Raw genomic sequence first — 57671 nt, 5'->3', positions numbered from 1 at the left:
AAGCAGAAGCTTCGAGGATGGGAATTGAAATATATGATAAATTAAAAGAAGACCATGTTGATGGAGTTTTGCTGATCTCGACCTGAGGTACTTGTACTCGTTGCGGTGCAACGATCGTTAAAGAAATTGAAAGATTTGGGATGCCTGTAGTACAGCTTTGCAACCTTGTTCCGGTAGCGATGACTGTAGGCACGAACAGAATAGTTCCGACTATTTCTATTCCGTATCCGTTAGGAGATCCTCAAACTTCTAATGAGGAACAGTACAAACTGCGTTATAAAATTGTACGAAGAGCACTGGAAGCATTAACGGAAGAGATCACAGAACAAACGGTGTTTAAAGTTTAATATCTGACTTACCGGCAATCATAAAAAATATGATCTGCCGGTTTTTTCTTTTGAAAATAGGGCATAAAAGGAGTAGATGAGACAGAATATTATAACAGGAAGAGGGATTCCTATGAGAATAGGTTTAAATAAAAGAAAAATTACTCCAGCGATACCCGTTTTAATGGCAGGGTATGAAGGGGTCAGAAAAGCAGAGGGTGTTTTAGATGATCTTTATGTAAAGGTTTGTATCTTCGAAAAAAACGATCAGTTTTATGGCATTATTCAGTATGATCTTATAGCTGTTGATAACCTTATTATCGAGGCGGTAAAGGAAAGAGCTTTGGAAATAGGGCTTAATATGGATCGTTTTGTGATAGCTGCGACACATACTCATTCTGGTCCCGGAGGTGTGGTAGATACAGAAGGAATATTAAAAGGGATGGAGCAGGTGTTCCAGGAGCCGGACAGAGATAAAATCCGATTTATAGCAGATAGAACAATATCTGCTCTTAAGGCTGCGTTGGAGAATTTATCTGAGGGAAGGATTTTCTTTTCTTTCGATCAGATCCGCGGAATCTGCGGAAATCGAAATGACAAAAGTTTAAAGGGAAGCGAGGAGACTTTTTTTGTTTATATCCATAAAAACAACGGGGAGAAGGCTGCTATTATAAACTTTTCCTGCCATCCTACGATACTGAATGCTTCCAATAGAAGGATAAGTGCAGATTTTCCAGGAGCTATCGACCGTTTTCTTGAACGTAAAGGTTATCGGTTTTCTATGTTCTTAAACGGGTCAAGCGGAGATATTTCTACAAGATATACAAGAAAAGACAGTTCTTATGAAGAAGTAGAGCGGATGGGGAGTATCATAGGCCAAAAGGTACTGGAAAATTTTGAATCAGCAACTGAGACGGATATAGAAGAATTCTACGGACGAAAATTCAGTTTCTCTATAATGACAAAAAAACCGGAAGAGATTTCTGAAGCGAAAAATAGTATGGACTATTACAAAGAGAAATTCGAAAATGCGAAAGAAGAAGGGATTTCAGGCGGGGAACTTCGTGAAATCGAGTCTCGATTTGAAGGGGCAAGAGTATCCTTTCATTATGCAGAACATCCTTTTGTCATGGAATCCTTTAATCTTTTAATAACAGTATTTAAAATCGACGATCATTTTTTTGTTGTATTTCCAGGAGAATTATTTTCTGAGCTGTCGATGAAAATTGCTGATGAAAAGGTTCATTTTATTAACTATGCAAATGGATATATCGGTTATATTGCAAACCAAAATGCATACGATAAAAATTATTATGAAGCTCTATCAAGTCCTTTTGCAAGAGGGGAAGGAGAAAGGGTTATGGAAAAACTGGAAGATATTATAAAGAACTGGAGGAAATCATAATGTCAATATCAGGGGATTATTTTGATTATTGTATCGAAGCCTTACAAAAAACAGCAGAAAGGCAATTGAAAAATATAGAAAAAGCAGCAGAAGCGGTGACGAAAAGCTGCCTTAAGGGGGGGAGGTTTTTTGTTTTCGGTTCAGGACATTCCCACATGATAGCGGAAGAAGCTTATTTGAGAGCAGGAGGTCTTGCCTATGTAAAAGCAATCCTTCCGCCAGAGCTGATGCTTCATCAGATGCCGAAAAAAAGTTCACAGATGGAAAGACTGGAAGGCTATGGGAAGGTTCTTTTGGATCTGTATGAAGTCGCCGACAAGGACATATTGATGATTGTATCGAATTCCGGCAGAAATCCTGTTCCAGTTGAAATGGCAATATCTGCGAAAGAAAAGGGGGTTGTAGTTATTGCACTAACCTCTCTGGATCATTCGAATCATACAGCATCCAGACAGAAAAGCGGAAAGAAGCTGTATGAAATAGCGGATATTGTTATCGACAACGGTTCGCCTAAAGGGGATGCAGGATTTCGGATTGAAGGGCTGGAGTCACCCGTAGGAGCCTACAGCAGCGTTACGGGTATGATGATTATACAAGGGCTTATAGCGGAGGTAATTGATAAACTTGTGAAGGCAGGTCATCAGCCCCCTGTTTTTAAAAGTTCCAATGTAGACGGATCCGACGAATATAATGAAATGCTTTTCGATACATACTATGGGGGTTAAAAAAGAGGGATAAAGAGTGGAAGAGTGGAGATGAGATGCTTTTCGGATAATAAAGAATAAATCTTAAAAAAGTATGTTAGAGAGAGGAAAGTTGGAGAGAGTACTTTCCTTTTTTTAATGAAGGGTTTTTCGCGTTTTTTAGGAAAAGATAACTTTAATGTAAAGGATTTTTAGAGGATATTGGTTTTTCATGAATTATTTAAGGAGAGGTTTTGGAATTAAATACAAATACTTAAAGAAATTTTGAATAATAATACGTAAAATGATTTGGATTCCATTTTGAGAAAGGGTTATCATAATAGACAAAAGAGAGATTATAATAAGCTTTTAAAGCGCCTGGGTCTTGTGGATTTGAAATTGGCTATTCAAATAAAAATACAAATAAATCTCGTAAAAAAACAGTTGACTTCATTTAAGCAAAGTGATATTATTGTACCGAATAAGAAATAAAAGAAATATGCGATAATAGAGATTGATCTTTATGGAAGTAATAGAGAGCTGATGGGTGGTGGAAATCAGCACGGAGATAAAGGATCTGATCACTCTATAATAGCCTTTCTGAAATTAGTAAGAAAGGACGGTTGTCTCCGTTATAAGGGCAAAAGTTTAAAAGCTTTATAAGTGGTGTATAACACAATTTAGGGTGGTAACGCGGAGATCTTTCGTCCCTGTACCGTAAGGTATTTGGGTGAAAGCTTTTTTTTTATAATTTTTAAGGAGGATAATGATGGAAAAACGTATTAAGGCAGATTTAATGGATGGCTTAAATTCTTGTATGAGAGTTTTAGTTACCTTAATAGGAAGAAATATTAAACCTTCCTGTATTCAAATGGATAAGAATGAGCTCGTTCTATGTATTGAAGAAAACAACATTGAAGATGCATTCCTGAATTTATCCAAATTACAAGATGTAGAAGTATCGTATAAATAAGATGTGTTAATTTTGAAAGGAGATCATAATAATGGCAAAAATGTACTATGAAGAGGACGCGGATTTAGGATTTTTTGAAGGTAAAAAGGTAGCAATACTAGGTTTTGGAAGTCAAGGTCATGCTCACGCATTAAACCTTAAAGACAGCGGGGTAGACGTAATGGTAGGTCTTCGCAAAGGTTCAAAATCTGTAGAAAAAGCAGAAGAGCAAGGTCTTACAGTTAAATCTGTAGCAGACTGTGTAAAAGAAGCAGACGCTTTAATGATCCTTTTACCAGATGAAACTCAAAAGAAAGTTTATGACGAAGAAATCGCTCCTAATTTAAGAGAAGGACAAGCTTTAGGTTTCGCTCATGGTTTCAATATCCGTTTCGGACAAATCAAACCTCCGGCAGATGTAGATGTATTCATGGTTGCGCCTAAAGGACCTGGACACTTAGTAAGAAGAGTATTCCAAGAAGGTCAAGGAGTTCCTAATCTTATTGCAATAGAACAAGATTATACAGGTAAAGCAAAAGAGCTTGCTTTAGCTTATGCAAAAGGGATCGGCGGAACAAGAGCAGGTGTTATCGAAACAACATTCACTGAAGAAACAGAAACAGATCTTTTCGGCGAGCAGGCAGTACTATGCGGCGGATTAACAGGACTTATCAAATCAGGATTCAACACTTTAGTAGCAGCTGGTTACCAACCTGAAATTGCTTATTTCGAATGTCTTCATGAAATGAAATTAATCATCGACCTAGTATACGAAGGCGGATTTGAAAAAATGAGACATTCTATCTCCGATACAGCAGAGTTCGGCGATTATGTTACAAGCGAAAGAATCGCTGACGATCATATGAAAGCTGAAATGAAACAAGTATTAACAGAAATCCAAGACGGTACTTTTGCTGATAAATGGATCAACGACAATGCTGAAGGCCGCCCAATCTACAACGGCAGAAAAGAAGAAGAAAACAAAGAAGAAATCGTTGAAGTAGGTAAAAAACTTCGTTCAATGATGAAATTCTTAGAAAACTAAAAAAACTTTAAGGTGATTTCATGTTAAGTGATAATATAAAAAAAGGTGTAGAAAGAGCCCCTCACAGATCATTGTTGAGGGCTCTTGGTCTAGATGACGAAGATTTTAAGAAACCCTTTATCGGGGTTTGCAATATGTACAACGACATAGTACCGGGACATAAGCATTTAAGGGAAATCACAGAAGAAGTAAAAAAAGGAATTCTGCAAGCTGGCGGTGTTCCTTTTGAATTCCCTTCTATAGCTGTATGCGACGGTATTGCAATGAACCACTCTGGAATGGATTATTCTCTTCCATCAAGAGAACTTATTGTAGATACTATCGAGGTTATGGTTAAAGCGCACAAATTCGACGGTCTTGTTATAGTGCCCAACTGCGACAAAACAGTTCCGGCTGCATTAATGGCAGCAGCTTCTTTGAATGTTCCTACAGTGATTGCCAGCGGCGGTCCTATGCTGAAAGGAAAAACCCCTCATAAAGTGGGCAGAAAAGAAGAGGATTTAAAGAGCCTTGATTTGATTACAAACTTCGAAGGTATCGGCGCATACGCTATGGGGGAAATGGACGAATCAGAACTTTACGAAATTGAATGCAATTCTTGCCCAACCTGCGGATCCTGTTCCGGTATGTTCACTGCGAATTCTATGAACTGTATCGTAGAAGCAATGGGTATGGGAATGGAATACAATGGAACAGCTCCAGCTGTTTATTCCTCTAGACGTGTTCTTGCAAGACAAGCTGGACGCCAAGTCATGAAGCTTGTAGAAGCAGATGTAAGACCAAGAGATATTATGGTTAAGGAAGCTTTTGAAAACTGCTTGGCAATCGACATGGCTTTAGGATGCTCTTCGAATACAGTTCTTCATTTAATGGCGATAGCCAATGCAGCGGATGTAGAATTGAATTTAAATATCATCGACGAAGTAAGCAAAAGAACGCCAAATCTTTGCAAACTTTCTCCTTTTGGAACAGATTATATCGAAGATCTTTATGAAAGCGGCGGAATTTACGGCGTAATGGATGAGCTTTCTAAAAAAGGCCTTATCAATTTAGACTGTCAGACAGTTTATTTAAAACCTATCGGCGAGCTGATTAAAGGAAAATACGGCGGCGGTGTGATTCGTCCGATCGATAATCCTTATTCTCCTGTTGGAGGAATCAAGGTTCTATTTGGAAATCTTGCACCAAAAGGTGCTGTTGTAAAAGCAGCAGGTGTTCTTCCTGAAATGATGACAGCTACATTAAAAGCGAGAGTCTTCAACAGCGAAGAAGAAGCTTACGAGAGTATTCTTGGCGGAAAAATCAATCCGGGAGATGCGATTATCATCCGTTATGCAGGTCCTAAAGGCGGTCCTGGTATGAGAGAGATGCTGAGCCCGACTTCTGCACTCAATGGAATGAAGCTCGATACTTCTGTAGCGCTTATTACTGACGGCCGTTTTTCAGGAGGCTCTAGAGGAGCTGCCATCGGCCATGTAGCTCCAGAAGCGGCTTTAGGCGGACCTATCGCTGCAGTAGAAGACGGCGATATTATTGAAGTAGATATTCCAAATGGAAAACTTAATGTAAAACTTTCCGATGAAGAAATAGAAGAAAGAATGAAAACAGTCGTTCCTGTAAAACGCGAGCTTGAGGGATATCTATCAAGATATGTACAGCATGTTGCCACAGCGGATAAGGGAGCTTGTTATAGAAAAGAATCATAAATAATAAGGGGGGAGTCGATGAACGGAGCAGATTATGTTTTAAAATGTTTGCGAGCGGAAGGAATCGATACAGTTTTTGGATATCCAGGCGGTGCAGTAATTCCTCTTTTTGATGCTTTATATCGAGATGGCGGTTTTAACGTATATAGACCTAGCCATGAGCAGGGAGGAACCCATGCAGCAGATGGTTTTGCCAGAGCTTCAGGCGGTGTTGGTGTAATGATCGCCACATCGGGTCCCGGCGCTACAAATACAGTGACAGGAATTGCTACGGCTTATTCCGACTCCGTACCGTTAGTAGTGATCTCTGGACAGGTAGGAAGTTCGCTTCTTGGAAAGAACTCTTTCCAAGAAGTGGACATTGTATCGATTACAATGCCTATTACAAAGTACAATGTTTTAGTAACAGATACTAAGGATATCGGTCCGGCAATAAGGCGTGCGTTTTTTATTGCCCGCTCAGGAAGACCGGGACCGGTGCTTGTGGATATTACAAAGGACACCTTTGAGGCGGAGATGGAAGATCTTCCTTACGCTGTTCAGCCGATTGAGATCGATACTCGATATCTTGACTGTATGGATGAGATCAAAGAAGCCTGCGATCTCATCCGCAATGCTGAAAAGCCTGTAATTTATGCAGGCGGAGGAGTGCTTAAAAGCGGATCCTTCGAAGAACTTAGAAAATTCGCAAAATTATTAAATATTCCAGTTACAAACTCTATTATGGGAATGGGAGCTTTTGATAGAACAGATCCTTTATCCTATGGAATCGTTGGAATGCATGGACAAAGAGAAACGAATCTTATGGTCTACCGCTCCGATGTGGTAATCGGTATTGGTGTTCGTTTTTCAGATCGTGCAATCGGAAATCGAACAGGCTTCAGCGAAAAAGCGAAGATTATCCATATAGATATCGACGAGACGGAATTTAATAAAAATATCGATGTAGATGTTCGGATATTGGGAGATTTCAAAAAAATTCTTCAAATTATGACCGAGGAATTAACAGATGTTCATTTCAATCGGGATATTAAGGAAATAGAAGAAAAACAGTCTGAAAAAGATTTTCTTCCACGCCGATATATTGAAACTTTCCAAGAAAAATTGCCAGAAGACACGAATGTTGCTACCGATGTAGGCCAGCATCAAATGTGGACGATGATGTATTGGAAGGCGAAGAAGCCTTACTCTGTAATCACCTCTGGAGGACAAGGCACGATGGGGTTTGGTGTAGGAGCTGCAATGGGTGCGAAAATTGCCCGTCCTGATGAGGAAATGCTTTTGATTACTGGCGACGGTTCTTTTAGAATGAATCATCATGAAGTCCTGGCTGTAGCATCCCACAAAGTCCCAATGACCATCGCAGTATTTAATAACCACACCTTAGGAATGGTGCGCCAGTGGCAGGGATTATTCCAAGAGAAAAGGTACTCTCATACTGATATTTACGATGCTTTGGATTTGGAAGCTTTATCGAAAGCTTATGGAGTAAATTATGCTGGCAAAGTACACAGTCCTGAAGAATTGGAAGACGTTTTAGAAGAGATCGATTTAGATGAGATTAATATTATCGAATGTATGATCGATCATGATGATGGGGCCTATCCAATGGTAGCTGCAGGAAAAAGTATAAATAATATTATCGATAGAGACCAAATGTATTAAAAGGGTTTCTAGGCGGAATCGGGGTATATATAGATTATAGGAAGAGTAATGAAGAAGTGGAAACTAAAAATTAGACCGATCAAAGTTTGATAGAGTTTATTCTTAAGAGGATAACTGGGAGAACGAGGTTGATATTCTTACTTATTTGTATAATTTAGGAGGACGCCATGAAAAAGATCATAGTGACATATGACGGTTCTGAACCGGCAAAAAGAGCTGTTGAAGGTGCGAAAAGTCTGCAGGGTTGTTTTGACTGCGATGTTGTGTTGTATTCCATTATTGAAGATATCAGCACTGGATTTGCTTCACATATAAAAACAGATTCAGACAGCAGATATATGACAGAAAGCAGACAGCAGCAAAAAGATCAACTAGATAAGATTTATTCTTGGCTTAAGGCGGTTGCAGATGCTTTTCCAAATCCCGACAAGGTTGTGACCAGAGTAGAGATGGGGCAGATCGGTCCGCAGATAGTCGAGCATGCGGAAAAAGAAGGCTGCGACTGTATCGTCGTTGGCAGTAGAGATATCGGGGCTTTTAAAAAGCTTTTTAAAGGTTCTGTTTCTGAATATGTTGCATCGAAAGCGAAATGCTCTGTATATATTGTAAGAGATATATAATGGGGTGGGAAGTAGGGGGGGAACATCTTAATTGCCTTAGGCAATTAAGATGTTTTTTCTAAGACATTCCTTTGCGAGCACCTTTCTATTCGATATAAAAATCTGCAGCTTAGGCTGCGGTTTTTTTGTTGCTGCAGAGATTTTGTATTAGAAATATTCTCTATATCCTGGGAACAAAGATCTCTGAAAAAGAATAATCTTTTTAAATTATAGAAATTTTAGCTATAAGAGATGGAAATGGCTAAAAACAAGAAGTTTCCTATATGTTTTTGTATTCTAATTTAATCTTTTATGTTATAATCAAAAATAAGAGAAATTTTCTAAGGAGGAATCAATCAATGTCAAAAGCAAAATTTGAAAGAAATAAACCCCATGTTAATATCGGAACTATCGGTCACGTTGACCATGGTAAAACAACATTAACAGCAGCGATCACATTAGTATTAAACAAAAGGTTCGGTTCTGGAGAGTTCGTTGATTATGCAAATATCGACAAAGCACCAGAAGAGAGAGAAAGAGGAATCACAATTTCTACTTCTCACGTAGAGTACGAAACAGCAAACAGACACTACGCACACGTAGACTGTCCAGGCCATGCCGACTACGTTAAGAACATGATCACAGGAGCTGCCCAAATGGACGGTGCAATCCTAGTAGTATCAGCAGCAGACGGTCCAATGCCTCAAACAAGAGAGCATATCTTACTTGGCCGCCAGGTAGGAATTCCTAAAATGGTCGTATTCCTAAACAAACAAGACCAAGTAGACGACGAAGAATTAATCGAATTAGTAGAAATGGAAGTAAGAGATCTATTAAACGAATACGATTATGACGGAGACAACACTCCAATCGTAGTAGGATCTGCATTAAAAGCATTAGAAGATCCAGACGGAGAATGGGGAGACAAAATCGTTAAATTGATGGAAGAAGTAGATGCATACATCGACGAGCCAACAAGAGACGTAGATCATCCATTCCTAATGCCTGTAGAGGACATCTTCTCAATCACAGGACGTGGAACAGTAGCGACTGGTAGAGTAGAAAGAGGCCGTGTATCTGTAGGAGACAACGTAGAGATCGTAGGACTTGCAGACGAATCAAGAACAGTAGTAGTAACAGGAGTTGAGATGTTCAAGAAACAACTTGACGACGCACAAGCCGGAGATAATATCGGAGCGTTACTACGTGGAGTACAAAGAGAAGAGATTGAAAGAGGACAAGTACTAGCAGCTCCAGGATCAATTCACCCACATACAAAATTCGAATCTGAAGTATATGTATTAACAAAAGAAGAAGGTGGACGTCATACACCATTCTTCAGCGGATACAGACCACAATTCTACTTCAGAACAACAGACGTAACAGGAAACATCGAGTTAGAAGATGGAGTAGAAATGGTAATGCCAGGCGATAATGCAAAATTCATCGTTGAGCTTATCACTCCAATCGCAATCGAAGAAGGACTACGTTTCGCTATCCGTGAGGGTGGAAGAACAGTAGCTTCAGGCGTTGTTACTAAAATTGTTGAATAAGAAAACTTTAAAGAGGACAGTTTCGGCTGTCTTCTTTTTTTTATTTAATAAGGGAAAGCTTAAAGAAAGAGTGAAGAGTGTGATAGAGGGGAGGATAGTGTGGAATGTGATAGAGGGGAGAGGGGAGTTGTGGTGGAAAAATGAAAAGAGCATTCATTTTTCTACATAGGATAGGAAGCAGGTCTTCTGCTGATTAATTGATGTTAAGTATCGGGTGATTGTTTTGCAAGGGTGCGAATAGTTCTGTACAGAGGATTTTCGAATGGAGGGATGTCTGGTATCTTTTAATCTTAAAGAAACACGTTCCATGTTTCTACTATATCTTCACTCTCCACTCTTCGACTCTTTTACTCTCTCTTTTAAGCTCTTTATTTTTGCGTTGCCGCCGAAGACGGGCTGCCTCGGCTGGGATAGCAGTCCTGCCTATCGTTTTCATATTAATTATTGAATCTGTATTTTTATCTAAAAACGTTTTCATTTTGAGAATATCGGGTATAATTAGTAATAAGCTATCATAACTAGAAAGGATGTGCCGATATGAAAAAAGAGATGACCCATGAAGATTTAGTAAGAATTTTAAGCGAATATACTGAAAAAAATGTAGAATTGAAAGACCTTTCTCATTTTCTAGATAAGATCAAAGAGAAAGTGATTTTTTCCCGAGGCAAAAAAGAAGGAAAAATTTTAGTATTGAAAAGAAGCGGTACTTTAGAAGAATTTGACGACAAGCAATTATACTATTCTTTAATCAAGGCATCCGATTCTGCAGGGGGATATATGAACGACTCGGATATCAAACAGATTACAAGTTCTGTTATAGAATCTATCCGCAAAGAGAGACCGAATAATATTATTGCTTCTAACGAATTAAGAAGAATGATCGAACTGAAACTGGAAGAAGAGGGTTTCACAATAATAGCGGAAGCCTATACCTATTATTAGTCTAGGACTTAAACTGTAGTTTAAAGGGAAAAAAGGAGAGGGGTGGTTCCCCTCTTCTTTTTATGGAAAGACTCGGCTTTAATAAAAGTCTTACAATTGATATACTTAAGCTAATACGTTTCGAGGAGGAAATATGATATTATATTATGATTTTGAAGATGTGGTTTTAGAAGCTGAGACTGAAGGTGGTTGTATAGAGTCTTTAACAGATGGGGTTAAGAATATTCTTTATCCCCGTACGACTATAAATATTGACGGGAAAGAGAAAAAACGGGGGGGGAGCCATCCCTGCGTGCCGAATTTCGGGGTAGATACTTCATACGGTCTTCCGCCTCATGGTTTTGGAAGAGATATGAAATGGGACGTTATGAACAAGGCTGCCAGCTACTCCACTCTTTCATTGGAAGGGATAGAGGAGTTCAAGGATTTAAAGATGCTTTTGTCTTATGAGATCGGCGAACATAGTCTTCGTATGAATCTTCAGCTGAAGAATTCTGGAGATAGGGTTTTGCCTATCGCACCAGGTTTTCATCCTTATTTTCCAACGAAGAACTCTTATATTAAAGTTCATAATCGAGAAGTAAATGCAAATGAACAGATGGCAACTACTTTCTTCGACGGAGATGTGCTGGAGTTTGAGACAGCGGATATGATTTTTAATTATAAGACAAAAAACTGCAACCGCTTTGCTGTGTGGTCAGACAGCGAGGATTATGTATGCGTGGAGCCTACATTAAACGGGCCTAGTTTTTCTGAAATTGTGGAGACTCCCTATGAACTCAAACCGGATGAAGAGTTTGAGATTGATGCAGTTCTAGAATGGAAGCCCAAAGCATAGTCCTCTAAATATGGTATAATAATACAATTAGGAAAGGGGAGTTGTAATGAAGATTAGACCGGAGGTTTTAATCGAGGCTGCTGTCTGCAGTTTCGCTGGTTTGATGATATATATCTTATCGTTGTTGATACCGATATTTATTTTTATCATACCCGTTCCCTTTATTGTGTTATATGTAAAAAGGGGACCTGTCTGGGGGATTTTAGCAAGTCTATTGGCATGTCTTTTGATCTTATTGAGTTCTGAGATGGAAACAGCGGCGATTTTATTGATATATACTGTATTTATCTCTCATACTCTAGGATTTATGATTAGACAAAACACGAAAGCATCGAATATTATTTTATGGAGTACAGCAGGGACAGCGTTTTTTATATTGCTAGCTGGTTTTTTTGCGCAGTCTTTTAACGAAATGAATGTTGTAGAAAGTTTGAGAGAAACGATAAATCAATATGCAGGTTCTCAGCTGTCTATGATAAATTCAATGAATATTTCCGTAGGAGAAAAAGAATCTTTGGAAGCTGTAATGAAAACTGTAGCAGAATATACTATGGTCCTTCTGCCGGGGATTATTTTAATGATTTCAGGGATCCTATCTTATGCAAATTATTATATCTCTGCAAAAGTGCTGCGAAAGCTTGGGATAGGAATTATAGACATTCCCGGGGTATCTGGATTTCGTCTTCCAAAACACGTTATTATCGGGACGGTTTTTACAGCAGTGTTATTATATATTCTGCAGCGGATGGACTTTGGGTTCTCTAAGGAGCTTATGCTCAATGCCTATTTGATTTTTTCTTTTTTGTTTATGGTAAACGGCATTGCAGCGCTGGATTCTATAATAAAAAACAAGATTAATATTTATCTGCGGATACTCGTTCCGCTAATCGTATTTTTAGTACTGGGTATGGGCATGGCCTATGCTGTATTTGGCCTTTTGGATCTATGTTTCGATCTTAGAGACCGTTTAAGGAGGGTAAGATGAAAGAAAATAAAATAATAGAAGGAGTCGATCTCTTTTTAGTGATCGCTTTAGCTGCGATTTTAATTATCTCCTCCTTTATCAACTATCCGCCTCTGGCAGCTTTATCTATTGTGATTTTGATTCTTCTTGTATGGAGGAGTGTAAATAGAAGAAAGAGGCAGGAGTTAAAATATTTTCGAGAAATAGAAGTACTAAATGAAAATTTTGATGATGTAACGAGAGCTGCCGTTTTTTCGATGCCCTTTCCGCTGGTTATGATTTCTCCGGGAGGGAAGATAAAATGGTATAACAGCCAGTTTTCCGATTGTTTCGAATTTGGAGAACCGATGATAAATCATCAGATCGATGAAGTTGTGGACGAATTTTTGATGAGTAAAATTGTTGATGACGAAACACAGTTTATAGAAATGATGATCCATGAACGCTGCTATCGCTTTTATCTGAATTTCTTTAAGGATATAGGAGAGAAGAAAGAGGAAATCTATCTTTTATATGGGGTAGATATTTCCAAAGAAAACGACATTAGAAGAAGATTTGTAAATGAGGCATATAATGCGATGCATCTGCAGATCGATAATTATGATGAGATTTTTGACGCGACTGACGAGGATATGCGGCCCATGGTTTTTGCGGAGATCGACCGGGTGATCAGCGAGTATTTCCACCGTTATGAAGCGTATATTAAAAAGTTCGATCAGGATTCCTACGTAATTACAGTTACCCATGGAGAATTAGTGAAAATAATGGCTGACAAGTTTACGGTGCTGGATGAAGTGAGAGACATTGCGTTAGGCAATACTCTTCCTCCTACATTAAGTATCGGAGTGAATACACAAGGCCTTAATCCTTTGGATCTGTACAGGGGTGCATTGGCGGCGATGGATATCGCCATCGGCCGGGGAGGCGATCAGGTTGTCGTCAAAGACGGAGAGCTGCTTCACTATTTCGGAGGAAAGAACAACGCCTTAGAAAAGCGGAATAAAGTAAAGGCAAGAGTAATTTCCCATGCTTTGGCGCAGATGATCCGCCAAGCAGATCAAGTCTTTATTATGGGTCATAAAAACCCGGATATGGATTCTTTTGGTTCGGCCTTGGGTATTTATGAAGCCTGCAAAATGGAAAACCGAAAAGGGTTCATTGTTTTAAATGAAGTGGTCCCTTCTATTCGAAATATCTATGAAAAGGTCATGGATTACGATAAAGATTATGAAAAAGTCTTTATCGACAGCGATGAAGCGGTGCTGAAAGCTACACCAAAATCTCTAGTGGTTATCGTAGATAATCATAGAAGGGCATCTTTGGAATGTGCTGATTTACTTGATATTACAGAACATGTTGTCTTAATCGACCACCATAGAAGAGGTGCCGACTATATAGACAGTGCAACAATAACATATCTGGAAACCTATGTGTCTTCGGCTTCGGAGATGGTTACAGAGTTATTGTTCTATATGGCAGATGACTTAAAAATTCCTCAAGTTGTGGCAGAAGCGCTCCTGGCAGGAATTACTGTAGATACGAAGAATTTCTATTATCAAACAGGAGTACGAACTTTTGAAGCGGCCTCTATACTGAAACGCCAAGGAGCAGACAGTATCGTGGTGAAGAATCTGTTTAAAGATGACGAATCCACAGTCAGAAGCAAAAGCGAAGTCGTATCAAATGCTAAAATTTATAGAGATAATATTGCGATTGGTGTATTTGACGAAGAAAACGAGGATTCTATCTTAGTGGCTTCTGTATCAGCAGATGAGCTGATGAGCATCCTTGGTATTGATGCTTCCTTTGTGTTGACACGAAGCAGAGGCCGAATCCATATCAGCGGCAGAAGTTTAGGGAAAATTTCAGTACAATTAATACTAGAGAAAATAGGCGGCGGAGGCCATTTGACTTCAGCCGGAGCCCAATTAGACAGTACTATGGAAGAAGCGGTAGAAACTCTAAAGGGTGCCATAGATGATTTTTTTAAGGAGGACGAGAATGAAAGTAATACTGATTAAAGATGTAAAAAGTTTAGGAAAAGAAGGAGATCTTGTAAATGCAAAAACAGGATATGCCCGCAATTTCCTTCTTCCGAATCAACTAGCGATTGAAGCGACGAAAGAAAATGTTGCGAAGTGGAAAGAAGAAAAGAAGATCGAAGAGCAGAAACGGCAAGAAAATGTTAAAGAGGCTCAAAATTTAAAAGAAAGAATTGAAAAAATTGAATTAAAAATAAAAACAAAAACTGGAGAAGGAGATCGTCTTTTCGGAGCTATTACATCGAAAGATATTGCAGAGGCTTTAGAAAAAGAAGCAGGAATTTCAGTCGACAAGAAAAAAGTTGAATTAAAAGAGAATATCAAATCTTTGAAAAGAATGACTGTACCGATCAGAGTATATCCGGAAATTGTAGCGAATCTTCAAGTAGAGATTGTAAAGGAGTAGTTTACAATGGATGGAATAGAAAGAAAAGCACCTTACGATCTTAATGCGGAAGCTTCCGTATTAGGGTCGATGATTTTAGACAAACATGCTGTAGACGTAGCCAGCGAGCTTTTAACAGCAGATGATTTTTATAAAGGAAGTCATGGTGATATCTTTCGCAGTATTCAGACTTTAGGCTTAAAGGGAGAACCGGTGGATTATCTCACTCTTAGCGAAGAGCTGACCACTGCCGGAAAATTGGAAATGGTGGGAGGACTCGACTATCTTATGGATTTGTCGAGTTCTGTTGTTTTAACAGCGAATATCCGCTCCTATTGTCAGATTGTAAAAGATAAATCGATTCTTCGAAAGCTGATTCACTCCAGCGACGGGATCATGGAAAAAGCATACAGCAATGAGCCGGTAGGTTCTGTTATTGAATATGCGGAAAGCTCTATCTATGAAATCAGTCAGGGAAATGTACGAGGCGGGCTTCAGCCGTTAAAGGAAATCGTAGGCGATACCATGAGCCAAATCGAACAGATGAGCATGAACGATGGAGGGCTTACTGGAATCACCACAGGCTTAAGAGACTTGAACAGTCTTTTATCCGGCTTTCAAAAATCGGATCTTGTACTGATAGCCGCCCGTCCGGCCATGGGTAAGACTTCCCTTGCCTTGAATATGGCTTTAAGTGCTGCGTTGGAAAAACATTCTATCGCAATATTTTCTTTAGAGATGAGCAAGATGCAGCTGACTCAAAGACTTTTAAGTTCGATTACCATGATAGATCTTCAAGATATTATAAGCGGGCAGATTAAAGATTGGGCAAAACTGGGTCAAGGAATGAGTATACTGTCGGGTCTTGATATCTATGTGGATGATACTTCAGGAATTTCCCTGACAGAGCTTAGGTCGAAATGCAGAAGACTTTCTGCAAAATCAGGACTTCAGATGGTCATGATCGATTATCTTCAGCTGATGAGCGGGGAAGGCCGTACAGAAAACAGACAGCAGGAAATCTCCAATATCTCAAGAGGGCTAAAAGCCTTGGCAAAGGACTTGAACTGTCCGATTATTGCTCTTTCTCAGCTTTCGAGAGCGCCGGAACAGCGTTCCGATCACCGTCCGATCATGAGTGACTTGAGAGAGTCTGGAGCCATCGAGCAGGATGCGGATCTCGTTATGATGATCTATCGAGATGATTATTATCACGAGGATTCTGAAAAGCCGAATACTGCTGAACTGATTGTTACAAAACATCGTAATGGACCTACAGGTACGGTGGAGCTGTTCTTTAATAAGAAAATGACCAAGTTCTCAGATCTTATCAGCGAAGAGGTTGCACAGAGATATGGGGAATAATCAATCTATGAGAGGCGGCAGGGTTTTATTGAAGCCGCTGGAATATGAAGACGCCCTGAAAATAAGATTCTGGGGAATTCATGAAAACAAACTGTTTGAAGATTATAATTTGGGGGATTTGTCAAAAAACGAGCTCCAGTATTGGTATAATATTAAAAAGAAAAATTTCCGCAGAGCCTATTATGCTATTTACAATGAAGAAAAGAAAATGATCGGATATTTAGGAATCAAGGATATCAATCTGTTTAAAAAGGAAAGCTATCTAGGTATTGTGCTGGATCCGAACTATACAGACAGAGGGTATGGAACGGAAAGTATAAAACTCCTTTTAAATTATTATTTCTATAAGATGAAAATGAAAAAGATTCTTTTAGAAGTCAATGAGTTTAATGCGAGGGCCATACATGCTTATGCGAATATCGGATTTTTATATATTTGCGAATATTTAGGAGAGTTTGAAAATCAGGAGATTGATTTTAAGGATCCATATTACGAACCTTTCTTTAAACATTTTAAATATCATAATGGCAAACTGCTGACAAGAATTCATTTGATGGAAATGGATGCAAGGCGTTTTGAAATGAGGAATTAGAATGAGATTTAAGATAGAACAAGAAAAACAAGATTTAGGAGAAACTTCTATAGAAAATATTTTTCTGAACCAATATCTTCAATTGGCGGAAGGAAACTATTTAAAAGTGTATTTGTTTGCTTATCAGAATGCCAAAAATATACATGGACAAAAAAATGTAAGCGATGAGGAAATCGCCGAGGCTTTGAATATTCCCTTAGAAGATGTGAAAGCCGCTTGGAATTATTGGATGAGCGAAGGGATTGTGAAAAAAGACATAGAAATCGCTACAGGAGAAGAATCCTATTCTTTTTTAAGTATGAGGGAGCTTTATTTAGGAATTACCGAACCTTACGAGCATACTGCAGATCAAGGGAAGTATATTCCTCAAAACAGCAACGAGATCCGAGAGATGTACGAAGGTATCGAAAAGGTTTTGGGTTTAGAGCTGACGCCAAACGAATACGAGAGAATTTTAGAGCATATGAACGATTTGGGTCAAACTCCCGAGCTTATTGTGAGAGGTTTTCAGTATTGTGCCGAACATCGTGGAAAGAAGAATTTAAACTATGTTTTAGGAGTGCTTCGAAACTGGCATTTAGACGGTATTAATTCTGTAGGAGAACTCAACAATTCTTTAGAAAAAGCAGAAAAGAGAAAACAGAACCTCCGAAAGAAAAGAAGATATTACAAGCCTGGAGAACAGGTAAAAAAGGCAGAAGAAGGCAGCGGGAAGAAAACGGGGGATTTAAGAAATCTGTTTCAGAAAAAGTTCATTGAAGAAATGAGTGATAAGAAATGAATTACGGCAAGGAAGCCAATCGAATCTTACAAGAGTTTCGAAGGGAAAACGAGCAGGAATTAAGGATTCGGAAAGAAATAATTACAGCAGAGATCCCCGATTATTCTAATCTAGAAAGAGAACTACAAGCAAAGGGATTAGAATATATGCGTATAAGTGTCGAAGGAGAAGAGGGGGAGTCTTTAGAAAAGCTGGAAAAAGAATTATCGAAAATTCAAAAGGAAATGGAAAATCTTCTTCTAGAAAATGGATACCCGAAGGATTATTTAGAAAAGCAGTATCACTGCAGTATCTGCCAAGACGAAGGAGTCGTTCAAGGTGCTGTTTGCGAGTGCAAGAAAAAGATTATGGTGGATTTAAGCTATGAAAAAAGCGAAATTCAAGAAAAGCTGATGAATGAAAACTTCGATCATTTCAATCTGGATCTGTTTAGGGATACGAGAAAGAATAATGAAAGCTATTCTCCCAGAGAGATGATGGAAAACATCTATGCTTTTTCCAAAAAGTATATTCAGAGCTTTCCCCATGGGGAGTCTTTGCTTCTTTCCGGAGCTGTAGGAGTAGGAAAAACATTCCTTTGTTCCAGTATAGCAAAAGAGATTTTAGATAAAGGCCATACTGTAATCTATCAATCTTCACCTCAGCTGATGAAATTTCTGTGGGACTATTACTATTCTTCCTTTGACGAAAGAGATATGATGCGTAAAAAATATGAGATGCTGATACAGTCGGATCTTCTTGTTATCGATGATTTGGGAACGGAAAGTATATCGGATTCGGGATTATCCCACTTCTTTGATCTTCTAAACAACCGGCTTCAAAATCATAAATCCATGATTATATCTACAAATCTTGAATTAGAAGATATCCGCCATCATTATGATGAACGGATTTCTTCAAGAATTTTAGGAGAGTTTTCTGTATTATCCATCTACGGGGAAGATTTAAGACTTAAGAAACTAGGACTTTAAGGAGAAATCGATGAAAGTTTTAACTGCAAAAGAAATGAGAGAAGCAGACCGTTATGCGATTGAGGAAATTGGAATACCAAGTATAGTACTAATGGAAAATGCGAAAAACGCCATTATGAAACATGTGCCGGAAGAAGGACGACAGTATCAAGTTGTCGTATCTACAGGAAATAATGGAGGCGATGGTCTGGCTGTGGCAAGAGATCTTCTGCTTCAAGAAAAAAATGTTGAAGTTTTTCTTTTGGGAGATCCGGAGAAGGCGAGCGACGAGTTTAAAATCAACTACCGTATCTACAGCAATCTTATGGGCAAAATCACGAAGATTAACGATATTACTCTTCTAAATCTGGGAAGCGTAGAGAAGGAGGATGTGATTATCGATGGGATTTTTGGAACGGGACTTGAGAGAGACATCGAAGGTCTCTACCGAAAAGCCATCGAAAAGATCAATGGAGGGAATGCTTTTATTCTTTCGATCGATATACCAAGCGGTATCGATGCGGATGATGGATCTGTCCATGGGATTGCCGTGGAAGCAGACCGCATCGTTGCCCTTCAGTGTCTAAAAAAAGGGCATCTGAAAATCAAAGGAGAAATCTTTGTAGAAGACATCGGCATACCGGAAATAGCTGTGGAACATGCCCTCTCTGATCTTGTTTAATCTATTTTATTATGGTAAGATTTAATCAATATATATTAAATGCGGTGAAGGGAAATAGTAGGTTTGGAGCATTTTTAGAGAGTCTGCGGAGGGTGAAAGCAGATAATGGGAAAAACTGAATCCACCCCGGAGCAGATTGTCAAGTCAAGCGAGTTGCAAAACTAATTAGGGTGGCAACGCGGGGATTAACCTCGTCCCTTTCAAGGGATGGGGTTCTTTTTTTATCAAGGAGGAGATTTAAGAAAATGTTAGACATTAAGAGAATTCGAAAAGACAAAGAAGCTGTATTAGAGGCATTAAAGAAACGCCACGGTTCTTTTCCGATTAACGAGCTTATCGAAGCAGACGAAAGAAGAAGAGTGAAGATTGCCGAAGTAGAAGAACTGAAAGCAGAACAAAACAGTATTTCTAAAAAAGTTCCAGAGATGAAAAAAGCAGGAGAAGACACAACAGAAATCTTCAACGAAATGAAAGAGCTTTCTAATAAGATCAAAGGAATGGATCCGGAAGTAAAAGCGATCGAAGAAGAAATCGAAGAGTATCTATTAAGTATTCCAAATACTCCAAACGATAAAGTTCCTGATGGAAACGATGACAGCGAGAACATCGAAATTCGAAAATGGGGAGAACCAAGAACCTTTGATTTTGAACCGAAAGCCCATTGGGATGTAGGAACGGATCTTAATATCTTAGACTTTGAAAGAGGAACTAAAGTTTCTGGTTCTCGTTTTTCTGTATTCAAAGGAAACGGCGCAAGACTTGAAAGAGCGATTACAAACTTCATGCTGGATTTGCATACAGTCGATCAAGACTATCATGAAATGGCAGTACCGGTTCTTGTAAACCGCAAAGCGATGTTCGGTACAGGACAGCTTCCTAAGTTTGAAGAAGATATGTTTCATGTTCCCTCTAAAGATATGTTCCTTGTTCCGACAGCGGAAGTTCCTTTGACAAATATGCTTGCGGACGAAATTGTTGCCAATGAAGATCTTCCATATCACATTACAGCTTATACTCCATGTTTCCGTCAAGAAGCAGGATCTGCAGGGAGAGACACAAGAGGGCTTATCCGAAATCATCAGTTCGACAAAGTAGAGCTTGTGAAATTTGCCCATCCGGATCATTCTTATGAAGAGCTGGAAAGTCTTACAAAAGATGCAGAGGAAGTGCTTCAAAAATTGAATATTCCTTATCGTGTTGTGCTGTTATGCTCTGGTGATTTAGGTTTTTCTTCTGCAATGACTTACGATATCGAAGTATGGATGCCAAGCTATAATCGTTATGTAGAAATTTCTTCTTGTTCAAACTTCGAAGATTTCCAAGCAAGACGTGCAAACATCAAGTTTAGAGATGAAAACAAAAAGACTCGATTTGTTCATACATTAAACGGCTCCGGACTTGCAATCGGAAGAACATTCGCTGCGATTCTTGAAAACTATCAAAACGAAGATGGATCTGTAACGATTCCTGAAATTTTAAAACCTTATATGAATAATAAAGACAGAATTGAAAAAGAAGAGAAATTATTCTAGAGAGCTGCCGTTGTATTCTTTCTATTTAAGGACTAATATAGTATAATCTATAGCTGAGGTGATTATTTGAGAAAACAGCTATCAAAAATATTACTATTCATTCTGCTTTTGACTTTAGCTTTTCAAACAAAAGCTTTTGCAGCGATAGGTATAGAGGATAAAGTAGGTTCATATATTATAGGAGATTCTGCAACAGGACAGATATTTGCGTCTCATAATGCAGAAAAAGAAGTGCCCATTGCAAGCCTTACAAAACTGATGGCCTTTATGGTGGTAGAAGATGCTATTGCCACTGGGGAAATAAAATCAGAGGATGAAATAGTAATATCTAAAAAAATCGAAGATGTCAGCGGTTCCAGTATGGGACTGAAAGAAGGCGAAAAAGTTACTGTAGGTGATGTAGAAGATGGTATGATTGTCGTGTCTGCAAATGATGGAGCGATTGCTCTAGCGGAAAAAGTTGGCGGAACTGAACAAGCCTTCGTAGATCGTATGGATAAAAAAGCCAGAGAAATCGGATTAAGCACAGCAAAGTTTCACAATGCTTCCGGTCTTCCCATTGGAAACACGGAAAACACTATGAGTACGGCAGAACTTTTTAAAATGACAGTATACTTATTAGAGCATTATCCAAGAGTTTTAGAAATCTCCAACACAAATACTTTAGTGCAGCCGAAACGGAACTTCAGCGAGCCTTCAACAGTACCTTTTATCGGCACAATTGCCGGGGTAGACGGTTTGAAAACAGGGACAACAGACAAGGCTGGAAACTGCTTGATTACAACCCTTAAAGGGGCTGGAAATCAAGGAAAAGAAGAGTTTCGCACCATAGGAATATCTATGGGCGCAAAAGACAAACAGATCCGAAACGACAGTATGCGGGAACTGCTGTATTTTGTTCAAAACAATTTTGCTGTAACACAAATAGTAGATTCAGAGAAGGTGTATGATACGGTAGAATTAAGTTCTTCTAAAGCGGGAGAGATACAAATCTATCCTTCTGAAGAATTGAAAATGATCATCAATAAAGATAAAGGTGTAAGCTATAAGGCAGAGCTTTTGGACGTAAAAGCTCCTTTGAAAAAAGGCGATAAAGTAGGCGAGCTTCTAGTTGAACCGGGTGGAAATGCTATCCGGAAAATAGATCTTATTGTAAAAGAAGATTATGAAGCTGCGGACCCGGGAACCAGAGTTCTTCGATCTACCCAAAATATGTTTTCTCTTTTTAAAAGCATGCTTTATTTTTAAAATAAAAGGATAAAGATGACGAATGGAAATTACGGTTTTCATTCGTCTCCTTTTCTTCTTCCTACGCCCCTATAATTAAGCAGGATATAATACTCCCCTCCTAAGGGAGATTCGCTGGTTCGAGTCCGGCTGGGGGTGCCAAATATCTACATTATGTCTAAGATAAGAGCTGAGAATTCTTTCAGCTCTTATTTTTTTGTCTAGAAAGAGGGGACAAAGGGCTGAATTTGAATGTATTAGAGGAAGATAATCAAGAAAAAAAGATCAGAGAGGGCTGTTTGCTATATATTTATAATTTCTTTATAATTATTATCTATACTGTTATTTAAACAAGTATTATTTTTATTATAGAAATTAAGTCCTATAGTCTTATAGGGATTAAGATTTTATGAATAAAACAGGATAGAAGCCGGAGGAGTTGCCATGATATTAGAACATATTAAAAAATACGCAAAAGATAATCGTGTATTTTATAAATATAAAGACAAAGATTATTCTTATAAAGAATTAGACGAAGATTCCGATCGTATTGCTTCTTATTTGAAAAGAGTTTTAGGAGAGGATAAGAGACCTATTGTGGTTTACGGTCACAAAGATCCCCTGATGATAGCTGTGTTTTTGGGCTGTGTAAAATCCGGTAGGTCTTATTGTCCAGTAGACAGCAGCACACCTCGAGATCGTGTATTAAAAATCATCGATAAGGTGGGTTCCGAAATTGTCTTTACGATCGATAGTCTTCCTGTGGAGAAGGCTGTGGGACTTGAAGAGATCAAGGAGATTGTATCTTTCGAAAAAAAGACAGTAAGCTCCTCTGATTATGTGAAAGAGGAAGATCTTTATTATATTATTTTCACATCAGGGAGTACTGGAGAACCGAAAGGCGTGATGATCCGGCTTAAAAATGTAGAAGCCTTTACGAGATGGATTATAGATATCGGAAAAACTGAAAGAGACTCTGTTATCTTGAATCAAGCGCCCTTCTCTTTTGACTTGTCGGTTATGGACTTATATATGGCTTTAGGCAGCGGTTCGATTCTCTATGTTTTAGACAAAGAGTCACAGTCTGATTATCCAGTTCTTATGGAAGAGTTGAAGAAATCGAAGGCAAATATATGGGTATCAACTCCTTCTTTCGCGGATTTGTGTCTTGCAGAAAGGAACTTTCAAGAGGACCTTTTGCCGAATCTCCATACATTTTTATTTTGCGGCGAGATTCTTACAAATAAAACAGCGAAAAAACTTAAAAAGAGATTTCCCAAGGCTAGAATTATAAATACATACGGACCGACAGAATCTACTGTTTGTGTCACTTCTATAGAAATTACAGAAGATATTATCGAACACTTCAATCCTCTACCTATCGGAAAGCCAAAACCCGGCACGATTCTAAAGATTATGAAAGAAGCTAAGGAAGAAAAAGGTGAGATCATGATCCTTGGAGATACGGTAGGTCTCGGCTATTATAAATCGGAGGAATTGACAGGGAAAGTTTTTGGGAAAGAGAAGGACAGCGGACTTCCTTTTTATTTGACGGGCGATATTGGTTTTCAAAAAGAGGGTTACTATTTCTGCGGCGGGAGAATCGACGATCAAATCAAAATGCATGGATATCGTATTGAGCTGTCGGATATCGAAAAAAACATGGACCGCTTAGAAGAAATAGAAAAGTCTTGTGTCATTCCTTTTTGGAACAAAGGAAAAGTCCAAAGGCTTACAGCCTTTATCGTATACAAAGGCTCCATAAAAGATGAAAACAAGCGGACTCTAAAACTGAAAGAATTATTGGGCGAATACCTGCAAAAATATATGATTCCCCAGCGTTTTGTATACATAGATGCGCTGCCTATAAATAGAAATGGAAAAATAGACCGCAAGCAGTTAATGGAGTATTAAGATGAATTATTTTGAAGGTATTGATTTTTTCTTTCTTCTTTTTGGAATCCTGGCAGTCTCGTTGATACTAGGTTTTTTAGGGGAGAAACAGCGTTCCTGGATTACGATGACATCCATTGTTTTTGTGGTATTGATCTATAGCAGAAATATGAATCAGCTTTTTCTATTAATCATGTATTTGATAGTGCAGTGGATCAATATAAAGTCTTATGCGGTCTTGCGGAAAAAATATAAAAGAAATAAATTTTATTATTATTCATCGCTTTTTATTGCGATACTCCCTCTCTTTTTAAATAAGATCTCTGGACCTCTTGATATGGAGTTGTATAGTTTCTTGGGGATTTCCTATATCAGTTTTAAGACGATACAGATCGTCATAGAAATCTACGATGGTTTGATAAAGAAAGTAGAATTCCGGAACTTTCTTCCCTTTATGATCTTTTTTCCGGCAATGAGTTCTGGTCCTATTGACCGGTACAGGAGATTTAGAGAAGATGCACAACGCTACAAGCCTCCAAGGGAATATGCAGATCTTTTAGGGAATGGAATTTTTAGAATCATTTTAGGATATACATACAAATTTATCATTTCTTATATCTTGTATGAAAAGCTTCAGCTGTATGCCGTAGGCTTTGAACTGACAGATGTACTGGGTTATATGTATTTGTATGGTTTTTATTTGTTTTTTGATTTTGCAGGTTATAGTTTGATGGCGGTAGGCGCTTCAAATATTATGGGAATCCAAACTCCGATGAACTTTAATATGCCCTTTATAAGTGTAGATATTAAAGATTTTTGGAATCGCTGGCATATATCTCTTTCCCACTGGTTTAGAGATTTTGTGTTTTCAAGAATTGTAAAAAATATTATGAAAAAAAGAGTTTTAAAGTCGATGATCGCGATTGCCTTTCTCTCTTATATTATAAATATGTTTGTTATGGGAGCCTGGCATGGGCTTACGGCAAGTTATCTTTTGTACGGTTTATTTCATGGAGTGTTATTAGCAGTAAATGATCTTTATGAAAAGAAGTTTACGTTTTATGAAAAAATCAAAGACCGCCTTGCTTATAAAATATTGAGCTGGTTTGTTACCTTTCATTTGGTAATGTTTAGTTTTTTGATTTTTTCGGGAAGATTTTTAGAAGTAGTGAAGCATTATATATAACAGGAGGATTTTATGGAAGAAAAAGTAATGGATATATTAGTAGATATTACAGGGGAAGAAAGCCTGAGAGAAAATCTTGATACAAATGTTTTTGAACTAGGTTTATTGGATTCCTTAGGAGTTGTGAATCTGATCGTGGAGTTAGAGGATGAATTAGATGTAATTATTTCTCCAACGGAAGTAGCAAGAGAAGATTTTGATACGCCAAGAAAAATAGTCGAAGTAGTAAAAAATAAATTAGAAGATGAATAAACTTATTGGATTTGGGATTACGATTATTCTCTTAGTGCTTACTTTTTTTGGCGCTGATCGCTATTTCGATTCTAAAATAGACCACACTCCAATGTCTTTTATGAGAACGTATCTTAGCGATCGGAAGTTTGGGAACAGTTATCTTTTAAGACATCTTGCAGGAGAAAATACGATAACAGTTTTAGGCTCCAGCGAACTGAATTCCGATGAAGATACTCCATACTATCCCTTCAAATGCTTTCGCTCAGAGGAGCTGAACACCTTAAGAATAGGAAGAGGAGGCTGCCAGTCTTTAGTCCATGCAGGTGTAATCGCGGCGATGGGGGAGAAACTGGAGGATAAAAAGGTAATGCTTATCATTTCGCCTCAATGGTTCACGAAAGAGGGGATTCAAAAGGAAGCGGCAGCTGCTTTTATTACACCGGACATCTTTGAAGAGGTTTTAAGAAATAAAAAGATCTCTGATGAGTCAAAAGATATATTTGCGAAAAGAACCTTGTCGCTTTTTGTAGGATCTGAAAAGACAAAGAAAACATATGATACTTTAAAATCTATTTACGACAGCTATCAGAAAAAAGGGATAAAAGATAAAATTTTGTTAACAGCAGAAAATTACAAATCCCAGTGGCATTATAAAAAGAATATGCTCGAAGAACTTCAGAAAAAAGACACCTCAGGTTATAAAGCAGTGGAAACGAATCCAAAACTTCCAAAGAAAGAGACGATGCTGGAAGAAGCAGGCAGAAGAGCGAAAGAAAAGGGTTCAAACAATATGTTTGAAGTTGAAGACGGGTATTTTAATGAATATATGAAATCAAAGCTGATATCCCTTAAAAACTCTCAAAACGATGTGGACTACAGCGAATCTGCGGAATACGACGATCTGCTTTTGTTTATAAAAATAGCAAAAGAACAGAATCTTAATCTTAAACTCATTTCGATGCCTCTTCATGGAAAATGGAGCGATTATACCGGATTTTCGAAAGAAAAGAGAAAGACGTACTACGATAATATAAGAAAACTAGCAAAAGAAGAGAACTTAGAACTCATAGATTATTCGGATCATGAGTACGATCCTTATTTTTTAAAAGATATTATGCATATAGGCGAGAAGGGGTGGGTGTATATCGATGAAGAAATTCAAAAATTCCATAATCAATAGTATAGCTGAAATAATAGGATCTTCTCTGATTATGTACCTTGCAATTATGGCGATTGTCCTATACTGGCTGCTCCAAAGCGAAGTCAGCCAGGCACCTGAATTTATTTACAGCAATTTCTAAGACAAGCAGGGAAAAATGATTGATTTTCCTTGCTTGTTTTTCTGTATTGTGATAAAATGCTTTTTGTCCTTGCTCTAGAATAATCTAGGGCCGACAAGTCCATAAGGAGGTGTAAAAATAATGAATAAATACGAAGGTGTTTTAATTTTCAAAACTGATTTATCTGATGAAGAAAGAAATAGCGAGCTTGACCGTTTAAAAGGTATTATCGAGCAGCAAGGTTCTATCTTAGAAGTAGATGAATGGGGCAAAAGAAAATTAGCTTACGAAATCAACTATATCACAGATGGTTATTATGTTGTAATTCAATTTGAAGCTGAACCGCAGCATATCCGTGAAATTGAAAGAAGATGCAGAATAGCAGACAGTGTCATCCGATACATGTTTGTTCGCAAAGATGCTTAAGTCTTAGGAGGTAATCAGTGAATACTGTTATATTAATTGGAAGGTTAACCAGAGATCCTGAATTAAGGTACACGGCAAATACCGGAAATGCAATGGCCCGATTCACTGTAGCTGTTGACCGTGGACTATCAAAAGATAAAAAATCAGAAGCAGAACAAAAAGGCCAGCCAACAGCAGATTTTATCGGTTGTGTATGTTGGGGCAAAACTGCCGAACTGATCGGAAGATATTTTAATAAAGGCAAAGAGATTGCAGTGCAAGGCAGAATTCAAACAGGATCCTATGAAGCACAAGATGGAACAAGACGCTATACAACAGATGTTGTAGTAGATAGATTTGAATTTATCGGCAGCGGGCAAGGCTCTGGAATGAATCAAAATCAGTTTAATCAGGGAAAAGCTATGGATCAGTCCTCAAGCTCTCAAGGCGGCTTCAGCGCACCGGGAGATTTTGGAATGGGCGATGATGCATTCCCGATCGATGATGACGATATTCCGTTTTAATTATCCTAATTAGAAGGAGGAAACAAAAGTGCAAAGACGTTATAGACCACGTAAAAAAGTTTGTGCTTTTTGTGCAGATAAAAAGAAAGAGATCGATTACAAAGATATCGCTACATTAAAAAAATATGTTAGCGAAAGAGGTAAAATTTTACCTCGCCGTGTAACTGGTACCTGCGCAAAGCACCAAAGAACTGTTACTGAAGAAGTGAAAAAAGCAAGACAAGTAGCTTTATTGCCATACAGTGCAGACTAATAAAATCCATAATGGAAGCCTCGAGTATTCGGGGCTTTTTTTTATGGAAAAACAGGCGGGACTGCAGCAGCAGCCCAGGCGGGATCCCGAACGGGACCTAGGCGTTAGGCGGCACACCGTTGGTGGCCAGGGAAAGATAGGAAAAGAAAGAGTGGAGAGTGAAGAGAAAGTATGTAAAATATAGAAAATAGGTTATAGATTTTAGGGAGTAGGGGTGGTGGAAAATGCGAAGCGTTTTCTTCGTATATAAAGCGTGTCGTCAGACGCTCCCCTGTTTCTATGAAGTGTAACGGATATAGGAACGTTTTCTAAAGGTTCTTTATTCAACGTAGAAAAATGAACGCAATTTTCATTTTTCTACCACAGCTCCCCTCTCCCCTCTCTCACACTCCACTCTTTTTTTAAAGGTTTGAATTATTGTAGGAATTTATGACAATTTAAATGTTGAAATTTGAGGGTTTGTAGAGTTCTTTATACTTTGGGAACAAAACCTTTTATGATATACTATAGGGAGATTATTACGAATACTTTTAAAAAGGAGCAGGAAATGAAAATTTGTTATTTGTCTGATGCAGGCAGCGCCCATACTTTGAAATGGTCGGAGTTCTTTTTGGAAAAAGGCTATGAAGTCATTGTGATTTCTTTGGGAGATGGAGAAATTCCTGGAGCAAAGGTATATTCTTGCGAGGTAGAGGGGTTTAGATCCCGTTCAGATATCAATAAGCTGTTTATATATTATAGCCAGCTTTCTAAAATAAAAGCGTTTATCAAAAAAGAAAATCCTGATATTATTCATGCCCATTATGCTACAAGTTATGGTCTGTTAGCGTCTTTGTTGGATATACATCCTTACATATTATCAATTTGGGGATCCGATATTTATGATTTTCCAAAAAAGAGTTCTCTGCACGAGAAATTGTTAAGACGGAATTTAAAAAAGGCGGATATTATCCTGTCTACTTCAGAGGATATGAAAAAAGAAGTTGCCCAGTATACAGATAAAAAAGTACTGGTTACACCCTTCGGTGTGGATATCGATCTGTTTAAACCCTTGGAGGTGGAACGATATCCGGATTTTACTGTGGGAATTATTAAATCTTTCTATCCAAAATACGGTATTACATATTTAATAGAAGCGTTTAAAATGCTGATCGATAAAACGGGAGAGAAGAATGCAAAACTTCTCTTAGGAGGAAAAGGTACCCAGGAGCAGGAATTAAGAGACCTTTCCAAAGAACTGGGTATTGAAGATAATGTCAAATTCTTGGGATTTTTGAATACTCAGGGAGTCGTAGAGGCCTTTAATAAAATGGACGTGGCAGTATTTCCTTCTGTGCTAGACAGCGAGTCCTTCGGGGTAGCTGCTGTAGAAGCCCAAGCCTGCGAAGTTCCGACAATTGTATCGGACGTAGGAGGGCTTCCAGAAGCAACGAAGCCCGGATACAGCAGTATCACTGTAGAGCCGCAAAATTCTGAGGCTATATACGAAGCGTTATTAACATTATACGAAGATGAAAATTTAAGAAAACAGATGGCGAAAAATGCAAGACAGTATGTTATTGATAATTACAATATAGAAGATAATTTCAATGTGGTCGACGATATTTATAAAAATCTTTTAAACAAATAGGAGGAGTTTATGAAAGTTCGCAAAGCAGTTATTCCCGCAGCAGGATTCGGTACGAGAATGCTTCCCGCATCTAAATCTATACCAAAAGAAATGCTGCCGATATTCGATAAACCGACAATTCAGTATATTGTAGAGGAAGTGGCACATGCAGGCATAGAAGATGTTCTTCTTATAATATCAAAAGACAAAGGTGCCATCGCCGATCATTTCGACTCTTCTGCAGAGGTGGAAGAAGTTATGAAGACTAAAAATCCAGAGATGTACGAAATACTTAAGAATATTTCAAATCTCTGCAATGTACATTTTGTCCGACAAAAGACTAAAAACGGTTTGGGAGATGCGATTACCTATGCAGAAACATTTGTAGGAGATGAGCCCTTTGCAGTTCTATTAGGAGACGATGTAGTTTATCATGATACTCCCTGTATCGGGCAGCTGATGAAGGTTTATGACGAATACGAATGTTCCGTAGTGGGAGTACAGGAAGTACCGAAAGAAGATGTTGATAAATACGGTATTGTCGATGGCAAAAAAATCGGCGAGCGCCTGTATGAAGTAAATTCTCTTGTGGAAAAACCGAAACCAGAAGAGGCTACGACAAATGTAGCTATTTTAGGGCGTTATATTATAACCCAAGAGATTTTCAAGATATTAAAAGGAACGAGAAAAGGCTTCGGAGGGGAAGTACAGCTGACAGATGCACTCAATACACTGTCAAAAAGCCAGAAAATCATGGCCTATGATTTTGAAGGAAGACGATACGATGTAGGAAGCAAAAAAGGCCTGTTTGAAGCCAATGTAGAGTATGCTTTAAGAGAAGAGAAGTATGCTGAAGAATTAAAAAAGTTTTTAAAGGAACTTCACGATAAAAATTATAATATATAAGAAGGTAAATGTATGAGAAAAATGAAGGTGTTATTATTAGGTTTATTGGACATGGTATTGGTAAATGCCAGTTATTTTATCGGCCTTTGGCTGAGATTTGACGGCAGCATTCCAGTGATCTATTACAATACATATCTGCATTATGCAATTGTGGTAACGTTGATCCATTTGGGTGTTTTTATTCTGCTTAAAATGTATCGTACCATGTGGAGATATGCTAATATTTCAGAATATATCAGGGTAGTTATAGCAACGGTCTTGGGATCGGGTGCGGCAGCTCTATTTCTTTTAATCGTAGATTCAGGGCTTCCTCGAAGTATCTATCCGATAGCAATGGTTTTAGAATCCTTTTTTATACTGACAACAAGATTTTTGTCTCATTTTAATTTAAGAGATTTTATATTTGCGAAAAACAGAACAAATTATAATAAAACCTTGATTGTGGGAGCTGGAGAAGCAGGCGTTCTTGTGATGAATGAACTGCTGAAACACAAAGAGCTGGGTTCAATACCAGTAGCTTTTGTAGACGACGACCCTTCCAAGATTGACCGCAATATCAACGGGATTCCTGTGGTAGGAGACCGTAGATCTATAGAAAAAGTTGTGAAAGATTACGAGATCGACGATATAATCATTGCAATGCCGTCCATTAATCGGAAAGACCAAAAAGAAATTTTGGAATTTTGCCACAAAACTTCAGCAAAAATCAAAATAGTTCCAGGATATTATGAAGCCATCGAAGGCAAAATGAATATCAAAGAAATTCGGGAAGTTCAGATAGAAGATTTACTAGGAAGAGAAGAAATTCACTTAAATCAAGATGAACTGACCAGTCTTATTAAGGATAGAGTCGTCTTAATTACGGGAGCAGGGGGATCTATAGGATCTGAACTTTGCAGACAGATTGTAAAATACGATCCAAAAGAGATGATCCTGTTAGATATCTATGAAAACAGTCTGTATGAAATTCAAAATGAATTAAAAAGACATTATAAAGACGCCAATCTTACTGCGATTATCGAAACGATGCGTGAGAGAGAGCGTATGGAGTATGTCTTTGACAAATATAGACCAGAGATTGTTTTCCATGCAGCAGCGCATAAACATGTGCCGCTTATGGAAGCTTCACCCGTATCTGCTGTGAAGAATAATATTTTTGGTACGAGAAATCTGATCGATATGTCAGACAAATACAATGTGTCGAAATTTGTGAATATTTCTACAGATAAAGCAGTCAATCCCACTTCGGTTATGGGCTGTACAAAAAGGATTATCGAAATTATGCTTCAGGTAAAAGACAAAGAATCCAAGACGGATTTTGTAGCGGTGCGTTTCGGAAATGTTTTAGGATCTAACGGATCTGTAATTCCTTTATTTAAACAACAGATCAAAGAGGGCGGACCGGTTACAGTGACAGATAAAGAGATGACTCGATATTTTATGACGATTCCAGAAGCCTGCCAGCTAGTTCTTCAAGCAGGGGCTATTGCAAAGGGCGGCGAAATCTTTATATTGGACATGGGAGAGAAAGTTAAAATCGATGACCTTGCAAGAAATCTTATCCGCTTGTCCGGTTTTGTTCCCGATGAAGACATTAAGATTATCTATACAGGGCTTCGTCCTGGGGAAAAATTATACGAAGAGCTTTTATTAAACCAGGAAAACTCTACAAAAACAGCGTATAATAAGATTTTTATAGAAAAACCAGTCATTCATGATCGGGAAGGACTTTTGGAAAATTTGGAAATCCTTCATGAAATTGCGGAAAATGACGGAGAGAAAAAAGAAATCGTAGCTCAATTAAAGAAAATAGTTCCAAATTACACACCGGATATTTAAGGAGAGTACAATGGAAAAGAATAAGGTTTTAGAGGTTTGCTCCTATTATATGGGTACAAAATTATATGAGAATCTTTTTCAGAAATTAGATGAAAAAGGGTTGGATCACGATATTTTATATTATTGTGCCCGAGAAACGAAATTACCTCCAATGCCGGACAATTTCATTGTTTCTCAGCCCTATAAATGGAGCGATCGTTTTATCTTTTCATTAAAACATAAGAAAGTCTATAGAGATGTAAAAGAGAATATCGATGTGAACCGGTATTATCTAACCCATGCACATTCTTTAGTATCCAACGGGTATATATCCTATCGTCTTAAGCAGGATTTTAATATTCCCTACATTACCGCAGTTCGGAATACGGACTTATTTACATTTTTCAGAGTGATGCCTCATCTCATTTTTCTCGGGAGAAAGATTCTGAATGAAGCAAGCGGTGTTGTGTTTTTATCACCGGCATACAGAGATCTGACAATAGAGAAATATGTCGCTGGGGAAGATCAGCAGAAGGTCTACGAAAAATCAATCATTATACCAAATGGAATTGACGACTATTATTTTGAAGATCCGATTGAGAATTCGAAAGAATATCACGATCCCCTTCGGCTTGTATATGTAGGCAGAGTGGATGATCCAAACAAGAATGTAATTACTATTGTAAGAGCTTGCGAGATTCTTCGAAAATATGGAGTTAAAGTGGAGCTTACCTTAGTGGGAAGAATGAATATTAAGATAGTTCAGAAGTATTTAGAAAAGAAAGATTATATCCGCTATGAAGCGATAAAAGATAAAAGCGGCGTACGGGAAATACTTCGAGATCACGATATTTTCGTGATGCCTTCAAGAAGAGAGACTTTTGGGCTGGTGTATGTGGAAGCTATGAGCCAGGGGCTTCCTGTGATTTATACAAAAGGACAGGGCTTTGACGGACACTTCTCGGAAGGTGAAGTAGGATATCGTGTTGTATATAATAATGCGAAAGAAGTAGCCCATAGAATATTAGATATAAAAAAAGATTACAAGGCTATCTCAAAGAAGGCATTTGTGAATGCCCGCCAGTTTAATTGGGATGATCTTTCTGAAGAGTATGTGAAAATTTATAAAAAAATCAGGAATGGGGAATAAAATGAAAGTGCTGATCGGCAGTCATGGCTATCCTTCAAGTGAATATCCGATGAATGCGATTCACGAAATGGTGTATGCAAAAGCTTTGAAAAAAGCCGGAATCGACGTTGCTGTTGGAGGGTTGGATATGAGATCTTTCCGAAGAAAGCGGCGATGGGGTTTTGAAAAAAGAATAGTCGATGATATCCCTGTGTATATTATGAATATACCTGTAGGAGCTGTTGATGCACGCTTTCTTTCTAAAGCTGCAGCCCTTGGATTAAAGAAGCTTTTGCCGAGAATTATTAGGGAGCAGGGAGAACCGGATATTGTTCACTCTCATTTTTCCGATACATCCTATGCCTATGCGAAGGTTCTCAAAGGGAAATATCCCCTTGTTGTCACAGAACACTCTTCATTATTAAACAAAGAAAATAAAGAAGATATTAAAAAAGACCTGTATGATGTTTCCAAATATGCTTTTCATCATTGTGATCGTTTGCTGATCGGCAGCCCCTTTTATCAAGAAAGAATTGAAAGGATATTTAATGTAAAATCGGAGTATATTCCTATATTGACTCCTACAAGTGTTTTCAAAAAGGGACAAGAGAAATGTCCCTATTTTAAAATAGTATCCACAGGAAACTTGAAAGAAAGCAAAGGGCATAGAGATTCGATTAAGGCATTTTCAAGAGCTTTTAAAGGAGAAAATGCAAGATTATTTATCTACGGCGAAGGGGAAGATCGAAAAGCTTTAGAAGGAATTATCGAAGAAGAAGGCTTGGAAGAACAGGTGTTTTTAGAAGGGCAAACGTCTTTAAGGGAGATAGCAGAAGAATATTTAGATGCAGATCTTTTTCTTTTAGCAAGCTATTCGGAAACATTTGGAAAAGCGATTGTAGAAGCAATGAAAGCGGGTTTGCCGGTGTTATGTACTAGAAATGGCGGAAGCGAACATTTTATAAAAGAATTTAACGGAAAACTTGTGCCGGCGGGAGATGTTGATGCTATCACAAAAGAGCTTAGATGGTTTAAGAATCATATTGGTGAATTCGATAAGAACAGAATTAGCGGGTATATAATAGATAATTATTCCGAAGACGAAATAATAAAAAAAGTGATCCGTGTTTACGATGATTTGTTAGGAGTGCAGCATGGGAAATAAAAAGAACAATAGCTATAGCGATATTAATAAAAAATACAGCTTTTTGAATGAAGGTGTTGAAGGACTGAACAAAAAAAGGCCTTCGGAAAAGAGAACTGCATCTATTCAGAAACAAGAACAGCTGGCGAATCAAAACAGGAAACGGCGCCAGACCCTTCGGGAAGAAAAAAGAAGGATTATGAATGAACAAAGGGAGTTAGGCCATACGGTAAAGCTTAACCCGCAAGAAATCGAGTTTGAAAGAAGACGGTTAGAACAGATCAAAAAGAAACGCAGAGCGGAAGAGTTACGAAAGAAAAAGAGAAGAAACAATGGAATCTTTATCGTCGTTGTATCGATTCTCCTTGTCGTGCTGCTGGCAGTGCTGATAAAAAATACATTAGCCGGCAGAGCTCAAGCCAACCAACAGGCAGCAAATCAGAATACGCAGATAAAGCTGCAGGAAGAGACTCCGCAGACAGGCAGCACAGATTCTACCCAGCTTCTCGGTTTCAACAAAACGGGAGAAGAGCTGCCGATTTATAAAGAAGCCAATGAAGAGAATAAATTTGCAGAAATTCCTCAAAATGTATATGTGAAAAACTTTGGTCAAAATGGGGAATTTACAAAAATAAAATATCTTGATCAAGAAGGTTATGTTAAAACTGCAGGATTAAAGTCTATAGAAGATCCAAATCAGCTTAAAGTGATCAACGGAGTACTTTTAGTGAATGATACCTATAGTCTTCCAAAGGATTATGATCCAGGGCTTGATGTGGATGCTCAAAAGGCCTTTGGGATAATGGTAGAAAATGCGAAAGCTGATAATATTGTATTAAAATCTGCCAGCGATTATAGGAATTATGCCCAGCAGGAAAAGGCGAACTCCGGTAAAGTAAATGATTATGGAGAGTATAAAGCAGACAGCAGACAATTGGATCTAGGTACCAGCGAACATCAAACAGGACTTGCTTACGATATTATGGGCGAGGATTATGAGGCGAAATACACAGAAGCCTTCGCTGATTCAAAAGAAGCTTCTTGGCTGAAAAACAATGCCTATAAATACGGTTTTATCGAGCGCTTCCCAGCCGGAAAAGAATCCCAGACAAATCGGCGGGCAGAACCTTGGCATTACCGCTATGTAGGAGTAGAGATTGCACAAAGAATATTTGAAGGCAAATTTACCCTTGAAGAATATTTAAACGGCAGCACAACTCCAACTACGATAGAGAATAATGTGGACAGGCCGGAAATAGGACCTGCTGCTGAGACAGAAGAGAGCGGCAGCGAACCGGCAGAACAGCCAAGTTCAGAATCCACAAACAATAATCAAAATACAGGTGGGGATAATACAGGAAATTCGGGTACAAATAATCAAGGACAGAATTCCGATAGTGAAACTCAAAACACTCCATCGCAAAATACGCAGAATACACAAAATACACAAAACACTCAGAATACGCAGAATATACAAAATACACAGAACAATTCACAGCAAAACTCAACACCGGAACAGAATAGTCCTGGAAATTCCCAAGAGACACAATAGACCGAAGATTGAGTCTGGTATAAGGAGGCATATGTGAAACCGACGATAGTAGATGCTAATAATTTCGATGAAGAAGTGATAAATCTCGCCGATACTAAAATATTGGTAGATTTTTGGGGGAACCATTGCGGTCCCTGCAAAGTTATGGATCCGATTATAGATCAAATAGCTGAAGAGAGAGAAGACATAAAAGTCTGCAAATGCAATATCGACGAGAATAGAGAAGTAGCGAAGAAGTATTCCGTCTTATCCAAGCCCACGTTTCTTGTTTTTCTAAATGGTGAAGAAAAGAAATATGCAGTAGGGGCGAAAAGAAAAGAAGATTTAATCAAAATGATTGAAGAATTATAGGAGGCTGTTATGGGAGCAATTGTAATTACAAATGATAATTTCGAAGAAGAAGTATTAAACGCCAAAGAAAGTAAAGTATTGGTTGATTTTTGGGCATCATGGTGCGGACCTTGCAAAATGTTATCGCCAATTATTGACGAAATAGCTTCTGAAAATCATGAAGGTCTTAAAGTCTGCAAAGTAAATGTAGACGAAAATCAAAGCTTAGCGATGAAATATCAAGTAATGAGTATTCCTACATTACTTGTATTTGAAAACGGAGAAGTTGTAAAAACCTCAGTAGGAGCTTTACAAAAAGACAAAGTATTAGAATTAGTAAAATAAGATGCAGAGAGATGATTTCATCTCTCTTTTTTCTTTATAGAAAAGTTTAGAAAAAGAGAAGATAGAAAAGAGAAAAGAGAAATTATTGTAGAAACAAAAAGCTTGTTTCTTTCCTCCAAAAATCCTCGATACCTATTATAATATACGATTTATAAAAACGGCTTTCTCTCATATGAGGAAACACGTTCCATGTTTCCACCATAACTTTACTCTCTCACTCTTTCACTCCCACTCTTTCTTTAAAACTCATTTAGCAGCAAATTGATGAAATATTGTGTATTTTTAGAGGATAACTACGGAGGCGGATATGCTAAACTATCAGTAAAGAGAAAGGAGATATTATGGACATTATTCTATTAGTAGGTGGAACTATACTAGGAATATTTATTCTTATGGGTCTTGGGAAAATATTCAGTTTATCCTTTAAAATTTTAGTGAGACTTGTGTTTAATGCTCTTGCAGGAGCCATTACGCTTCTTGTTTTTAATGTAATCGGCGGTTTGTTCGGAGTAAGTATAGCTATTACCTTTATCAATGCGCTGATAGCAGGGATATTTGGTATACCCGGTGTTCTCTTTCTGATTTTGCTTCAGATAGTATAAAGGATGTAAATGTTTCTTTGGGTCGGAACAGCGGCTAAAGGATCAATAAAATTTGCCATAAACCTTGCTAAATTCAAGGGTCCTTGATATAATACGTAAGTATGAATCTTTTAATTTTGATATAAGGAGGCGCTAACCATGGCAGACTTTACTCTAAACTGCGCGAAAAGAGAGAGCGTAGGTAAAAATAAAGTTAATAAGCTTAGAGCAGAAAAAATAATCCCAGGTATCGTATATTCAAAGGGAGACGAACCGATTCCGGTTCAAGTAGAAGAAAGAGATTTAGCGAAAGTATATCGTGAAGCAGGAACAAGTAATATTGTTTTCTTAATGATTGACGGAGAAAGATATCAAGTACTTTTTAAAGATGTACAAAAGCATCCTTTCAAAAACCAATTTGTTCACGTTGATTTCTTACATCTTAAAAAAGGTCAAAAACTTCGTGTTAATGTACCTATCGTATTGGAAGGAAGAGACGAAATTCGTGTTCAGCCATCTGTATTAATGCAGACACTAAACGAAATCGAAGTAGAATGTACTCCTGCTAATATTCCAAATGAAGCAGTAGTAAGTGTTGAAGAAATGCAAATCGGAGATAATATCTTCGTATCAGATCTTGATATTTTCAACGACGAAAATATTGAAATCTTAACACCAGCTGAAGAATTAATAGCTGCTTTATCTGAACCAAGAGAAGAAGTTATTGAAGAAACAGAAGAAGAAGTTGCAGCAGATGTTCCGACTGTTGACGAAACAAAAGAAACAGATGAAGAAGATGCTGAATAATTTCTTAAAAAGCGCGGGGGCAACCTCGCTTTTTTTGTTTTGTTAAAAGCTGTTTTTAAGGTAGAATATAGTTAACGATATAAAAAGTGGTGATAGGATGTTTATAACATTTGAAGGACCGGATGGATCCGGAAAAAGTACAATATTAAATAAGGTATGCGAGAATTTAGAAAAAAGAAAGATCGACTTTTTAAAAACACGGGAACCTGGCGGGCCGGAGATCTCGGAAAAGATCCGAAATCTTTTATTGGATCCGGAAAATGGCGAGCTGTCATTTAGAACAGAAGCCCTTCTTTATGCTGCAGCAAGAGCGCAGCATGTCGATCAATGGATCCGTCCCGCACTCAAAGAGAAGAGACTTGTTTTATCCGATCGGTTTATTCTTTCAAGCATTGCCTATCAAGGTTATGGAAGAGGATTAGGTGCGGATGCTATTTGGGGGATCAATGATTTTGCGATCCAAGAGGTAAAACCGGATCTTGTCTTATTTTTCGATATCGATCCCATCTTATCCATAAAAAGAAAAAGAGAGAATTTTAAACCGGATCGTTTAGAACAGGAAATGGATAGTTTTCATCAGAAAGTTTTTCAAGGTTATCAAGCAATTCTACAGCAATATAGAAACGACAGCACTTTTATACGAATAGATGCTTCGGGCAGTGTAGAGGAAGTTTACGAACGAGTGATGAAGATTCTTAATCTTCAGTTAGGAGGAATAGAATGAAATTAGTAGTAGCAATTGTACAGGATCAAGATGTTTCTCTTCTTAGAGACGATCTGACAGAAAATAAATTCCATATGACAAAATTAGCCTCATCAGGAGGATTCCTGAAGACAGGAAACAGTACTCTTCTTATTGGAACACCAAAGGAACGGGTAGAAGAGGTTCTGCGTATTATTGAAGAAAACTGCGAGTCAAGGGATACTACAGCTTCTATGGTGAATCTGACCAGTCCTCAAGAACCGTTTATGCCTATGCCCATGGATGTACATATAGGAGGAGCTACAGTATTTGTTCTTGATGTGGAGGAACACTATAGATTCTAAGGAGGAAATTATGAAACTTATATTAGCCGTTGTTGAAGAAGATATGACATTCGATGCCATAAAAACCTTAAGCGCTTACGGATATCGTACAACTAAATTTGCCTCTACAGGCAGATTTTTGAAAAAAGGAAACTCTACTCTGCTCCTTGGCGTCGAAGACGAAAAGGTAGAAGATGTTATACGAATTCTAAGACTTATCAGCGACAGCAGAGAAAAAGAGCCAGAAGACGAACATTCTACAAATGTAAACTGCTTTGTCCTTCCAATGACTGATTTCCAGAGGTTTTAATGAAACATCCATTGCTGAAGCTGCAATTAGAAGAGGAGAAGTATTCTCATGCTTATCTTTTAGAAGGAAAGAATCCAGAGAATACAAGAAAAGAAGGGCTGGAGCTGGCAGAAAGTATTCTTACAGAAAATGGGAAGAATTTATTATTAAAGGAGAAGTTCAACCATGAAAGTCTGGGAGATTTTTACGAGCTGATCCCAAAGAAAAAAATAATTTCTATTGATGAAATTCGGGGAGTGATTCGCTTTTTCAGCACATCGCCTCTAGAAGCCCCTTATAAAATCGTGTTTATTCCAAATGCCCATAAAATGGGAAATGAAGCAGCGAATGCCCTGCTCAAGACTTTAGAAGAGCCTGCGGGTTATGGAATATTGATATTGACTTCATTATCAAAACGAATGCTGCTGCCTACTGTAGTATCAAGATGCCGGATATTTTCCTATTTAGAAGATCAAGATCAGAAAAAAGCGATGATGGAAGTCAATGAGATTATCTTTGATGTTTTAAAAGGAGATTTGTTAGCGATACCGAGAGGCAAAGAAGTATTCGATGCTTTAAAAGACGAGAAAGAGGAATTATTAAATTATACAGAAAGATTTTTAGGAGATTTGTTTTTATATCAAAAAGGAATTTCCGAAAAAATGATTTACTCTGAAAATTACGGATATTATGATAAACTGTCTAAGACGAAAAATATTGACAAAATGATCCTTAAAACAGAAGAGGTCCGTAAAAATTTTAAAATAAATGCAAATTATCAATTATCTTTAGAAGAATTGTTTATATATATAATGGAGGTTGCAAATGGTTAAAGTTGCAGGAGTTCGGTTCAAGCATACCGGAAAGATTTATTATTTTGAACCCAATGATTTTGATTTGGAAATCGGGGATCCGGTAATTGTAGAAACAGCTAGAGGAATCGAATATGGGAAAGTAGTTGTTCCCGTCAAAGAAATTAAAAAAGAGGAACTGGTATCGGAATTGAAACCGGTGATTCGTATTGCCGACGAGGCAGATAAATATATCCATTCTGAAAATTGCAAAAAAGCAAAGGATGCTTTGGATATTTGCGAAATAAAAATAAAAGAACATAAATTGGATATGAAGCTTGTGGATGCAGAATATACATTTGACAATAATAAAGTTATTTTTTATTTTACATCCGATGGCCGAGTGGACTTTAGAGAACTGGTAAAAGACTTGGCGTCAATTTTTAGAACACGAATCGAGCTTCGCCAGATTGGGGTGAGAGACCAGGCGAAGATTGTCGGCGGTATCGGCGGATGCGGCCAGCAGTGCTGCTGTAATCGATTTTTAGACGACTTTGCGCCGGTTTCCATAAAGATGGCCAAGGAACAGTCTCTTTCCTTAAATCCCACTAAAATTTCCGGTTTGTGCAGCAGGTTGATGTGCTGCTTAAAATACGAAGAAGAAGTTTATAAAGAAAAAAATAAACGTCTTCCGAGAGTAGGGCAGGCGATTATGACTCCGGATGGAGAGGGGAAAGTGATGAATGTTCAAACCCTTACAGAAATTGTTTCAGTAAAAGTAAACACAGAGGATAATGTGTTGATTAAAAATTATTTTTTCGAACATCTCGAAGAAGTAAAATAGATGTTTTCGCCGATACAAAAGGTTTAATATTTTGTATCGGTTTTTTATTAAATTTTTTTGAGTGTTGTATTTTTCCAAAGATATGCTATAATAAAAATGATATAGGATTTATATATCAAATATATCCATATGGATAAAACTAATAGGGGGAAAATTATGGCTTATAAAATTACTGATGAATGTATCGCTTGTGGAGCTTGTGCACCAGAATGTCCAGTAGAATGTATCTCAGAAGGAGATATCTATGTAATCGACGCTGATGCTTGTATCGATTGCGGATCATGTGAATCTGTATGTCCTACAGGAGCAGCTCAACCAGAGTAAGAAAAACAGAATACATAATAAGAAAAGCGAAGAGAATATTCTCTTCGCTTTTTGTGTGCGGAAAATGGGCAGCACGCCTTTCGGCGGCTAGGCGGCATGCCTAGGGCAGTCAGGCAGGATCCCTATCGGGACCGAGGCAAAGAGTTAAAAAAAGTTTCTTCCTGAAATATTACAAGGGCTTTGATATACTAGTAGCAGAAAGAACTTAGGAGGAACTATGGAAGCTTTAGAATGTCTGCAGAAGTATTTTGGATATAAAAATTTTAGGGAGAGTCAAGAGGAAACGATAGACCATCTTTTACAGGGAAGGGATACTTTGGGAATTATGCCTACAGGATCCGGGAAGAGTATCTGCTATCAGATCCCGGCTCTTTTGTTTGAAGGGATGACCCTTGTTATCTCTCCTCTTATTTCCTTAATGAAAGATCAAGTTCAGACCCTTAAAGAAAATGGAATCGCCGCAGAGGTTTTGAATTCTTCCTTAGACAAGAAGACTTATATCGATGTGCTTCGAAAGGTATACCGAGGGGAGGTAAAATTACTATATATCTCTCCAGAACGTTTGGAAGTGGAGGGTTTTATAGAAAAGCTTTCAAAACAGAAGATTTCTTTCGTTGCAGTAGACGAGGCCCACTGTATTAGCCAGTGGGGCCATGATTTTAGACCCAGCTATCGCAACATCTATCATTTGATAGAAGAAATCCATCCCCGGCCTGTAGTAGGCGCTTTTACTGCAACGGCGACGATTCGGGTAAAAGAGGATATTATAGAGCAGCTGTCTTTAGAAAACCCTTTTATAAAAGTAACAGGTTTTGATCGGGATAATCTTTATCCTGTAGTAGAGCGCAATGTTGATAAAAACAAGTATCTGTTGGAAGAGCTGGATAAAAGAGAGTCGGCGATTATTTACTGTGCTACACGAAAAATTGTGGAGGAAGTCTATACTTTCTTAAAACGCAAGGGATTTCCAGTCTCGAAATATCATGGAGGCCTTTCAAAAGAAGAAAGAGAAGATATGCAGAATCTATTTATATATGATAAGCTTCCGGTGATGGTGGCGACTTTAGCCTTCGGCATGGGGATCGACAAGCCGGATGTGCGCAAGGTCATTCACTATAATCTTCCAAAATCGATGGAAAACTATTATCAGGAAGTAGGACGCGGGGGAAGAGACGGAGAAAAATTCAAAGGCATTCTTCTTTTCGCCCCGGGAGATATTCGGATTCAGAAGTTTCTATTAGATCAAAACGACAGTGACGAAGAAGAATATGAAAAGCTGGATCAGATGGTTGCCTATGCAAATACAAACGGCTGCTTGAGAAATTATATACTCGAATATTTCAATGAAAAGCCGGATGGAAAATGCGGATTTTGCCAAAACTGCGACAGCTCTTTTATAGAAGAGGATATTACAATAGAGTCCAAAAAGATTCTTTCTTGTATCTATCGATCCGGCCAGCGTTTCGGTGCCTCTTTAATAGCGGATATTTTAAAAGGAAGCCGGAATAAAAGAATTCGGGAACTTAAGCTTGATGAAATATCAACTCATGGGCTTATGAAAGAGTACGATAAAAAAAGAATCGTTCAGATGATTGATGAACTCGTCCAAAGGGAAATCGTCACAAAAGAACAAGGAAAATTTCCGATCCTTCATTTAAATGAAAAAAGCAGCGAAGTATTAAAAGACAAGACTCCTGTTATAATGCGTTTTCGAAAGGAAGAAGAAAAAGTCTACTCGGCGAAGGCAGAAAAAACATCTGCGAGGGTCTTTGATTTAACACCAGAGAAAGAAAAACTTTTCGAAGTGTTCAGAGCTTGGAGAAAGGTGAAAGCCTCAGAGGAGCAGGTACCTCCTTATGTAATCGCATCGGATGCGACACTCAGGTCATTGGTAGAGGTTTTGCCGAAGACTTCTGAAGAGCTTTTAGAAGTCCACGGAATCGGCGAAAGAAAAAGAGACAGTATCGGAGAAGAGGTATTGAGAATTTTAGGAATTTGGGAAGGGGAAAATACAGAGAAAGAAGTAGAAATTATAAATTCTTCTGCGAACAAAGACGAACCCAGCTATCTTGTAACCTTTCAGCTATACCAGTCAGGTTTGGATATAGAAGAAATTCAAAGAATCCGCTCTCTAAAGAAAACGACTGTCTGCGGACATTTGATTCAGGCTCTTAAAGAAGGATACAGTGTGAATATAGAGGATTTTGTTTCTCCTGAAAAAATGGAGCAGATTCAAAGCGTTCAGCAAGAATTAGACACGTATCGTTTAAAACCCATAAAGGAAGCTCTGCCGGAGGAGATCGACTACGATGAAATCCGTTTTATGATGGCTTGGATAAATAGAGAAAACAGTTCCGAATAAAGGAACTGTTTTTTATTTGACAATTTATCCTTCTTTCGTTAAAATCAAATCGTTATATAAATAAAAATACAGTGAATGAGAAAACGTAAAAGAGAGAAGTGCTCTTGTAAGGAAAACCTTTTCGAGATGAAATGGATTGCAACTAGAAAAAACAAAGGAAGGTTAAAGAGTATGCCGCTGATTATGGAACATAGAAGGATCTGCCAAGTATTAGAAGAAATAAAGGGCTATAGAGAAGAGAGGATTGAGGTAGAAGATTTAAAGGAAAGCATCCTGCAGGAAGATTTATACGCCTCGTTTGGGCTGCCGTTAAAAGAAGCTTCAAGTTTAGATAAGAAAAGGGAAAAAGGATCTATTATTCCGCTTAGCATAAGAAAAGATGCTAAAAGAAAGAGAGATGAAGCAGGCAGCTGCCATGCAGAAATAATCGATATAAAAAAAGAGAAAGAGAAACTCCTTCCAAAAGGACAATTGTTTGAGAAAGGAGATCTTCTTTTTCCAAAAGGAACAGTTCTGACAGAAGAAGAAATTCCTCTTTTAAAAATTGCAGAAATAAAAAATGTGAAGGAGTTAAAGAAAAAAAGAATAATAATGATCTCCACTTCGACAGAAAATATAGGAATCTATAAAGGTCTTTTAGAATCGTTTCCCGTACAATGCAAAATATGTCATGAAAAATTTAGTATAGATCTTTTAGAAGAGGAAAGACAAAACACGGATCTTTTCATCGCAGACGATATCAAAAGCCGTCAAGGAAAAGTATATTCCCTGTATGAGAATCAAAGAGAAGAAGTTATGGGTCTTTGTATGTACAAAGGAAAGGGAGTCTTTCACTTGCCTCATACACCGGATGGTTTTTTATCTTCCCTTGTATGGATAGTAGAGCAGCTTTTTTCAGAAGGGAGGAAGGCTCGAAAACTTCAGAAGGTTCTGTTAGGGGAAGATATGAAAGCTTCTTTATACAAAAAACAACATAGCCTGATGTACATAAAATGCGAACAAGGTCATTTTGTTGCTTATCCTTTAAAGGGAGAAAACTTGAAAGACAAGAAGCTTTTAAAAAAGAAAAAAGCTGTTTTTTCCATGGAAAATCGAAGAGAAGTTTTTCAAAGAGGAGAATGGATAGAGGTGATATGGATTTAGGGGGTTTTATATTTTTCGATGAGTTATAATATAGTTAAAATTAACAGAACCTAGAAAAGAGGAATTATGAAAGAATTAGATAAAATTATAGCGTTGCGAAAAAAACTCCACAGCCATCCAGAGCCCTCAAACCATGAAAGAAAAAGTCGTGAAATATTAAAGAAGTTTATTGTAGAAAACTCCTCGATAGAACTTGTGGATAAAGGAGACTGGTTCTATTGTGTTCATAGAGAAGAAGGGGCCTCTGAAACGATTCTCATTCGTGCCGACCATGATGCCATATTGAATTCCAAGGGAGAACTTTTCCATGGATGCGGTCATGACGGACACTCTGCAATTCTTGCAGGAACGATAGTTGAAATAGAAGGAAAAAAATTCGGGAAAAATATTATATTTTTATTTCAGCCTGCAGAAGAAAACGGAACCGGGGCAAAGCTATGTACGCCTATATTTAAAGAAGAGAAAATCGACAAAGTTTTTGGACTTCACAATATGGCCGGCTTAAAAAAAGGAACGATTTATTACAAGCCGGGAGTATCTCAATTTGCTTCCCAAGGGCTGAGCATTGATTTTCAAGGCAGGCAGTCCCATGCATCAGAACCTGAGAAAGGGAAGAATCCCGTTTTTGCAATGGCAGAACTTGTAAGCTTTCTAGAGCCTTTCAACGAGTTGAAAAAGGTGGAATATAAGGGCAGAAGGACTCAAAATCCTGTTCTTTGTACTATAGTAGAAATCGCCTGCGGAGGCAAAAACTTCGGTATTAATCCAGGCAAAGGTGTTTTATCTTTGACTATACGCAGCGAATCCGGCAAAGATTTACAAACCTTTAAAGATAAGATCATTGCGAAAGCACAAGAACTTGGAGAAGGACTTTCTATAAAATATGAGGAATTTGATGTATTTGGAGAAACTTGCTGCGATCCTCATCTTACAGAAGAGTCGGTAAAAAATCTTCAAAAAGCCGGTTTTAAAACAGAACTTATGGAAGAAGCTTTCCGAGGAAGCGAAGATTTTGGTGTATATGGAGATTTTGCTCCTGCAGTTTTCTTTTATCTAGGGATCGGGGAAGACTATCCTCCTCTTCACAGCGATGAGTATGAATTCCCAGACGAGACAATAGAAACAGGGATTGGATTATGGATGGCTTTAATAGAAGCTTAAAAGACCCGTGAGGGTCTTTTTTTATTTATAAAATAGATTATATAGTGATACGAAATAGTTATAATTTACTCTTATCATTGATTCCCCAAGATTTTTTTTATACAATAGAAGTTACACAATACAATATCCTTTGGATAGAAAGCGTTTTAGTTAACTGAATATAACGGTAACGTATAATATAACGCGAAGTATAGTCTTTATAATAACAATTTAATGTGGGAGGGAGTTTAATGAAGCGGAAAATCGTGAATAAAAACCTGGCACGTGTGTTGGGATTTTTGGCCTTTATTGCAACAGGCGGAGGATTATTAGTATCTACAGCAATAAAGAATTCGAATTTTCACAAAACGGAAATCGTTTTAGTTTATGGAGGGTTATTTGCTATAAGTTTAATCGATCATTTAATTCAGCTGATAGAAGGAGATGAAAAGGATGAAGATCACTAAAAAACATATATATATTCTTTTGTGCGCCTTTGCTGGTGTAACCATTACTTGGTACATCAATCATAAGATGGGCTATGGTGCGATTATAGCCAATGGTCTGGTGGGAGTAGTAGCGGCGGTATTTTTGCCCAATGATTTGGCAGGGATTACATATACATCCTCCTTTGTGGGGATGAGTTCTATTGATATTATTCCAACCCTGCAGACTGCTTCGTTAGCTAGTTTTATTGTGGGGATTATATTGATTTCTACAGCTGAAATTTATGCGGGAATTGGTGGAAAAGGCGGAACAACAGCTGCTTTATCGACGATTATTACAAAAAATCTCATCGATTTTTTCAGATAGGAGGAACATATGCAAGACGTTGTTTTACTTATGGTGTCTGTAGCAGCAGGAATGCTTACCTACACAGCATCGAATATTATAAAAAGAGGAGGAGTCATAGCTTCTGCTATCATAACACTAGCAGCAGGCCTTACGCTGCCTCATTTCTTTCCAGAATATGGAAATGTACTGGCAGCTGCAGCAACTTGCGCTTCCTATGCCGGAATGATCTCAGTGGAAAACGCTTTAAATGTTTTTGAAATGGCGGTTATTTCTCTGATGACTGGAATTTTGTTTGTAACGGCAAGCAATGCATATATAGGAATCGGCGGAAAGCTGGGAACGATAGCGGCAATTTCATGTTTTGCCTGGCTGGGTTTCAAGAAAATATTCGCTGCGATAGATCACAAGTAATGGAGGGATAGGAAGATGAAAATAAATAAAAAAGCATTGATTTCCTATGCGGGAATGATTGCCTTAATAGCGAGTTTGATCTTTGGGCTGTTAGGATATTCCAGTACGAACAGAGAGATCGAAAATATAAAAACAAATTTGCTGACAAGGCATATGGAAAACAATATTATACTCACAAGAAAATATATGAATGGGAATTACGGAAAGCTCACTGCAGGAAAAGGGACTCTTCTCGATAAAGACGGAAACAGCATTGAAGAAGATACAAACTTCGTAGATTCTGTGATGGAGGATTTAGGAGACCAGGTAACGATTTTCGTTCGGGAAAATGATAATTTTAGAAGAATTGCTACGAATATTATGAATGATAACAAGCGTGCCACAGGAACCTATCTTGGAAAAGATCACAAAGCTTATGAAACAGTACTCAATGGGGATATTTATATTGGCGAAGCAGATGTGTTGGGAGAGAACTATTATACAGCCTATGAGCCTATCTCTGACGACAATGGAAATGTTATTGGACTTTTGTTTATCGGAGTTCCTACAAAGACATTGGATACCATAACGGATGTACATTATGCTGAAGTCAATCGGATTAATACTATTATTTTAGCCCTTAGAGCAGTCGCGTTAGGTTCATTAATCGCACTTGTGACTCTATCTCTTATGGAACAAAGAGCTTTAAGAAAAAATGTAAACCAGCTGGAAGCGGCTCTAGAGGATGAAAAAGAAAAGAAGGAGTAAAATTCTTGACACAGGAGGTCTTTTAGGTTACACTATTACGGTGTTTGAAAAGGTCGCCCCTGTCCTTTTGAACAATATCCAAAAGTCGCCAGCTGCCGAGTGTGCGACCCATAAATCCTCGGTCGGAATAGAATCGCTATTTGACAGCGATGTCTAAGTAGTCAAAATATTGTAAAAAGGAAAGGTAAGGTAATCATGAAAAGCTATGTGGCGAAAGCCGGAGACATCCAAAGAAAATGGTATGTAGTAGATGCTACAGATGTTGTCCTTGGTAGACTTGCTTCTAATGTTGCAAGTGTTTTAAGAGGAAAGAACAAGCCAACATATACTCCTAGTATGGATACTGGAGACTATGTTATCGTAATCAATGCTGACAAAATTCGTTTAACTGGAAATAAGTTACAGCAAAAAGAGTATAAATATTATACAGGATATGCTGGAGGACTTAAAACAATCCGTTATGATGAATTATTAGAAAAGAAACCGGAAAAAGTGATCGAACTTGCTGTTAAAGGTATGCTTCCAAAAGGACCATTAGGAAGACAAATGTATAAAAAATTAAAAGTTTATGCAGGACCAAACCATGACCATGAAGCACAGCAGCCGGAAGTTCTTGAGATTGCGAAATAGGAGGAGTTATAAATGGCTAGTACACAATATTTAGGAACCGGAAGAAGAAAGACTTCTGTAGCCAGAGTTCGTCTTGTACCGGGATCAGGAAAAATTACAATCAATGATAAAGATATAAATGAGTATTTCAACTTTGAAACATTAAGAACAATCGCTAGAGAACCCCTAACATTAACAGAAAACACTGATAAATTCGATGTTTTAGTAAATGTTAAAGGTGGTGGATACACTGGACAAGCTGGTGCGATCCGTCATGGAATCTCTAGAGCCCTTCTAGATGTAGATGGAGAGCTACGTTCTACTCTTAAAAGAGCAGGATTCTTAACACGTGACCCTCGTAAGAAAGAACGTAAGAAGTATGGTTTGAAAAAAGCCAGAAAAAGCCCACAATTCTCAAAAAGATAATATTTATATATTCAAAAAACAGTGCAATAGGGGACATGCACTGTTTTTTTATTGCCTATAATAGAGAGCTGAGTTCAGAAGAAGAACGCTAAGGATACGTATCTCTTATAATAAGAAGATTTTTGAGCAGAGCGAAAAAAACATCCACCCCTATAACCTACTCCCTATAGCCTATAATCTTTCTGTCACTCTTTTTAAAACGTATTTCTCCAAGGATAGCTCCTCCGAGGATAAAGACTGCACCTATAATCTGTACAGGAAGCATTCTTTCCCTTAATATAAGGACAGAAAGAAGGACTGCCGATAAAGGTTCTAGATACCCGCTGATGGCAATAGTCTGGGCTGGTATTTTGCTTAAAGGAGAGAAATATAGATAACATCCGATCCCAGTACTTAGGCCTAATAAAAGAATAGGAATCCAGTTTCCTCCGCTGAATTCAAAACTAAAGCCTTTTGTGATAACTCTAAAGAGAAGAACGAATAAGAATGTAGAAATCAGCTGGATAACAGATTTTTCAAATCCGCCGATACGCTCTCCCAGTTTGCCGAATATCACCATAAATGCATAAAAGAAAGCGGCGAGTATACCACAAAGTATTCCGAAAAAAGAGAGCCCGCTTATGGAAGCACCTCTATTAATGAGTAAAACACCGAACAAGACAATCAGGATACTGATTAATTTACGAGGGGTAATCTTTTCCTTAAAAAGAACAGGAGAGATTGCCATAACGATAATCGGACCGCAGTAATAAAGAAGCGTTGCTAAGCTGACCCCGATCTGCTGATAAGCCTCATAAAGAAAAGACCAGCTGCAAGCCATGAAAGCACCGGATAAGACTGCAAAGAATATGTCTTTTCTGTATTTTAGAAAGGTCCATGTATTTTGGCTTGCGAGAAAAATCAGCAGCAATAAAATACTCCCTATAAGAGACCTTAAAAAGACAATATCATTGCTTGGAAGAAGGATAAAACTTGCGATGATACCATTAGTCCCAAACAAGAGCAGGGAAGAGATATATTTGATATAGGCTTTTTTATTTAAAGAGTTTGTTTTTTGTTCCATTGTAATTCCTTATAATTCTATGTTCTAATTGTTCTTACGCCAAAAACCGGCATGGTTTTTTTTTCTTCGATATTAAATTCGATCATTTTTTCGATTAAATCATAGGGAACGTCTTGTGTCCATTTAATCTTAACGATCATCATTCCATAGCCATATTCTCTCTTCTTTAACTCTTCTTCAAATATTTGAATCGTTTTGTTTTCGGGACAGATAGACAAATGATTCTTTGTTATATTTAAAGACAATATAAATGTCCCGTGATCCGAATAGACCGGCTCGTTCCATTTGATCTCTCTTTTGAGCTGAGGATGTTTTTCATCGATCCAGCGGACAATTTCCCAGAAACGCTTTTTGTGTTTCGGGTTTTCATGTTTTTCTATAAACTCGTCAAATTCATGCATTGTATTCTCCTAGATTCGAAATCGTTTCTTGATTTCAAGGGTGATAAGATCTCCATACTGGACTAAAGTAAAAAGGAGCAAAGAGATTCCTAAAAAAGTGGATAAATAAGCAGGAACAGGACTTTTCGCGATTCCCAGCAGTAAAAGTATTCCTGGAATAACACTTAAAACTGCAGCCAGCATAAGATACAAAAGCCCATCGATAAGAGACAGTCTTACAAATTTCAAAGACAGCACAAGTGCAAACAGTACAATGATACAAGAAAAAGGAAGGGCAAAGCTTAAGGACCAGCCTCTCCACCCGTTGATAATATCCGTATAGATCGCTAAAAGATTTAAAGTAACTAAAAGATAAAGAAAGCTCTTTGCGATATTTCTTCTTTTTCTGATCAATATAGTTACACTAAGCCATAGAGTAGCTACACCTATAAGAATTGCTTGAAAAACTTCTCCTTCTCTATTTAAGAAAAAATAATTAATGGCTAGTAAGCCCACCACAAGAAGGAAGGAGAGTAATAAAAGTACATTTGTCAGTTTATAGCGGTTGAATTTTAGTGGAATATTCGGATAGGGATTCGTTTCTTTTTTGATTTCTTCCAACCATTCATCGCAAAGAGGGCAGTAGTCTTGATCTCCTTGGATTTTCACATCGCATTTTTTGCAATAACTCATAATAATCTCCTAATCGTACAATTCATTGGCTCTGATAGTTATAGGAATATCGAATTTTCGAAGTTTTTCGGCAAAATCTCTTTCGATTTTTCTCTCCACGAATGGGGATGTGAATGTAATTGTTAAGCGGTCGCCGTAGCTGATCATACAAAACTGGGGTCTTACTGTGGCTGTTAAAAATCCCGCATCGATAATGCTTTCTCTCAGTTCCTCCGGAATATCCAGTTTACCCAGATTTGACATGGAAAGAGTGAGCCCGCGATTGTTTAGACGATTAATCTGTCTAAGGGCGAAGTCTTTTATCGGTCTTAGGAGGACTCTTCCGATGGGAATATTCTCCGATTGAACCAGCTTTCTAACCTTTTCTTCAATGTAATCAATTCTCGTCTGTTGGATCAGCTGTTCTTTTAAAGATCTGCAGAGATCTTTGAAGTCATAGTCTTTAGTAAAAGGATAGGAAAGCTTAGCTGTATAAAAGAAATTTCTTGCAGAATTCGAAGGAAAAAACTGTCTAAGATTTACAGGAACAGAGATCCTGAGGGAAATGTTTTTGTCTTTTCCGTAGATAGAATAGGCTGATTCCATAAACAAAGCTGTTAGAAAAATAGTCATAGAAACACGGTATTCTCTAGAAATTTCCAGAGTTTTTTTAACAGGGACAATCATCTCTACAATATTCATTCGATGATCTGGTGTGTATTTTCCTCGAATATGAAGAACTTTACGGTTTGTTCTAGGGCTTTGTGATAGAAAAGGTTTTGCGATTTTTTTTGCTCCCCTTGTGAAATGGTAGAGAGCCGATCGGGCAGACTTAATATAGTCAGATTCTTTTTTATGGTCGAAATGATCATAGAAACTGTCTTCGTAAAACTGTTTCTTTTTAAAGGGATCTGCACCTCGTACAGCTTTTTCATGTTCCGGATGAAGGATTAAAGAATAGTTGATCACTAGATCCCGGAAAAACCATAGAGCACCTGTGCCGTCCGATAATGCATGGAAGAATTCGCAATGAATTCTATTTTCATAATAGAGGACTCGATAAAGAAGCTCCCTGCGGTCGTAATGGTAGATTTGAGCACAGGGGATTTCTGTTTCTTTTTCAATAGAGGATTTGAGATCGCTCTGCTGCAGATAATACCAGAAGAATCCTCTTCGCAGCACACTGCGGTAAAGTATAAATTTCTCCAGAGTCTGGTCTAAAGCTTTCTGCAGTACAAAAGGATCAACGGCGTGATCCATATTCGCTGTTAAGCGAAAGACTTTCGTATCAAGGCCGCTTCGTGCAGCTAGAAAAATATTGGAGGCATTGTCGAGTTTTACCCACTCTTTCATGACGAACTCCTTTAGTTATTTAAAAATCGGTTTACATGATCGTAAAATGTCTTTACAAAGGGACTGGCAATGGGCAGAGTAAAGAACCCGTGGGCTGCATTTTCCATACGATAAAGCTTCGTCGGGACGCCGGCCTCTGCAAGCCTCTGCGCGTAGGCTTCTCCTTCGTCTCTTAAAGGATCATACTGAGCTGAAAAAAGAAACGTTTCCGGCTGGTGAGATAAATCCTTTGCTAAAAGCGGGGCTATTGTCGGGCTTTTTCTTTTCTTTACATCGGGGCAGTAAAGCTCCATATAATCCTGAACATTTTTAGAGGTTAAACCATAATCGTATCCATTTGTCTTAATAGAAGGAAATGGAGAATTCGTGGTATGATCCCACCAGGTTACCGGATAAAGCAGTACCTGTTTCAAGGGTCTTTTTTTGTTTTTGCTGCCTAAAATAAGCGAAACTGCTGCGGCAAGATTTCCTCCGGCAGAATCTCCCATTAAAATGATCTTTTCATAAGGGATCTTTAAAAAGGTTTCGGAATAATTGCATAACACTTCAGTGACCCGAAGACAGTCTTCGAGGCCTGCAGGATACGGGTTTTCAGGGGCTAAACGGTAGTCTACAGACAACACCTTCCTTCCAGTTTCATTCGCTAAATTCATGCAGACAAAGGAATAGCTGTCGATATTTCCAATAACCCAGCCGCCTCCATGAAAGAAGAGAATGACTTCATCGCTGATCTGTTCTTTTGGTTTAAAGACCCGCACAGGAATCTCATGATCTTCGTCTTTAGAAAGAATGACCCTTTCCATAACCTGATAGGGGTTAATAGGAATGCTGTTAACGAGGTTCTGAACCTTTCGAATCCATTTATAGTCAGACTTTATACTTATTTTGGGAGATGCCATGATCTTAAGAATGGTCTTATAAATTATATTCATATTTTTTCCTTTACGTATTTTATATTAAGTATCAGAGATATTCGTTAAGAAGTCAAGAAAAGAGTATTATATTTTCTGTTTTTCACTGGGATAGCTTATAATAAAAGAGAAGAGAAAGGTGGAGAAAAGAATGGAAATAATTCTTGATATTATAGATAGTACAGTAGAAGGGCAGGGCATCGGAAAAAACGAAGGCCGTGTCTACTTTATAGAAGGTGCCGTACCGGGAGACCGTATTTGTGTTAAAAATATCCATGAAAAAAAACGGATACTCTATGGAGAAATAGCAGAGATTTTAAATGAAAATCCAGATAGAACAGAACCCTTCTGTCCTTATTTTGAAGAATGCGACGGCTGTACCCTTCAAAATTTAGAATATCAGGCTCAGCTGGATTTAAAAAGAAACTCCGTATTAAATGCAGTTAACCGCATCGGAGGAGAGAATATTTCTGATATAGAGATTATAGGAATGGAAGAACCGGCTCATTACAGGAACAAAATAGAATTAAAAATGGAAAAGGGGAGAATCGGCTACTATTCCAGAAAAAGCCATAAGCTGGTTGATATCGAATCCTGTCCCGTTGCTTTGCCGGTTATCGATGAAAATATAGCCCTGCTGCAGAGTGTATTCGATGAAGTTTATGAAACTCCATTAAAAGAGGGGATTATTCGAAATATTACCTTAAGAAGCAATGGAGAGGATCTGCAGATTACAGTGACTACAATGACCCAAGATTTTCCAAAACGAAAAGAACTTTTTAAAGCAATGGAAAAGATAGAAGCTTTAGCAGAAATTTATCATAGTGTAAATAAAAATCCAAGAAAGCCGGGTATTCGAAACCCAAAACTCGTTTTTCAACGAAAAGAATTTACAGAATCCATCGGATCATTGAAGTTCCGCTTATCTCCGGAATCCTTCTTTCAAGTCAATCACTATAATACGATAAAACTATACGAAGAAGCGAGAAGTCAAATGGAACTTCAGGGAGATGAAAAAATACTAGACCTTTACTGCGGAATCGGAACAACCTCTCTTTACTATGCAGAAAAAGCCTCTCATGCAACAGGAGTAGAAGTTGTATCGAAAGCCATTGAAAATGCAAAGGAAAATGCAAGGCTAAATAGTATTAAAAATGTAGATTTTATCTGCGGAAAAAGTGAAGAAGTCATCGAGAAGTTGTTAAAAGAAAAAGAGTTCGATATTATAGCACTCGATCCGCCAAGAAAAGGCCTAGATGAAAAAGTCGTAGAGGTTATCGGAAAAAGCAGTATAAAGAAAGTTCAATACATCTCCTGTAATCCCAGTACCATGGCAAGGGATATTAAGAGACTAAAAGAATACGGTTTCGAACTAAAGAAAATAAAAGCCTGCGATATGTTTTCCCAGACAATGCACGTGGAGTGCATAGCGTTGATACAAAGAGAAACTATGTAGAAATCCTGAGATTTAAGCTATTTCATGACTATTTTGTTTTTGAGGAAGATGGGCAGGGATTCAAGAAAAAAGTGCTAAAAAAGCATTTTAAGGTTTCGGTAGTAGTAGACCTAGTTAGTGGAGACACAAGAAAATAAGGAAGAAGTAAGAATCAGCAAGGAAGAAAAAGCTTGCTGATTTTTGCATTTAAGGGTTCAGACTTTTCAAAAGGACAAGTCAAGAATGGTGATTTTGATAATTCTAGAATGGCAAAAAGGAAAAGTCTAGACTTGTCAAAAAGACAACCTAACTATATAGAGTATAGTTAGATTGATAGAGTTATATTGATATTAGGGGGAGAAAGAAAAATACTCCTCTTTTATAGTAGCTTATAAGCTGAAACGGCGGTTTACCGTAATAGGATATTGAAGTTCACTAAAAAATTATAGGCTTCACAATAAATATAAAGAGACTATTTGAACCTATAAAAATTTGGTATAAATAAACCATTGACAATCATAATGTAATTTGGTATAGTTAAACCAAGATAAAAAAGAGCTTGTTTTATCACAAATATTAGGAGGCTGATTGAATGGGAAAGAAAGATGTATATGAAGTAATGGATAACTTAAGGGCAAGGGTTAGTTCGGAAGAGTATATCTATATTTTTATAGTGAATTATTATTTAAGTAGGAGGTTAAAAACTAATTCATTAGATGAAATCTTGGAAAGATTTGAAGATGAAAATATTAAATATACAATAAGATCTATTTATGAAGGTAATAACAACTATTTAGAGCAATTTAATTCTATTAAGGATTTTAACATTGATGAAATCATTGAAATTATAGGATTATTATCTGAATCAATTGGTAGGAGAGGCGGAGGAGAGCATACTACGGTTAAATCTGTAATTGATTTATCGTTAGAATTACTATCTCTAGAAAAGGAAGACGTGTTGTTAGATGTTGGCTCAGGAATAGGAACAACTTTATTAAGTGCATCAAAAACATCTGATGTATCTGGTATTGAAATTAATCTAGAAAGTTACGAATTATCATGTATTTTACTAGAATTATTTGATATTCCAATAGAAGACATAATGCATAAAGATATATTTACTTATGATTTAAGTAAATTTAAAGCTAATAAAACATTTATGAATATGCCTATGGGATTGAAAATATCAGGACAAAAATTAGAAAATATACTAGATTTTAAGTTTGATAAATCAGTTTATAAGAATCATATTAGACCGATTGACTCATCATGGGTTTTTGCTTTAGATGTAATTGAAAATACAGGCTATGAAAAATTCGTAATGCTTATGAATGGCAATCCTTTATATAGCGATAATCATCAAGATGTAAGGAAGATATTAATTGATAAAGGTAAGGTTGAGGCTGTTATAGCATTACCTAGCAACTTATTAGCTTACACTGCTATTCCTATATACCTAGTTGTATTTAGCCATAATAATGAAAGTATAAAATTTGTTGACGCAACAAAACTTTATTCAGATATTAAATATAGGCATGTGTTAGAAAAAGAGCATATTAAAAAAATTGTAAAAGCACTAGATAAGGAATCGAGTATAAGTAAAATAGTAGATTCAAAAAAACTTATAGAAGAAGATTTTACCCTTGATCCATTAAGATATACCGTAGAAGAGTTTCCATTTGAAGAAAGCATTATATTGAAGGATGTAGTAAAATCAGTTAACAGGGGTCACACCATTAGTAAAAAAGACCTAGAAGAAATGACTTCAGTTCAACCAACAGATTATCAATATTTAATGTTACAAAATTTTCAAGATGGAATATTAGATGGAAATTTACCATACCTAAAGAATTTAAACGAATCTTATGAGCGATATTTTCTGAAAGATAATTCAGTTATTGTTTCTAGATTATCACCTTTTAAAATAGGTTCGGTTGGTAAACTGAAGACTAATGTGTTAGCGAATGGAAATTTATTTTTTTTAGAAATTGATGAAAATAAAATAAACAAAGATTTCCTCACTGCCTACTTACAAAGTAGGATAGGTTTAAGAGAAATAGAGAAATATGTTAAGGGTTCTACTATGAAGACAATTAGCATTAGAGACCTTGAAAGGATTAAGATTCCAAAAATAAGTATGGAAAAACAAATCGAAATTGGTAATCAATTCGTATTATTGAATTCTGAATTTAAGGCAATCAAGAAAAGGACCGATGAAATAATAGAAGAGAGATTAAATATGTTTGAAGGAGGTATATAATGCTTCTGGATAACGAGTTAAAAATTGACGTTGCATCTGACGCAACAAAAATAGTAATGAAAAGAATTATTGGTGCTAGATCGATTAGTGAGTTGAGGAGTTATCTAAAATCAATAGGACTTGAGGAGCTGACTCCAGAGATAGATAACTTCCAGCCTAATGGGGATGTTTATGTCTTAGGAGATTTGAGCATTAAAGATAATATTGTCTATCAAATATTTAAAGATTTAAATATAGATGTTAATAGAATAAAACTAGTAAAAGGCTATAATGAGTTTAAGACTTATAATTTTAATAGGTTCCAATATGATACTTCAGTAAGGCTGATATTTGTAGGGCCAATTCCCCAAGTCAAGTCCATATTAGTGTGTAAATTCCTCGGGTATCATTTTGTGGTCAATCATCCAGCCTGATCGAGCGGTTTATGCCGCGAAAGCCTATTGATAGTGAGATATCGCCA

At 37.6% G+C, this 57671-nt stretch carries 62 protein-coding genes, 1 tRNA gene and 2 other annotated features (1 of these 65 running past the window's edge); of the genes, 58 read left to right on the top strand and 5 right to left on the bottom strand.

What is annotated here, in order from left to right; genetic code table 11:
* The 55 genes from ACTQ46_RS06250 to rpsI form a co-directional block, all read left to right on the top strand.
* A protein-coding gene (locus ACTQ46_RS06250) for a glycine/betaine/sarcosine/D-proline family reductase selenoprotein B (protein ID WP_441748161.1) crosses the window boundary here: on the top strand, positions 1 to 347 show its 3' end. Its footprint begins 958 nt before the window's first position; only the last 347 of its 1305 coding nucleotides appear in the window; its start codon lies off the left edge, out of view; its stop codon occupies positions 345 to 347.
* A gap of 112 nt (positions 348 to 459) precedes the next feature.
* Positions 460 to 1731: a neutral/alkaline non-lysosomal ceramidase N-terminal domain-containing protein gene (locus ACTQ46_RS06245; RefSeq protein ID WP_441748159.1), complete on the top strand. Its 1272-nt coding sequence runs from the start codon at positions 460 to 462 to the stop codon at positions 1729 to 1731.
* Complete coding sequence (locus ACTQ46_RS06240; protein WP_441748157.1) at positions 1731 to 2456, top strand: SIS domain-containing protein; 726 nt, start codon at positions 1731 to 1733, stop codon at positions 2454 to 2456. Before ACTQ46_RS06245 ends, ACTQ46_RS06240 begins: the two co-directional genes overlap by 1 nt.
* A gap of 453 nt (positions 2457 to 2909) precedes the next feature.
* Positions 2910 to 3129, top strand: a binding site (T-box leader).
* A gap of 54 nt (positions 3130 to 3183) precedes the next feature.
* Positions 3184 to 3387 carry a hypothetical protein gene (locus ACTQ46_RS06235; RefSeq protein WP_441748155.1) on the top strand — a complete coding sequence of 68 codons (204 nt, stop codon included), beginning with the start codon at positions 3184 to 3186 and terminating at the stop codon, positions 3385 to 3387.
* A gap of 31 nt (positions 3388 to 3418) precedes the next feature.
* Complete coding sequence (gene ilvC / locus ACTQ46_RS06230) at positions 3419 to 4411, top strand: ketol-acid reductoisomerase (RefSeq protein WP_441748153.1); 993 nt, start codon at positions 3419 to 3421, stop codon at positions 4409 to 4411.
* Positions 4412 to 4431: 20 nt separating this feature from the next.
* Positions 4432 to 6117 (top strand): dihydroxy-acid dehydratase, encoded by a 1686-nt coding sequence (gene ilvD, locus ACTQ46_RS06225; protein WP_441748151.1) that lies wholly within the window; start codon positions 4432 to 4434, stop codon positions 6115 to 6117.
* Between the two features lie 18 nt (positions 6118 to 6135).
* Positions 6136 to 7782: a biosynthetic-type acetolactate synthase large subunit gene (ilvB, locus tag ACTQ46_RS06220; RefSeq protein WP_441748149.1), complete on the top strand. Its 1647-nt coding sequence runs from the start codon at positions 6136 to 6138 to the stop codon at positions 7780 to 7782.
* A gap of 167 nt (positions 7783 to 7949) precedes the next feature.
* Positions 7950 to 8402, top strand: a complete 453-nt coding sequence (locus ACTQ46_RS06215) for a universal stress protein (protein ID WP_441748147.1) — start codon at positions 7950 to 7952, stop codon at positions 8400 to 8402.
* 338 nt (positions 8403 to 8740) lie between these two features.
* Positions 8741 to 9934: an elongation factor Tu gene (gene tuf, locus ACTQ46_RS06210; protein ID WP_441748145.1), complete on the top strand. Its 1194-nt coding sequence runs from the start codon at positions 8741 to 8743 to the stop codon at positions 9932 to 9934.
* A gap of 537 nt (positions 9935 to 10471) precedes the next feature.
* On the top strand, positions 10472 to 10876 hold the full coding sequence (locus ACTQ46_RS06205) for an ATP cone domain-containing protein (RefSeq protein ID WP_441748144.1): 405 nt from the start codon (positions 10472 to 10474) through the stop codon (positions 10874 to 10876).
* 133 nt (positions 10877 to 11009) lie between these two features.
* On the top strand, positions 11010 to 11714 hold the full coding sequence (locus ACTQ46_RS06200) for an aldose epimerase family protein (RefSeq protein ID WP_441748142.1): 705 nt from the start codon (positions 11010 to 11012) through the stop codon (positions 11712 to 11714).
* Positions 11715 to 11760: 46 nt separating this feature from the next.
* Positions 11761 to 12699, top strand: coding sequence for a DUF2232 domain-containing protein (locus ACTQ46_RS06195; RefSeq protein WP_441748140.1), 939 nt, complete (start codon positions 11761 to 11763; stop codon positions 12697 to 12699).
* Complete coding sequence (locus ACTQ46_RS06190; protein WP_441748138.1) at positions 12696 to 14699, top strand: DHH family phosphoesterase; 2004 nt, start codon at positions 12696 to 12698, stop codon at positions 14697 to 14699. Before ACTQ46_RS06195 ends, ACTQ46_RS06190 begins: the two co-directional genes overlap by 4 nt.
* A complete protein-coding gene (gene rplI, locus ACTQ46_RS06185) occupies positions 14680 to 15126 on the top strand; it encodes a 50S ribosomal protein L9 (protein ID WP_441748136.1) in 447 nt (148 codons plus the stop codon). The genes ACTQ46_RS06190 and rplI overlap by 20 nt, the downstream gene beginning before the upstream one ends.
* 6 nt (positions 15127 to 15132) lie before the next feature.
* Entirely contained in the window at positions 15133 to 16470 is a 1338-nt protein-coding gene (gene dnaB / locus ACTQ46_RS06180) for a replicative DNA helicase (RefSeq protein WP_441748134.1), read from the top strand.
* A complete protein-coding gene (locus ACTQ46_RS06175; protein WP_441748132.1) occupies positions 16460 to 17062 on the top strand; it encodes a GNAT family N-acetyltransferase in 603 nt (200 codons plus the stop codon). The genes dnaB and ACTQ46_RS06175 overlap by 11 nt, the downstream gene beginning before the upstream one ends.
* A gap of 1 nt (position 17063) precedes the next feature.
* Entirely contained in the window at positions 17064 to 17843 is a 780-nt protein-coding gene (locus ACTQ46_RS06170) for a DnaD domain-containing protein (protein ID WP_441748130.1), read from the top strand.
* A complete protein-coding gene (locus tag ACTQ46_RS06165; RefSeq protein WP_441748128.1) occupies positions 17840 to 18814 on the top strand; it encodes an ATP-binding protein in 975 nt (324 codons plus the stop codon). The genes ACTQ46_RS06170 and ACTQ46_RS06165 overlap by 4 nt, the downstream gene beginning before the upstream one ends.
* Positions 18815 to 18824: 10 nt before the next feature.
* The gene (locus tag ACTQ46_RS06160; protein ID WP_441748126.1) at positions 18825 to 19475 is read left to right on the top strand and encodes an NAD(P)H-hydrate epimerase; all 651 of its coding nucleotides are present in this window, start codon (positions 18825 to 18827) and stop codon (positions 19473 to 19475) included.
* Positions 19476 to 19510: 35 nt separating this feature from the next.
* Positions 19511 to 19677 (top strand) — a binding site (T-box leader).
* A 43-nt stretch (positions 19678 to 19720) separates the two neighbouring features.
* Positions 19721 to 21007, top strand: a complete 1287-nt coding sequence (serS, locus tag ACTQ46_RS06155; protein ID WP_441748124.1) for a serine--tRNA ligase — start codon at positions 19721 to 19723, stop codon at positions 21005 to 21007.
* Between the two features lie 66 nt (positions 21008 to 21073).
* A complete protein-coding gene (locus tag ACTQ46_RS06150; protein ID WP_441748122.1) occupies positions 21074 to 22255 on the top strand; it encodes a D-alanyl-D-alanine carboxypeptidase family protein in 1182 nt (393 codons plus the stop codon).
* A 65-nt stretch (positions 22256 to 22320) separates the two neighbouring features.
* Positions 22321 to 22396 (top strand) — tRNA-Arg (locus ACTQ46_RS06145).
* Between the two features lie 282 nt (positions 22397 to 22678).
* Positions 22679 to 24148 carry a D-alanine--poly(phosphoribitol) ligase subunit DltA gene (gene dltA / locus ACTQ46_RS06140; RefSeq protein WP_441748120.1) on the top strand — a complete coding sequence of 490 codons (1470 nt, stop codon included), beginning with the start codon at positions 22679 to 22681 and terminating at the stop codon, positions 24146 to 24148.
* A gap of 1 nt (position 24149) precedes the next feature.
* Positions 24150 to 25313: a D-alanyl-lipoteichoic acid biosynthesis protein DltB gene (gene dltB, locus ACTQ46_RS06135; RefSeq protein WP_441748119.1), complete on the top strand. Its 1164-nt coding sequence runs from the start codon at positions 24150 to 24152 to the stop codon at positions 25311 to 25313.
* A 12-nt stretch (positions 25314 to 25325) separates the two neighbouring features.
* Positions 25326 to 25565 (top strand): D-alanine--poly(phosphoribitol) ligase subunit DltC, encoded by a 240-nt coding sequence (gene dltC / locus ACTQ46_RS06130; protein WP_441748117.1) that lies wholly within the window; start codon positions 25326 to 25328, stop codon positions 25563 to 25565.
* Positions 25558 to 26727 (top strand): D-alanyl-lipoteichoic acid biosynthesis protein DltD, encoded by a 1170-nt coding sequence (gene dltD / locus ACTQ46_RS06125; RefSeq protein ID WP_441748115.1) that lies wholly within the window; start codon positions 25558 to 25560, stop codon positions 26725 to 26727. The genes dltC and dltD overlap by 8 nt, the downstream gene beginning before the upstream one ends.
* Positions 26696 to 26848 carry a hypothetical protein gene (locus ACTQ46_RS06120; protein ID WP_441748113.1) on the top strand — a complete coding sequence of 51 codons (153 nt, stop codon included), beginning with the start codon at positions 26696 to 26698 and terminating at the stop codon, positions 26846 to 26848. The genes dltD and ACTQ46_RS06120 overlap by 32 nt, the downstream gene beginning before the upstream one ends.
* Before the next feature lie 120 nt (positions 26849 to 26968).
* Entirely contained in the window at positions 26969 to 27253 is a 285-nt protein-coding gene (rpsF, locus tag ACTQ46_RS06115; protein WP_441748111.1) for a 30S ribosomal protein S6, read from the top strand.
* 17 nt (positions 27254 to 27270) lie between these two features.
* On the top strand, positions 27271 to 27756 hold the full coding sequence (locus ACTQ46_RS06110; protein ID WP_441748109.1) for a single-stranded DNA-binding protein: 486 nt from the start codon (positions 27271 to 27273) through the stop codon (positions 27754 to 27756).
* Positions 27757 to 27784: 28 nt separating this feature from the next.
* A complete protein-coding gene (rpsR, locus tag ACTQ46_RS06105) occupies positions 27785 to 28009 on the top strand; it encodes a 30S ribosomal protein S18 (protein ID WP_441748107.1) in 225 nt (74 codons plus the stop codon).
* 547 nt (positions 28010 to 28556) lie between these two features.
* Positions 28557 to 29639 (top strand): glycosyltransferase, encoded by a 1083-nt coding sequence (locus ACTQ46_RS06100; protein ID WP_441748105.1) that lies wholly within the window; start codon positions 28557 to 28559, stop codon positions 29637 to 29639.
* Between the two features lie 9 nt (positions 29640 to 29648).
* Positions 29649 to 30524: a UTP--glucose-1-phosphate uridylyltransferase GalU gene (gene galU / locus ACTQ46_RS06095; protein WP_441748103.1), complete on the top strand. Its 876-nt coding sequence runs from the start codon at positions 29649 to 29651 to the stop codon at positions 30522 to 30524.
* Positions 30525 to 30536: 12 nt separating this feature from the next.
* Positions 30537 to 32363: a polysaccharide biosynthesis protein gene (locus ACTQ46_RS06090; RefSeq protein WP_441748101.1), complete on the top strand. Its 1827-nt coding sequence runs from the start codon at positions 30537 to 30539 to the stop codon at positions 32361 to 32363.
* Between the two features lie 10 nt (positions 32364 to 32373).
* The gene (locus ACTQ46_RS06085; protein WP_441748099.1) at positions 32374 to 33492 is read left to right on the top strand and encodes a glycosyltransferase family 4 protein; all 1119 of its coding nucleotides are present in this window, start codon (positions 32374 to 32376) and stop codon (positions 33490 to 33492) included.
* Position 33493: 1 nt separating this feature from the next.
* Positions 33494 to 34636, top strand: coding sequence for a glycosyltransferase (locus tag ACTQ46_RS06080; protein WP_441748097.1), 1143 nt, complete (start codon positions 33494 to 33496; stop codon positions 34634 to 34636).
* A complete protein-coding gene (locus ACTQ46_RS06075) occupies positions 34626 to 36167 on the top strand; it encodes a M15 family metallopeptidase (RefSeq protein ID WP_441748095.1) in 1542 nt (513 codons plus the stop codon). Before ACTQ46_RS06080 ends, ACTQ46_RS06075 begins: the two co-directional genes overlap by 11 nt.
* A gap of 33 nt (positions 36168 to 36200) precedes the next feature.
* Positions 36201 to 36518, top strand: coding sequence for a thioredoxin (trxA, locus tag ACTQ46_RS06070; RefSeq protein WP_441748094.1), 318 nt, complete (start codon positions 36201 to 36203; stop codon positions 36516 to 36518).
* Between the two features lie 9 nt (positions 36519 to 36527).
* On the top strand, positions 36528 to 36842 hold the full coding sequence (gene trxA / locus ACTQ46_RS06065) for a thioredoxin (protein WP_441748092.1): 315 nt from the start codon (positions 36528 to 36530) through the stop codon (positions 36840 to 36842).
* A 341-nt stretch (positions 36843 to 37183) separates the two neighbouring features.
* A complete protein-coding gene (locus ACTQ46_RS06060) occupies positions 37184 to 37444 on the top strand; it encodes a pro-sigmaK processing inhibitor BofA family protein (RefSeq protein WP_441748090.1) in 261 nt (86 codons plus the stop codon).
* Between the two features lie 138 nt (positions 37445 to 37582).
* Positions 37583 to 38230, top strand: a complete 648-nt coding sequence (locus ACTQ46_RS06055) for a 50S ribosomal protein L25 (protein WP_441748088.1) — start codon at positions 37583 to 37585, stop codon at positions 38228 to 38230.
* A gap of 97 nt (positions 38231 to 38327) precedes the next feature.
* A complete protein-coding gene (gene tmk / locus ACTQ46_RS06050) occupies positions 38328 to 38954 on the top strand; it encodes a dTMP kinase (RefSeq protein WP_441748087.1) in 627 nt (208 codons plus the stop codon).
* Positions 38951 to 39277 (top strand): cyclic-di-AMP receptor, encoded by a 327-nt coding sequence (locus ACTQ46_RS06045; protein ID WP_441748085.1) that lies wholly within the window; start codon positions 38951 to 38953, stop codon positions 39275 to 39277. Before tmk ends, ACTQ46_RS06045 begins: the two co-directional genes overlap by 4 nt.
* Before the next feature lie 10 nt (positions 39278 to 39287).
* The gene (locus tag ACTQ46_RS06040; protein WP_441748083.1) at positions 39288 to 39566 is read left to right on the top strand and encodes a cyclic-di-AMP receptor; all 279 of its coding nucleotides are present in this window, start codon (positions 39288 to 39290) and stop codon (positions 39564 to 39566) included.
* Complete coding sequence (locus ACTQ46_RS06035; RefSeq protein WP_441748081.1) at positions 39566 to 40378, top strand: hypothetical protein; 813 nt, start codon at positions 39566 to 39568, stop codon at positions 40376 to 40378. Before ACTQ46_RS06040 ends, ACTQ46_RS06035 begins: the two co-directional genes overlap by 1 nt.
* A complete protein-coding gene (locus ACTQ46_RS06030) occupies positions 40371 to 41180 on the top strand; it encodes a PSP1 domain-containing protein (RefSeq protein WP_441748079.1) in 810 nt (269 codons plus the stop codon). The genes ACTQ46_RS06035 and ACTQ46_RS06030 overlap by 8 nt, the downstream gene beginning before the upstream one ends.
* A 156-nt stretch (positions 41181 to 41336) precedes the next feature.
* Positions 41337 to 41504 (top strand): DUF362 domain-containing protein, encoded by a 168-nt coding sequence (locus ACTQ46_RS06025; protein ID WP_441748077.1) that lies wholly within the window; start codon positions 41337 to 41339, stop codon positions 41502 to 41504.
* Between the two features lie 217 nt (positions 41505 to 41721).
* A complete protein-coding gene (gene recQ / locus ACTQ46_RS06020; protein ID WP_441748075.1) occupies positions 41722 to 43866 on the top strand; it encodes a DNA helicase RecQ in 2145 nt (714 codons plus the stop codon).
* A gap of 126 nt (positions 43867 to 43992) precedes the next feature.
* A complete protein-coding gene (locus ACTQ46_RS06015) occupies positions 43993 to 45009 on the top strand; it encodes a hypothetical protein (RefSeq protein WP_441748074.1) in 1017 nt (338 codons plus the stop codon).
* A gap of 66 nt (positions 45010 to 45075) precedes the next feature.
* Entirely contained in the window at positions 45076 to 46170 is a 1095-nt protein-coding gene (locus ACTQ46_RS06010; protein WP_441748072.1) for a M20 metallopeptidase family protein, read from the top strand.
* A 230-nt stretch (positions 46171 to 46400) separates the two neighbouring features.
* A complete protein-coding gene (locus ACTQ46_RS06005; RefSeq protein WP_441748070.1) occupies positions 46401 to 46616 on the top strand; it encodes a hypothetical protein in 216 nt (71 codons plus the stop codon).
* Positions 46603 to 46962: a hypothetical protein gene (locus tag ACTQ46_RS06000; RefSeq protein ID WP_441748068.1), complete on the top strand. Its 360-nt coding sequence runs from the start codon at positions 46603 to 46605 to the stop codon at positions 46960 to 46962. The genes ACTQ46_RS06005 and ACTQ46_RS06000 overlap by 14 nt, the downstream gene beginning before the upstream one ends.
* Positions 46963 to 46971: 9 nt before the next feature.
* Entirely contained in the window at positions 46972 to 47355 is a 384-nt protein-coding gene (locus tag ACTQ46_RS05995) for a hypothetical protein (protein ID WP_441748066.1), read from the top strand.
* A 15-nt stretch (positions 47356 to 47370) separates the two neighbouring features.
* Complete coding sequence (locus tag ACTQ46_RS05990) at positions 47371 to 48102, top strand: Cache 3/Cache 2 fusion domain-containing protein (protein ID WP_441748064.1); 732 nt, start codon at positions 47371 to 47373, stop codon at positions 48100 to 48102.
* Between the two features lie 195 nt (positions 48103 to 48297).
* Complete coding sequence (gene rplM, locus ACTQ46_RS05985) at positions 48298 to 48732, top strand: 50S ribosomal protein L13 (protein ID WP_441748062.1); 435 nt, start codon at positions 48298 to 48300, stop codon at positions 48730 to 48732.
* A gap of 12 nt (positions 48733 to 48744) precedes the next feature.
* Entirely contained in the window at positions 48745 to 49137 is a 393-nt protein-coding gene (gene rpsI / locus ACTQ46_RS05980) for a 30S ribosomal protein S9 (protein WP_441748060.1), read from the top strand.
* A gap of 157 nt (positions 49138 to 49294) precedes the next feature.
* On the opposite strand, the gene ACTQ46_RS05975 is transcribed toward rpsI, so the two are convergent.
* Genes ACTQ46_RS05975 through ACTQ46_RS05955 form a run of 5 tightly spaced genes read right to left on the bottom strand, consistent with a single transcriptional unit; the run spans position 49295 to position 53537 of the window.
* A complete protein-coding gene (locus ACTQ46_RS05975) occupies positions 49295 to 50200 on the bottom strand; it encodes a DMT family transporter (protein WP_441748058.1) in 906 nt (301 codons plus the stop codon).
* Positions 50201 to 50217: 17 nt separating this feature from the next.
* Positions 50218 to 50601 (bottom strand): iron chaperone, encoded by a 384-nt coding sequence (locus ACTQ46_RS05970; protein ID WP_441748056.1) that lies wholly within the window; start codon positions 50599 to 50601, stop codon positions 50218 to 50220.
* Between the two features lie 9 nt (positions 50602 to 50610).
* On the bottom strand, positions 50611 to 51273 hold the full coding sequence (locus ACTQ46_RS05965) for a DUF6320 domain-containing protein (protein WP_441748054.1): 663 nt from the start codon (positions 51271 to 51273) through the stop codon (positions 50611 to 50613).
* 9 nt (positions 51274 to 51282) lie between these two features.
* Positions 51283 to 52605: a hypothetical protein gene (locus ACTQ46_RS05960; RefSeq protein WP_441748052.1), complete on the bottom strand. Its 1323-nt coding sequence runs from the start codon at positions 52603 to 52605 to the stop codon at positions 51283 to 51285.
* A gap of 11 nt (positions 52606 to 52616) precedes the next feature.
* Positions 52617 to 53537, bottom strand: a complete 921-nt coding sequence (locus ACTQ46_RS05955) for an alpha/beta hydrolase (RefSeq protein WP_441748050.1) — start codon at positions 53535 to 53537, stop codon at positions 52617 to 52619.
* 130 nt (positions 53538 to 53667) lie between these two features.
* Between ACTQ46_RS05955 and rlmD the strand changes: the two genes are divergently transcribed.
* The 3 genes from rlmD (at position 53668) to ACTQ46_RS05940 (ending at position 57624) form a co-directional block, all read left to right on the top strand.
* On the top strand, positions 53668 to 54972 hold the full coding sequence (gene rlmD / locus ACTQ46_RS05950; protein WP_441748048.1) for a 23S rRNA (uracil(1939)-C(5))-methyltransferase RlmD: 1305 nt from the start codon (positions 53668 to 53670) through the stop codon (positions 54970 to 54972).
* 571 nt (positions 54973 to 55543) lie between these two features.
* Positions 55544 to 57211, top strand: a complete 1668-nt coding sequence (locus tag ACTQ46_RS05945; RefSeq protein ID WP_441748046.1) for an N-6 DNA methylase — start codon at positions 55544 to 55546, stop codon at positions 57209 to 57211.
* Complete coding sequence (locus ACTQ46_RS05940) at positions 57211 to 57624, top strand: hypothetical protein (protein ID WP_441748045.1); 414 nt, start codon at positions 57211 to 57213, stop codon at positions 57622 to 57624. The genes ACTQ46_RS05945 and ACTQ46_RS05940 overlap by 1 nt, the downstream gene beginning before the upstream one ends.
* Positions 57625 to 57671 lie beyond the last annotated feature (47 nt).

Source organism: Gallicola sp. Sow4_E12 (assembly GCF_052116305.1).
GTDB lineage: Bacteria > Bacillota > Clostridia > Tissierellales > Peptoniphilaceae > JBQKLI01.
This window is presented reverse-complemented; position numbering and strand designations above follow the sequence as displayed.

Coding starts and splice junctions, on each gene's coding strand:
- ACTQ46_RS06245 (WP_441748159.1), top strand. CDS start 460: ATGAGAATAGGTTTAAATAAAAGAAAAATTACTCCAGCGATACCCGTT.
- ACTQ46_RS06240 (WP_441748157.1), top strand. CDS start 1,731: ATGTCAATATCAGGGGATTATTTTGATTATTGTATCGAAGCCTTACAA.
- ACTQ46_RS06235 (WP_441748155.1), top strand. CDS start 3,184: ATGGAAAAACGTATTAAGGCAGATTTAATGGATGGCTTAAATTCTTGT.
- ilvC (WP_441748153.1), top strand. CDS start 3,419: ATGGCAAAAATGTACTATGAAGAGGACGCGGATTTAGGATTTTTTGAA.
- ilvD (WP_441748151.1), top strand. CDS start 4,432: ATGTTAAGTGATAATATAAAAAAAGGTGTAGAAAGAGCCCCTCACAGA.
- ilvB (WP_441748149.1), top strand. CDS start 6,136: ATGAACGGAGCAGATTATGTTTTAAAATGTTTGCGAGCGGAAGGAATC.
- ACTQ46_RS06215 (WP_441748147.1), top strand. CDS start 7,950: ATGAAAAAGATCATAGTGACATATGACGGTTCTGAACCGGCAAAAAGA.
- tuf (WP_441748145.1), top strand. CDS start 8,741: ATGTCAAAAGCAAAATTTGAAAGAAATAAACCCCATGTTAATATCGGA.
- ACTQ46_RS06205 (WP_441748144.1), top strand. CDS start 10,472: ATGAAAAAAGAGATGACCCATGAAGATTTAGTAAGAATTTTAAGCGAA.
- ACTQ46_RS06200 (WP_441748142.1), top strand. CDS start 11,010: ATGATATTATATTATGATTTTGAAGATGTGGTTTTAGAAGCTGAGACT.
- ACTQ46_RS06195 (WP_441748140.1), top strand. CDS start 11,761: ATGAAGATTAGACCGGAGGTTTTAATCGAGGCTGCTGTCTGCAGTTTC.
- ACTQ46_RS06190 (WP_441748138.1), top strand. CDS start 12,696: ATGAAAGAAAATAAAATAATAGAAGGAGTCGATCTCTTTTTAGTGATC.
- rplI (WP_441748136.1), top strand. CDS start 14,680: ATGAAAGTAATACTGATTAAAGATGTAAAAAGTTTAGGAAAAGAAGGA.
- dnaB (WP_441748134.1), top strand. CDS start 15,133: ATGGATGGAATAGAAAGAAAAGCACCTTACGATCTTAATGCGGAAGCT.
- ACTQ46_RS06175 (WP_441748132.1), top strand. CDS start 16,460: ATGGGGAATAATCAATCTATGAGAGGCGGCAGGGTTTTATTGAAGCCG.
- ACTQ46_RS06170 (WP_441748130.1), top strand. CDS start 17,064: ATGAGATTTAAGATAGAACAAGAAAAACAAGATTTAGGAGAAACTTCT.
- ACTQ46_RS06165 (WP_441748128.1), top strand. CDS start 17,840: ATGAATTACGGCAAGGAAGCCAATCGAATCTTACAAGAGTTTCGAAGG.
- ACTQ46_RS06160 (WP_441748126.1), top strand. CDS start 18,825: ATGAAAGTTTTAACTGCAAAAGAAATGAGAGAAGCAGACCGTTATGCG.
- serS (WP_441748124.1), top strand. CDS start 19,721: ATGTTAGACATTAAGAGAATTCGAAAAGACAAAGAAGCTGTATTAGAG.
- dltA (WP_441748120.1), top strand. CDS start 22,679: ATGATATTAGAACATATTAAAAAATACGCAAAAGATAATCGTGTATTT.
- dltB (WP_441748119.1), top strand. CDS start 24,150: ATGAATTATTTTGAAGGTATTGATTTTTTCTTTCTTCTTTTTGGAATC.
- dltC (WP_441748117.1), top strand. CDS start 25,326: ATGGAAGAAAAAGTAATGGATATATTAGTAGATATTACAGGGGAAGAA.
- dltD (WP_441748115.1), top strand. CDS start 25,558: ATGAATAAACTTATTGGATTTGGGATTACGATTATTCTCTTAGTGCTT.
- ACTQ46_RS06120 (WP_441748113.1), top strand. CDS start 26,696: ATGAAGAAATTCAAAAATTCCATAATCAATAGTATAGCTGAAATAATA.
- rpsF (WP_441748111.1), top strand. CDS start 26,969: ATGAATAAATACGAAGGTGTTTTAATTTTCAAAACTGATTTATCTGAT.
- ACTQ46_RS06100 (WP_441748105.1), top strand. CDS start 28,557: ATGAAAATTTGTTATTTGTCTGATGCAGGCAGCGCCCATACTTTGAAA.
- galU (WP_441748103.1), top strand. CDS start 29,649: ATGAAAGTTCGCAAAGCAGTTATTCCCGCAGCAGGATTCGGTACGAGA.
- ACTQ46_RS06090 (WP_441748101.1), top strand. CDS start 30,537: ATGAGAAAAATGAAGGTGTTATTATTAGGTTTATTGGACATGGTATTG.
- ACTQ46_RS06085 (WP_441748099.1), top strand. CDS start 32,374: ATGGAAAAGAATAAGGTTTTAGAGGTTTGCTCCTATTATATGGGTACA.
- ACTQ46_RS06080 (WP_441748097.1), top strand. CDS start 33,494: ATGAAAGTGCTGATCGGCAGTCATGGCTATCCTTCAAGTGAATATCCG.
- ACTQ46_RS06075 (WP_441748095.1), top strand. CDS start 34,626: ATGGGAAATAAAAAGAACAATAGCTATAGCGATATTAATAAAAAATAC.
- trxA (WP_441748092.1), top strand. CDS start 36,528: ATGGGAGCAATTGTAATTACAAATGATAATTTCGAAGAAGAAGTATTA.
- ACTQ46_RS06060 (WP_441748090.1), top strand. CDS start 37,184: ATGGACATTATTCTATTAGTAGGTGGAACTATACTAGGAATATTTATT.
- ACTQ46_RS06055 (WP_441748088.1), top strand. CDS start 37,583: ATGGCAGACTTTACTCTAAACTGCGCGAAAAGAGAGAGCGTAGGTAAA.
- tmk (WP_441748087.1), top strand. CDS start 38,328: ATGTTTATAACATTTGAAGGACCGGATGGATCCGGAAAAAGTACAATA.
- ACTQ46_RS06045 (WP_441748085.1), top strand. CDS start 38,951: ATGAAATTAGTAGTAGCAATTGTACAGGATCAAGATGTTTCTCTTCTT.
- ACTQ46_RS06040 (WP_441748083.1), top strand. CDS start 39,288: ATGAAACTTATATTAGCCGTTGTTGAAGAAGATATGACATTCGATGCC.
- ACTQ46_RS06035 (WP_441748081.1), top strand. CDS start 39,566: ATGAAACATCCATTGCTGAAGCTGCAATTAGAAGAGGAGAAGTATTCT.
- ACTQ46_RS06030 (WP_441748079.1), top strand. CDS start 40,371: ATGGTTAAAGTTGCAGGAGTTCGGTTCAAGCATACCGGAAAGATTTAT.
- ACTQ46_RS06025 (WP_441748077.1), top strand. CDS start 41,337: ATGGCTTATAAAATTACTGATGAATGTATCGCTTGTGGAGCTTGTGCA.
- recQ (WP_441748075.1), top strand. CDS start 41,722: ATGGAAGCTTTAGAATGTCTGCAGAAGTATTTTGGATATAAAAATTTT.
- ACTQ46_RS06015 (WP_441748074.1), top strand. CDS start 43,993: ATGAAATGGATTGCAACTAGAAAAAACAAAGGAAGGTTAAAGAGTATG.
- ACTQ46_RS06010 (WP_441748072.1), top strand. CDS start 45,076: ATGAAAGAATTAGATAAAATTATAGCGTTGCGAAAAAAACTCCACAGC.
- ACTQ46_RS06005 (WP_441748070.1), top strand. CDS start 46,401: ATGAAGCGGAAAATCGTGAATAAAAACCTGGCACGTGTGTTGGGATTT.
- ACTQ46_RS06000 (WP_441748068.1), top strand. CDS start 46,603: ATGAAGATCACTAAAAAACATATATATATTCTTTTGTGCGCCTTTGCT.
- ACTQ46_RS05995 (WP_441748066.1), top strand. CDS start 46,972: ATGCAAGACGTTGTTTTACTTATGGTGTCTGTAGCAGCAGGAATGCTT.
- ACTQ46_RS05990 (WP_441748064.1), top strand. CDS start 47,371: ATGAAAATAAATAAAAAAGCATTGATTTCCTATGCGGGAATGATTGCC.
- rplM (WP_441748062.1), top strand. CDS start 48,298: ATGAAAAGCTATGTGGCGAAAGCCGGAGACATCCAAAGAAAATGGTAT.
- rpsI (WP_441748060.1), top strand. CDS start 48,745: ATGGCTAGTACACAATATTTAGGAACCGGAAGAAGAAAGACTTCTGTA.
- ACTQ46_RS05975 (WP_441748058.1), bottom strand. CDS start 50,200: ATGGAACAAAAAACAAACTCTTTAAATAAAAAAGCCTATATCAAATAT.
- ACTQ46_RS05970 (WP_441748056.1), bottom strand. CDS start 50,601: ATGCATGAATTTGACGAGTTTATAGAAAAACATGAAAACCCGAAACAC.
- ACTQ46_RS05965 (WP_441748054.1), bottom strand. CDS start 51,273: ATGAGTTATTGCAAAAAATGCGATGTGAAAATCCAAGGAGATCAAGAC.
- ACTQ46_RS05960 (WP_441748052.1), bottom strand. CDS start 52,605: ATGAAAGAGTGGGTAAAACTCGACAATGCCTCCAATATTTTTCTAGCT.
- ACTQ46_RS05955 (WP_441748050.1), bottom strand. CDS start 53,537: ATGAATATAATTTATAAGACCATTCTTAAGATCATGGCATCTCCCAAA.
- rlmD (WP_441748048.1), top strand. CDS start 53,668: ATGGAAATAATTCTTGATATTATAGATAGTACAGTAGAAGGGCAGGGC.
- ACTQ46_RS05945 (WP_441748046.1), top strand. CDS start 55,544: ATGGGAAAGAAAGATGTATATGAAGTAATGGATAACTTAAGGGCAAGG.
- ACTQ46_RS05940 (WP_441748045.1), top strand. CDS start 57,211: ATGCTTCTGGATAACGAGTTAAAAATTGACGTTGCATCTGACGCAACA.